General features: G+C 69.7%; 43 protein-coding genes, 1 tRNA gene and 2 pseudogenes (1 of these 46 running past the window's edge). 24 read left to right on the top strand and 22 right to left on the bottom strand.

Annotated elements, in window-relative coordinates; translation table 11 throughout:
• Positions 1-300, top strand: the end of a protein-coding gene (locus ACHBTE_RS27625) for an endonuclease/exonuclease/phosphatase family protein (protein ID WP_394726958.1). Its footprint begins 528 nt before the window's first position; 300 of the gene's 828 nt are visible here — the last part of the coding sequence; its start codon lies beyond the left edge, outside the window; it ends in the stop codon at positions 298-300.
• Positions 301-310: 10 nt separating this feature from the next.
• Here ACHBTE_RS27625 and ACHBTE_RS27630 read toward each other — a convergent pair whose 3' ends face one another.
• Entirely contained in the window at positions 311-1,828 is a 1,518-nt protein-coding gene (locus tag ACHBTE_RS27630; RefSeq protein WP_394726872.1) for a CehA/McbA family metallohydrolase, read from the bottom strand.
• Positions 1,829-2,145: 317 nt separating this feature from the next.
• Here ACHBTE_RS27630 and ACHBTE_RS27635 point away from each other — a divergent pair, with 317 nt between their 5' ends.
• The 4 genes from ACHBTE_RS27635 (at position 2,146) to ACHBTE_RS27650 (ending at position 7,702) form a co-directional block, all read left to right on the top strand.
• Entirely contained in the window at positions 2,146-2,994 is an 849-nt protein-coding gene (locus ACHBTE_RS27635) for an LLM class F420-dependent oxidoreductase (RefSeq protein WP_394726874.1), read from the top strand.
• Between the two features lie 156 nt (positions 2,995-3,150).
• On the top strand, positions 3,151-5,736 hold the full coding sequence (locus ACHBTE_RS27640; RefSeq protein ID WP_394726876.1) for a bifunctional FO biosynthesis protein CofGH: 2,586 nt from the start codon (positions 3,151-3,153) through the stop codon (positions 5,734-5,736).
• 146 nt (positions 5,737-5,882) lie between these two features.
• Positions 5,883-6,440 (top strand): hypothetical protein, encoded by a 558-nt coding sequence (locus ACHBTE_RS27645; RefSeq protein ID WP_394726878.1) that lies wholly within the window; start codon positions 5,883-5,885, stop codon positions 6,438-6,440.
• 98 nt (positions 6,441-6,538) lie between these two features.
• The gene (locus tag ACHBTE_RS27650) at positions 6,539-7,702 is read left to right on the top strand and encodes a DUF418 domain-containing protein (protein WP_394726880.1); all 1,164 of its coding nucleotides are present in this window, start codon (positions 6,539-6,541) and stop codon (positions 7,700-7,702) included.
• Between the two features lie 8 nt (positions 7,703-7,710).
• Here the strand turns inward: ACHBTE_RS27650 and ACHBTE_RS27655 are convergent, their stop codons facing one another.
• Together ACHBTE_RS27655 and ACHBTE_RS27660 are read right to left on the bottom strand one after the other, a co-directional pair.
• Positions 7,711-8,220 carry a DUF2165 domain-containing protein gene (locus ACHBTE_RS27655; RefSeq protein ID WP_394726882.1) on the bottom strand — a complete coding sequence of 170 codons (510 nt, stop codon included), beginning with the start codon at positions 8,218-8,220 and terminating at the stop codon, positions 7,711-7,713.
• Between the two features lie 125 nt (positions 8,221-8,345).
• Positions 8,346-9,017, bottom strand: coding sequence for a class I SAM-dependent methyltransferase (locus ACHBTE_RS27660; protein ID WP_394726884.1), 672 nt, complete (start codon positions 9,015-9,017; stop codon positions 8,346-8,348).
• 258 nt (positions 9,018-9,275) lie between these two features.
• Here ACHBTE_RS27660 and ACHBTE_RS27665 point away from each other — a divergent pair, with 258 nt between their 5' ends.
• Complete coding sequence (locus ACHBTE_RS27665; protein WP_394726886.1) at positions 9,276-10,391, top strand: ADP-ribosylglycohydrolase family protein; 1,116 nt, start codon at positions 9,276-9,278, stop codon at positions 10,389-10,391.
• 21 nt (positions 10,392-10,412) lie between these two features.
• On the opposite strand, the gene ACHBTE_RS27670 is transcribed toward ACHBTE_RS27665, so the two are convergent.
• Both ACHBTE_RS27670 and ACHBTE_RS27675 read right to left on the bottom strand, forming a co-directional pair.
• Complete coding sequence (locus ACHBTE_RS27670; protein ID WP_394726888.1) at positions 10,413-11,981, bottom strand: sodium:solute symporter family protein; 1,569 nt, start codon at positions 11,979-11,981, stop codon at positions 10,413-10,415.
• Between the two features lie 151 nt (positions 11,982-12,132).
• Positions 12,133-12,918, bottom strand: coding sequence for an SDR family oxidoreductase (locus tag ACHBTE_RS27675; RefSeq protein ID WP_394726890.1), 786 nt, complete (start codon positions 12,916-12,918; stop codon positions 12,133-12,135).
• Between the two features lie 103 nt (positions 12,919-13,021).
• On the opposite strand from ACHBTE_RS27675, the gene ACHBTE_RS27680 reads away from it, so the two are divergent.
• Positions 13,022-13,861 (top strand): hypothetical protein, encoded by an 840-nt coding sequence (locus ACHBTE_RS27680; protein ID WP_394726892.1) that lies wholly within the window; start codon positions 13,022-13,024, stop codon positions 13,859-13,861.
• A gap of 138 nt (positions 13,862-13,999) precedes the next feature.
• On the opposite strand, the gene ACHBTE_RS27685 is transcribed toward ACHBTE_RS27680, so the two are convergent.
• The 3 genes from ACHBTE_RS27685 to ACHBTE_RS27695 all read right to left on the bottom strand — a co-directional run bounded on the left by ACHBTE_RS27685 (position 14,000) and on the right by ACHBTE_RS27695 (position 16,496).
• Positions 14,000-14,191: a DUF397 domain-containing protein gene (locus ACHBTE_RS27685; RefSeq protein WP_394726894.1), complete on the bottom strand. Its 192-nt coding sequence runs from the start codon at positions 14,189-14,191 to the stop codon at positions 14,000-14,002.
• 243 nt (positions 14,192-14,434) lie between these two features.
• The gene (locus tag ACHBTE_RS27690) at positions 14,435-15,292 is read right to left on the bottom strand and encodes a helix-turn-helix transcriptional regulator (protein ID WP_356573580.1); all 858 of its coding nucleotides are present in this window, start codon (positions 15,290-15,292) and stop codon (positions 14,435-14,437) included.
• A gap of 448 nt (positions 15,293-15,740) precedes the next feature.
• Positions 15,741-16,496, bottom strand: coding sequence for a GPP34 family phosphoprotein (locus ACHBTE_RS27695; protein WP_394726896.1), 756 nt, complete (start codon positions 16,494-16,496; stop codon positions 15,741-15,743).
• Positions 16,497-16,747: 251 nt separating this feature from the next.
• On the opposite strand from ACHBTE_RS27695, the gene ACHBTE_RS27700 reads away from it, so the two are divergent.
• Complete coding sequence (locus tag ACHBTE_RS27700) at positions 16,748-19,813, top strand: D-alanyl-D-alanine carboxypeptidase (protein ID WP_394726898.1); 3,066 nt, start codon at positions 16,748-16,750, stop codon at positions 19,811-19,813.
• Positions 19,814-20,012: 199 nt separating this feature from the next.
• Positions 20,013-21,878 carry an MFS transporter gene (locus ACHBTE_RS27705; protein WP_394726900.1) on the top strand — a complete coding sequence of 622 codons (1,866 nt, stop codon included), beginning with the start codon at positions 20,013-20,015 and terminating at the stop codon, positions 21,876-21,878.
• 60 nt (positions 21,879-21,938) lie between these two features.
• On the opposite strand, the gene ACHBTE_RS27710 is transcribed toward ACHBTE_RS27705, so the two are convergent.
• The 3 genes from ACHBTE_RS27710 to ACHBTE_RS27720 form a co-directional block, all read right to left on the bottom strand.
• Complete coding sequence (locus ACHBTE_RS27710; protein ID WP_394726902.1) at positions 21,939-22,790, bottom strand: MerR family transcriptional regulator; 852 nt, start codon at positions 22,788-22,790, stop codon at positions 21,939-21,941.
• A gap of 82 nt (positions 22,791-22,872) precedes the next feature.
• Positions 22,873-23,376: a glutathione peroxidase gene (locus ACHBTE_RS27715; protein ID WP_394726904.1), complete on the bottom strand. Its 504-nt coding sequence runs from the start codon at positions 23,374-23,376 to the stop codon at positions 22,873-22,875.
• A 10-nt stretch (positions 23,377-23,386) separates the two neighbouring features.
• Complete coding sequence (locus ACHBTE_RS27720; RefSeq protein ID WP_394726906.1) at positions 23,387-24,424, bottom strand: winged helix-turn-helix domain-containing protein; 1,038 nt, start codon at positions 24,422-24,424, stop codon at positions 23,387-23,389.
• Positions 24,425-24,568: 144 nt separating this feature from the next.
• Here ACHBTE_RS27720 and ACHBTE_RS27725 point away from each other — a divergent pair, with 144 nt between their 5' ends.
• From ACHBTE_RS27725 to ACHBTE_RS27745, 5 genes are all read left to right on the top strand, one after another.
• Entirely contained in the window at positions 24,569-25,777 is a 1,209-nt protein-coding gene (locus ACHBTE_RS27725; protein ID WP_394726908.1) for an MFS transporter, read from the top strand.
• Between the two features lie 174 nt (positions 25,778-25,951).
• Complete coding sequence (locus ACHBTE_RS27730) at positions 25,952-26,779, top strand: SAM-dependent methyltransferase (RefSeq protein WP_394726910.1); 828 nt, start codon at positions 25,952-25,954, stop codon at positions 26,777-26,779.
• 292 nt (positions 26,780-27,071) lie between these two features.
• Entirely contained in the window at positions 27,072-27,443 is a 372-nt protein-coding gene (locus tag ACHBTE_RS27735; protein ID WP_394726912.1) for a hypothetical protein, read from the top strand.
• A gap of 3 nt (positions 27,444-27,446) precedes the next feature.
• On the top strand, positions 27,447-32,378 hold the full coding sequence (locus tag ACHBTE_RS27740; protein ID WP_394726914.1) for a caspase family protein: 4,932 nt from the start codon (positions 27,447-27,449) through the stop codon (positions 32,376-32,378).
• 183 nt (positions 32,379-32,561) lie between these two features.
• Positions 32,562-33,548 carry an SDR family oxidoreductase gene (locus tag ACHBTE_RS27745; RefSeq protein WP_394726916.1) on the top strand — a complete coding sequence of 329 codons (987 nt, stop codon included), beginning with the start codon at positions 32,562-32,564 and terminating at the stop codon, positions 33,546-33,548.
• Positions 33,549-33,719: 171 nt separating this feature from the next.
• On the opposite strand, the gene ACHBTE_RS27750 is transcribed toward ACHBTE_RS27745, so the two are convergent.
• Both ACHBTE_RS27750 and ACHBTE_RS27755 read right to left on the bottom strand, forming a co-directional pair.
• Positions 33,720-34,214: a DUF3237 domain-containing protein gene (locus ACHBTE_RS27750; RefSeq protein ID WP_394726918.1), complete on the bottom strand. Its 495-nt coding sequence runs from the start codon at positions 34,212-34,214 to the stop codon at positions 33,720-33,722.
• Entirely contained in the window at positions 34,211-34,675 is a 465-nt protein-coding gene (locus ACHBTE_RS27755) for an ester cyclase (RefSeq protein ID WP_394726920.1), read from the bottom strand. Before ACHBTE_RS27755 ends, ACHBTE_RS27750 begins: the two co-directional genes overlap by 4 nt.
• Before the next feature lie 151 nt (positions 34,676-34,826).
• Here ACHBTE_RS27755 and ACHBTE_RS27760 point away from each other — a divergent pair, with 151 nt between their 5' ends.
• The 5 genes from ACHBTE_RS27760 (at position 34,827) to ACHBTE_RS27780 (ending at position 38,732) form a co-directional block, all read left to right on the top strand.
• Positions 34,827-35,423 carry a TetR/AcrR family transcriptional regulator gene (locus tag ACHBTE_RS27760; RefSeq protein WP_394726922.1) on the top strand — a complete coding sequence of 199 codons (597 nt, stop codon included), beginning with the start codon at positions 34,827-34,829 and terminating at the stop codon, positions 35,421-35,423.
• Positions 35,424-35,589: 166 nt separating this feature from the next.
• Positions 35,590-36,381, top strand: a complete 792-nt coding sequence (locus ACHBTE_RS27765) for an Lrp/AsnC family transcriptional regulator (protein WP_394726924.1) — start codon at positions 35,590-35,592, stop codon at positions 36,379-36,381.
• A gap of 215 nt (positions 36,382-36,596) precedes the next feature.
• Positions 36,597-37,367, top strand: coding sequence for a hypothetical protein (locus ACHBTE_RS27770; RefSeq protein WP_394726926.1), 771 nt, complete (start codon positions 36,597-36,599; stop codon positions 37,365-37,367).
• A gap of 616 nt (positions 37,368-37,983) precedes the next feature.
• Positions 37,984-38,544 (top strand): hypothetical protein, encoded by a 561-nt coding sequence (locus ACHBTE_RS27775; protein WP_394726928.1) that lies wholly within the window; start codon positions 37,984-37,986, stop codon positions 38,542-38,544.
• An 8-nt stretch (positions 38,545-38,552) separates the two neighbouring features.
• A complete protein-coding gene (locus tag ACHBTE_RS27780; RefSeq protein WP_394726930.1) occupies positions 38,553-38,732 on the top strand; it encodes a hypothetical protein in 180 nt (59 codons plus the stop codon).
• 381 nt (positions 38,733-39,113) lie between these two features.
• Here ACHBTE_RS27780 and ACHBTE_RS27785 read toward each other — a convergent pair whose 3' ends face one another.
• The 3 genes from ACHBTE_RS27785 to ACHBTE_RS27795 form a co-directional block, all read right to left on the bottom strand.
• A complete protein-coding gene (locus ACHBTE_RS27785) occupies positions 39,114-39,560 on the bottom strand; it encodes a hypothetical protein (RefSeq protein WP_394726932.1) in 447 nt (148 codons plus the stop codon).
• Positions 39,561-40,276: 716 nt separating this feature from the next.
• On the bottom strand, positions 40,277-40,597 hold the full coding sequence (locus ACHBTE_RS27790) for a hypothetical protein (protein ID WP_394726934.1): 321 nt from the start codon (positions 40,595-40,597) through the stop codon (positions 40,277-40,279).
• A 126-nt stretch (positions 40,598-40,723) separates the two neighbouring features.
• A complete protein-coding gene (locus ACHBTE_RS27795) occupies positions 40,724-41,386 on the bottom strand; it encodes a hypothetical protein (protein ID WP_394726936.1) in 663 nt (220 codons plus the stop codon).
• 242 nt (positions 41,387-41,628) lie between these two features.
• On the opposite strand from ACHBTE_RS27795, the gene ACHBTE_RS27800 reads away from it, so the two are divergent.
• Together ACHBTE_RS27800 and ACHBTE_RS27805 are read left to right on the top strand one after the other, a co-directional pair.
• A complete protein-coding gene (locus ACHBTE_RS27800) occupies positions 41,629-43,245 on the top strand; it encodes a PH domain-containing protein (protein WP_394726938.1) in 1,617 nt (538 codons plus the stop codon).
• A gap of 326 nt (positions 43,246-43,571) precedes the next feature.
• Positions 43,572-43,724, top strand: a pseudogene (locus ACHBTE_RS27805) (ribonuclease inhibitor); the annotation flags it as partial.
• 292 nt (positions 43,725-44,016) lie between these two features.
• Here the strand turns inward: ACHBTE_RS27805 and ACHBTE_RS27810 are convergent.
• Positions 44,017-44,105: transfer RNA gene (locus tag ACHBTE_RS27810), tRNA-OTHER, on the bottom strand.
• Positions 44,106-44,218: 113 nt separating this feature from the next.
• Between ACHBTE_RS27810 and ACHBTE_RS27815 the strand changes: the two genes are divergently transcribed.
• Entirely contained in the window at positions 44,219-44,488 is a 270-nt protein-coding gene (locus ACHBTE_RS27815; protein ID WP_394726940.1) for a hypothetical protein, read from the top strand.
• 447 nt (positions 44,489-44,935) lie between these two features.
• Here the strand turns inward: ACHBTE_RS27815 and ACHBTE_RS27820 are convergent, their stop codons facing one another.
• From ACHBTE_RS27820 to ACHBTE_RS27840, 5 genes are all read right to left on the bottom strand, one after another.
• On the bottom strand, positions 44,936-45,979 hold the full coding sequence (locus ACHBTE_RS27820) for a helix-turn-helix domain-containing protein (protein WP_394726942.1): 1,044 nt from the start codon (positions 45,977-45,979) through the stop codon (positions 44,936-44,938).
• Positions 45,976-46,596, bottom strand: coding sequence for a hypothetical protein (locus ACHBTE_RS27825; RefSeq protein ID WP_394726944.1), 621 nt, complete (start codon positions 46,594-46,596; stop codon positions 45,976-45,978). The genes ACHBTE_RS27820 and ACHBTE_RS27825 overlap by 4 nt, the downstream gene beginning before the upstream one ends.
• Positions 46,597-46,884: 288 nt before the next feature.
• On the bottom strand, positions 46,885-47,778 hold the full coding sequence (locus tag ACHBTE_RS27830) for a YDG/SRA domain-containing protein (RefSeq protein WP_394726946.1): 894 nt from the start codon (positions 47,776-47,778) through the stop codon (positions 46,885-46,887).
• Between the two features lie 1,739 nt (positions 47,779-49,517).
• Positions 49,518-50,750, bottom strand: a complete 1,233-nt coding sequence (locus ACHBTE_RS27835) for a multiprotein-bridging factor 1 family protein (protein ID WP_394726948.1) — start codon at positions 50,748-50,750, stop codon at positions 49,518-49,520.
• 152 nt (positions 50,751-50,902) lie between these two features.
• The gene (locus tag ACHBTE_RS27840; RefSeq protein ID WP_394726950.1) at positions 50,903-51,265 is read right to left on the bottom strand and encodes a GntR family transcriptional regulator; all 363 of its coding nucleotides are present in this window, start codon (positions 51,263-51,265) and stop codon (positions 50,903-50,905) included.
• A gap of 168 nt (positions 51,266-51,433) precedes the next feature.
• Between ACHBTE_RS27840 and ACHBTE_RS27845 the strand changes: the two genes are divergently transcribed.
• Together ACHBTE_RS27845 and ACHBTE_RS27850 are read left to right on the top strand one after the other, a co-directional pair.
• A complete protein-coding gene (locus ACHBTE_RS27845) occupies positions 51,434-51,793 on the top strand; it encodes a hypothetical protein (RefSeq protein WP_394726952.1) in 360 nt (119 codons plus the stop codon).
• 2 nt (positions 51,794-51,795) lie between these two features.
• Positions 51,796-51,985, top strand: a pseudogene (locus ACHBTE_RS27850) (plasmid transfer protein); the annotation flags it as partial.

Raw genomic sequence — 51,985 nt, forward strand, 5'->3', positions numbered from 1 at the left:
ATCCGTCTCTTCGGTGGCTACCGCACCGCGCCGGTCGTGCCCGGGCAGGTCTTCTTCGACGCCTGGCAGTACGCCGACCCGGCCGCGCCCTCGGTCACCTGGGACCGCGAGAACCCGTACGTCGCCCCCGGGCGGGAGCCGAGCGCGCGGATCGACTACATCCACGTGGAGCCGCCCGGCCCCGCCGGTCTCGGCCATGTGCGCGACGTACGGCGGGTGTGCGCGGGCCCGGTCGACGGGGTCTGGCCCTCGGACCACGCGGCGGTGCTGGCCGACCTGGCGGACGAGCCGGCGCCCTGAAGGACCGGCCCTACGAACGCCCGAGGAAGATCGGGTTCGTGAAGGCCGCCAGCGCCCCCGGCAGTGGCCCCACCGCCGTCTCGTGCCGCAGCTCCGCCCGCACATAGGCCGCGTACGACGGCGTCGTACGCCACTCCACGACCCCCGCCCCCGACACCGGCAGCGGCGGGCTGGTGAAGAGCACACCCTGGTCGGTGACGAAGCGGACCGTGCAGCGGGGGGCGCCGGACGCCTCCAGACGGACCGTCACCGGGGTGTCCCGGCCCACCTCCAGCCGCTCGCCGATACCGGCGTGCCGGCCGCGTCCGCCCGCCACCGTGAACGCCAGCGAGACATTCTTCGACTCGGCCACGTACGAACGTCCCGCCCTGATGCCCTCCTGGATCGCCTCGCGGGTGAGATCGTCGGCGAGGACGACCGTCTGCGGGCCGCCGACCGGATCGGGGTCACGGTGGGCGTCGCTGTTGCCCATCGCCGGGATCCACGAGCGGGTGGCCGAGCGCACGGACGCGACCAGCATGCTGTCCCAGTCGGCCAGGGCCATCTCGTCGTCGGGGGTGTAGGGGCCGTTCCAGACCTCGATGGCGTCGGCCTCACCGAAGCCGAACTTCCAGTTGCAGCCCACGCAGGTGGCGTGCGGGTGGGCGGGGACGACAAGGCCGCCGGCCTCCCGGATCCGGCGGGCGAAACGGCCGAAGCGGTTGTCCCGGGCCCGGTAGCGCCAGTCGACGAAGGTGCCGGGATCGATGCCGAGCGCCACCACATGGCCGTTGCGTGTCGTGACCTCCTCACCCAGCATGATCAGCAGGTCGTCGCCCGCCTCGGCCGCCCAGTGCGGGTGCGCGGAGTGCGTGTTGTGCTCCGAGCTGTTGATGAAGTCCAGGCCCGCCGCCCGGGCCAGCGCCGCGATCTCGGCGGGCGTACGGCGGCCGTCGGAGTGCCAGGAGTGCAGATGGCAGTCGCCCCGGTACCAGGCCCGGCCCCGGCCCTTCGCCCGTTCCGGCGGATACACCGGCGCGGCGGCCTCACCGGGCTCGCCGTAGGTCAGCGTGATCGTGAGCTCGTACGACAGGCCCTGCGGCGCCACCGTGTAGGGGCCTAGCGCTACGGACCAGGTGCCCTCCCGGACCGGGCCCGGGAGATACCCCGGCGTCGCCTCGTCCGCCCGGATGAAGAACTCCGTGCGCGCCCCGCCCGACCAGCCCCGGAAACCACGCCCGCCGAGCTCTGTGCCGCGCTGGTCGAAGATGCCGATGTCCAGCGCGTTGCCCGGGGTGCCGGCCGGCACGGAGGGCTTGTCGTAGGTGTAGGAGACCTTGATCTCCCGTACCCCGGAGGGCACTTCGACCGGTACGTACACGAAGTCGGGGGACCCGGGCGGCAGGGTGCCCCGCACGGTGCGGGTCTGCGTGCCCCGGCTGCTGTCGGCGCCTGACGCGAAGGTCACGCTTCCCAACGTAAGCGCGGCGGCGGCGCCCGTCACGAACAGAGCGCGTCTTCCCAGGCCCGCGTGGTCGTTCTCGCACATGCTGCTGCTCCCCAGGTCGTCGTGGATGACATGGCGTGGGTGGTGCAGTGGTGGTGCGTGCAACCCTGGTATTCAGCCGTGAACTGCCGTGCAAGGGAAGGGAATCGGCAGACAATCGGCAGGCGAGGGGCCGCTGAGCGGCAGCCGAGCGGAGGGCAGCCGAGCGGAGGGCGACGGGCGGGGGCGGCTGGGCGAGGGCGACTGGGCGGCGGCTGGGCGGGGGCGGCTGGGCCGGGGTGCGACGGTCGCCGCAGTGGCTCAAATGTGCCGACCGGTCGGTATGGACATCGGGTCGTGAGCGCGGTACAGATGCAGTCATGCGCATCTCCGTCACGATCTTCCTCACCGACGAGACGATCACCCCGACCCGGCTCGCCCGTGAGCTGGAGCAGCGGGGATTCGCCGGGCTGTATCTGCCCGAGCACACCCACATCCCCGTCGAGCGGACCACCCCATACCCGGCCGGCGGCGACCTGCCGCCCGAGTACGGCCGCACCCTCGACCCCTTCGTCGCGCTCGGCCAGGCGGCCGCCGTCACCGAACGGCTCGGCCTCGGCACCGGCATCACGCTGGTCGCCCAGCACGACCCGATCGACCTGGCCAAGCAGATCGCCACCCTGGACCACCTGTCGGGCGGGCGCTTCACCCTCGGCCTCGGCTTCGGCTGGAACGTGGAGGAGGCCGCCGACCACGGCGTCCACTGGGCCTCGCGCCGCGAACTCGTCCGCGACCGGATGGCCCTGATGCGGGCGCTGTGGGCGGACGAACCGACCTCGTACGAAGGGGAGTTCGGTGCGGTCCGCGCCAGTTTCGCCTACCCCAAACCCGCACAGAAGCCTCGTGGGCCGAAGGTCGTCGGGCCGCGGACGCTCGTCGGCGGAGCCGCCGGGCCGAAGCTGTTCGCGCACATCAGCGAGTACGCCGACGGATGGCTGCCCATCGGAGGGCGCGGACTGTCCGAAAGTGTTCCCCGGCTACGGCAGGTCTGGGCGGACGCTGGGCGGGACCCCGGCGCGCTCCAGGTCGTGCCGTACGCCGTGTTTCCCAACGCCGGGAAGCTCGCGCACTACGCGGACCTGGGGATCGAGGAGGTGGTGGTGCAGTTGCCGCCGGACGGGGAGGCAGGGGTGCTGCGGGCGCTGGACGAGTATGCCGCGTACCTGTAGCCGGGCGGGCGGACAGCCGCCCCGGGGGCGCGGGGCCGTGTCGATGTGCGGCTCCGCCACGGGGCGCGACCAGCTGCGACGCGCCCGCGCCCGGCCATGCGCGGCACCTCCCGGGACCGTCCCCGACCCCACGAATCTCGAACGTATGCTCAAGGAATGACGACTCCCGCGTCCCCCGGAACCGGCCCGACCGAGAACTCCCTGCGCCGTGCCCTCAAACGCGCCCGGGACGGCGTAGCGCTCGACGTCTCCGAGGCGGCCGTACTGCTCCAGGCCCGCGGCGAGGCACTCGACGACCTCGCCGCGTCCGCCGCGCGGGTGCGGGACGCGGGCCTGGAGGCCGCCGGCCGCCCCGGCGTCATCACCTACTCCAAGAGCGTCTTCATCCCGCTGACCCGGCTGTGCCGCGACAAGTGCCACTACTGCACCTTCGTCACCGTCCCCGGCAAGCTGCGCCGCGCCGGGCACGGGATGTTCATGTCGCCGGACGAGGTCCTCGACATCGCCCGCAGGGGCGCCGCGCTCGGCTGCAAGGAAGCCCTCATCACCCTCGGCGACAAACCCGAGGACCGCTGGCCCGAGGCGCGCGAATGGCTGGACGCGCACGGCTACGACGACACCATCGCCTACGTCCGCGCCATCTCCATCCGCATCCTGGAGGAGACCGGCCTGCTGCCGCACCTCAACCCGGGCGTCATGACCTGGACCGACTTCCAGCGTCTGAAGCCGGTCGCCCCGTCCATGGGCATGATGCTGGAGACGACGGCGACCCGGCTGTGGTCCGAGCCCGGCGGCCCGCACCACGGCTCCCCGGACAAGGAACCGGCCGTGCGCCTGCGCGTCCTGGAGGACGCGGGCCGCTCCTCCGTGCCCTTCACCTCCGGGATCCTCATCGGGATCGGCGAGACGTACGAGGAGCGCGCCGAGTCGCTGTTCGCGCTGCGGAAGATCTCCCGGGCCTACCACGGCATCCAGGAACTGATCATCCAGAACTTCCGCGCCAAGCCGGACACCGCGATGCGCGGCATGCCGGACGCGGAACTCGACGAACTGGTCGCCACGGTCGCCGTCGCCCGGCACATCATGGGCCCGAGCGCCTGCCTCCAGGCCCCGCCGAACCTGGTCGACTCCGAGTACGAGCGGCTCATCCACGCCGGCATCGACGACTGGGGCGGCGTCTCCCCGCTGACCATCGACCACGTCAACCCCGAGCGCCCCTGGCCGCAGATCGAGGAGCTCGCCGAACGCTCGGCGACGGCCGGCTTCGAGCTGCGCGAACGCCTCTGCGTCTACCCGGAGTTCGTCCAGCGCGGCGAGCCCTGGCTGGACCCGCGACTGCGCCCGCACGTACGGGCACTCGCCGACCCGGAGACCGGCCTGGCGCGTCCGGACGCCGTGGTCGAGGGGCATCCGTGGCAGGAGCCGGAGGAGGCGTTCGTCGCCTCCGGACGGACGGATCTGCACTCCACGATCGACACCGAGGGCCGTACCTCCGACCGCCGGGACGACTTCGACGAGGTGTACGGCGACTGGGGCGCCCTGCGCGAGGCGGCGGCGCCCGGGATGGCGCCGGAGCGCATCGACACCGACGTACGCCAGGCACTGGCGACCGCGGCCGACGACCCGACCCGGCTGACCGACGCGGAGGCGCTGGCACTGCTGCACGCGGACGGCCCGGCGCTGGACGCGTTGTGCAAGATCGCCGACGACGTCCGGGCATCGGTGGTCGGCGACGACGTCACGTACATCGTCACCCGGAACATCAACTTCACCAACGTCTGCTACACCGGCTGCCGGTTCTGCGCCTTCGCCCAGCGCCGCACCGACGCCGACGCCTACACCCTGTCCCTGGACCAGGTCGCCGACCGCGCCCAGCAGGCATGGGACGTGGGCGCGGTGGAGGTCTGCATGCAGGGCGGCATCCACCCGGACCTGCCCGGCACGGCGTACTTCGACATCGCGAAGGCGGTGAAGGCGCGCGTCCCCGGCATGCATGTGCACGCCTTCTCACCGATGGAGGTCGTCAACGGCGCCACCAGGACGGGCCTTTCGATCCGCGAGTGGCTGACGGCGGCGAAGGAGGCGGGCCTGGACTCCCTCCCCGGCACCGCCGCCGAGATCCTCGACGACGAGGTCCGCTGGATCCTGACCAAGGGCAAGCTGCCGACGGCCACCTGGATCGAGGTGATCACGACGGCGCACGAACTCGGCATCCGTTCCTCCTCGACGATGATGTACGGCCATGTCGACCAGCCCCGCCACTGGCTCGGCCATCTGCGCACCCTGGCCGGCATCCAGCAACGCACGGGCGGCTTCACGGAGTTCGTGACGCTGCCGTTCATCCACACCAACGCACCGGTGTACCTGGCGGGCATCGCGCGCCCCGGCCCGACGATCCGCGACAACCGGGCGGTCACGGCGATGGCCCGGCTGCTGCTGCACCCGCACATCCCCAACATCCAGACCAGCTGGGTCAAACTGGGCACACAGGGCGCGGCCGAGATGCTCCGCTCCGGCGCCAACGACCTGGGCGGCACCCTGATGGAGGAGACGATCTCGCGGATGGCGGGGTCGTCGTACGGCTCGTACAAGTCGGTGCGGGACCTGGTGGCCGTCGCCGAGGCGGCCGGGCGCCCCGCCAAGCCCCGCACCACGCTGTACGGCGAGGTTCCCGAGGAGCGGCAGCGCGCGGCGGCGGCCTCGGACGGGCATCTGCCGGAGCTGCTGCCGGTACTGGACTGAGCGGTCCGGGCCGGCCCAGTCCGGCCCGGACCGGGTGCATCAGCAGCTGACCGGCTGAGGAAGTCCGCCGCGCAGGGGTCGGTACGATGATCCGACCCCTGCCGGAGGGGTTCCATAGCTTTCCGTAGCCGAGGAGATGCGTGCCCGTGCCTGCTCCCAAGGTCTGGGTGACCGGTCTGACGGTGGGAGCGATATCCGCCGTCGCCGTCCTGGCCGTGCAGGCCGACAAGGGCCCGCACCCGAAGGCCCCGGCGAGAGCAGCCCGGCCGAGCGCGTCGGCGCCGGCCGGCGCGACCCCGTCCCCGCCCAAGTCCGCCGCGCCCGCCGCGGTGCCCGACGACTCGGGCACCGGACGCCGGATCGTCTACTCCCTGCGCCACAAGCGGGTCTGGCTGGTCGACGCGAGCGACGCGACCCGCCGTTCCTTCGCCGTCTGGCCGGGCACGGTGAACCCGGACCCCGGCAGCTACGCGGTGTCCTCCCGCAACGAGGCGACCACCGGATCGGACGGCGTGGAGATCGAGAACATCCTCTACTTCACCGCGAAGTCCGGCATCTCCATAGCCTTCTCGAACGCCGTGGACGGCTCCTCGCCCCCGCCCGCCGACGGCAAGCAGACCGGCGGGGTGCGGATGCGCGCCGCCGACGGGGCGGCGCTGTGGACCTTCGGGGAGAAGGGCACCACGGTGGTCGTGGTCGAGTAGGGCGACGTCGCGCAGGGCGACCGCTACATCCTTCGATGTACGCCAGGATCGACTTCGCTCACGATGATTAGGCCCGACGCCGCCGTGACCATGGACGCATGACGCACACGGACGCGACGATCCCGCAGGAATCTCGGTCCACGCCGGCCGCCGCCCGGCGGCTCCCCCTCCTCGACGTACTGCGCGGCGTGGCCATTCTGGGCACCCTCATGACGAACGTGTGGATCTTCACCGGTCCCGGCGCGGAGTGGGGAGCCCTGCAATCGGAACCCTCCACCGGCGTCGTGGGCGGCGTGTTCAGCGTGCTGGCGAACGGCAAGTTCCTGTCGCTGCTGACGATCCTGTTCGGCGTCGGACTGGCCATCCAGTACCGCTCGGCCGAGCGGCGCGGACAGCCCTGGCCGGGGCGCTACCGATGGCGGGCGCTGTTTCTCTTCGCCGAGGGCACGGTGCATTTCGTGCTGGTCTTCGCCTGGGACGTACTGATGGGATACGCGGTCACCGCCCTCCTGGTGGCCTGGTTGCTGACCCGCTCCGAGCGGGCCCGGCGACGGGTCATGTGGTGGGCCGCCGGCATCCATCTGACGCTGATGGCCCTGCTGTCGGCGGTCCTGATCCTGAGCGGCGACAACGCGGACGACCCGGTGTCCGGTGAGGTCGTCGACCTCTACGCGCACGGCAGCTACCCGGAGCAGATCGCCTTCCGCCTGGAGAACGCGCTCGCGCTGCGCATGGAGCCCGTGCTCACCTTCTTCCTGCTGCTCTTCCTCTTCCTGCTGGGCGTACGGCTGTTCCGGGCGGGTGCGTTCGGCGCCGACGGGACGGGGCGCCGGCTGCGCTCCCGGCTGCTGGTGTGGGGGCTGGGCCTCGGGCTGCCCCTCAACGTGGCGGCGACCCTGGCCGGCCCGGACCTCTTCCTCCTGGCCAGGTACGGCACCGCCCCGCTGCTGGCCCTCGGGTACATCGGCCTGATCGGCGCGATCGTGGACCGGGTCCGCCGCCCGGGTCCGCTGATGACGGGCCTGACCTCCGTCGGCCGCACCGCCCTGTCCGGCTACGTCCTGCAGAACGTGCTGTGCGTGCTCGTCTCCTACGGCATCGGCCTGGGCCTTGCCGAGCGGCTCGGCGGCACCGGCCCGTGGTGGGTGGTGGGACTGTGGGCCGCGGTCTGCGCGGTGCTGATGGTGGGTGCCACGCTGTGGCTGCGGCGCTTTGCCGCAGGGCCCCTGGAGGCGCTCCAGAAGCGGGCCCTGCGCCACTGACACGCGTCTCAGGCGTCGCCCGCCCGAGCCTGCGGGAGGGGCAGATGGATGGCGATCAGCACGATGCCGCTGAACAGGAACACCCGGGTCGCCGCGTCCAGGCCGTTCCAGTCGCCCGACTGCCACATGGCGAACCACTCACCGCCGATGGCGATGAACCCGGCGCCGAACAGCAGCATCAGCATCAGCAGGCCGTAGGTGGAGACGCGACGGGCGCGCTGGTCGTCGCGCCGGAACCACAGCCACGTCCCGAATATCAGGACCAGGGCGGCGACGGTCTCCCAGACGATGATGGCGACGTAGGCGGCGTCCTGAAGTCCCTTGCTGGTGACGGCTCTCCACATCAGATCCTCGTCCTTGAAAGTCGTATCCATCGCCAGGACGTGCCGCACGAACTGCTGGTTCGTGCCGAAGTCGGTGATGTTCCCGAACGCCACGAGGGCGATGTAGAGGGCCACACTGCCGGTGAGGAGGGTGGCGGCGAGATGAAGTGCGCTGCGTGGGGGTGTCGTTGACATGGTGGTCATCTTCCCCGGGGCGCCGGTCCGGTCCATAGGCATTGAGCCACAATGCCGGTGCCGGATGCCGGTGCCGGGAACGCGACGGCCTGGACACGGCAGTTGATCGCCAGGCCGGGGACCGCCTACTCCCGCACACACCGCAGGAACAGCTGCGGTTCCGGCCCGGCACCCGGATGATCGGGAGTGAACAGCACGTTCTGCGCGGACAGCACCGTCAGCCCCGCCGCGCCGACGATGCCCGCGAAGCCCTCGGGCCCGAAGCTGGTGGCCCGCACCGGCTGCCCCATGAAGACCACCTCGACGTCCTCCACGTCCGCCGGCACGGTCGCGAGCACCATGCTGCCGCCCGGTCGCAGCGCCCGCACCAGCCGCCGCAGCAGCGCAGTCTGCGTGGCACGGGACATCTGAAGCAGCGAGAAGTACACGCAGACCGCGTCGTACTCGCCGTCCTCGAGCGGGACGTCGTGGATGTCGGCGTGCCGGAAGGTGGCGCCGGGCACCTGCCGGGCGGCGAGCTCCACCATGACGGGCGACGCGTCGATCCCCAGCACCTCGTGGCCCGCCGCCGCGAGCGTCTCGGCCGTCGGCCGCCCCGTCCCGCTCCCGACGTCCAGCACCCGGCTGCCCGGCCCGAGCCGCTCCACCAGCCACTCCAGCGACGCCCGGTGCGTCTCCGAGTGCGCGAACGCCTTCTCGTAGGCGGACCCCAGCACGTCGAACACGGCGGCGGCCCGCCGGGCCTGCCCGTCGTCGCTGTCGCTCTCGCTGCTACCGAACCCCTCGACGGCGGTCATGTCTCCCACTCCCGTACGTTCTCGACGAAGGCCGGTGGTGTCCTGCCGACGGCCCTACAGCAGGGCTTCCCTCTTTTCGGCCCTGCCACGACCGAGTGCGGCGACGTCCGCCATGTCACCCGGTACTGGTGGCAACTGACCACTCCCGTTCACTTCGGGCACACCTCGCATACCGTTCCGGGCCCTGAACCGATCGTCCACGGTCGATTACAGTGGCGAACTGTCGTGCGGACGGATGAGTGCCAGGGGGAGGTCTTGGTGGGTGTGACAGCCGGCGCCGTCTGGGGCCGTACCGAACAGCAGGACTTCCGCAGCCGGGTGCGTGGCACGCTGCTCGGCGTGGCCGTCGGGGACGCCCTCGGCGCCCCGGTCGACGGGCTCACGCTGGAGGAGATCAAGGAGCAGTACGGCGCCGAGGGCCTCGTCGACCTCGGGCTCGGCTACGGGCGGCGTGGCGCCGTCACCCATCTCACCCAGCTGACCCTGTTCTCCGTGGACGGGCTGATAAGAGCCCAGGTGCGACGGGACACCGGCGCCTGGCATCCGCCGACCGACCTGCACCGGGCGTATCTGCGCTGGGCGGCCACACAGCGGGACTGGGGGCCGGACGAGCGCCGCAAGGACGACGGCTGGCTGGCCCGCGAGGAGTGGCTGTACGCCCGCCGGGACCCGAGCCGCGCACTCCTGCTCGGCCTCGGCGACGGGGCCATGGGCACCCTGGAGGCGCCCAAGAACATCGCCGAGCTCGGGCCCGAGGCCACCGCCCGCTCCGCGCCCTTCGGCCTGCTCGTCGGCTGGGAGCCCCAGCTCGTCGTGCAGCTGGCCGTGGAGTGCGCGACACAGACCCACGGCCACCCCGTCGCCTATCTCTCGGCGGGCGCGTACGCGGTGATCGTGCACGGGCTCGCCTGCGGGGAGAGCCTCGACGGGGCCGTGCAGCGGGCGCTCGGGCTGCTCGCCGTGCGGCCCGGGCACGAGCCCGTGTCGGACGCGTTGCAGCATGCGCTGGGCGCCGTACGGCAGGGCATGCCCACCCCGGCGCGGGTGGAGGAGCTGGCGGCCGACGGCTCGGCGGACGGGCTGCTCGCCGCCGCCGTGTACTGCGCCCTGGTCGGCGAGGACGTACGGCACGGTCTGTGCCTGGCCGTGAACCACGACGGCCCCTCCGCCGCCGCGGCTGCCCTCACCGGTGGCCTGCTGGGCGCCCTGCACGGCGAGACGGCACTGCCCCCGGCCTGGCTGGCCGAACTGGAGGGCCGCCCCACGATGCTCGAACTCGCCGACGACTTCGCCATGGAGATGACCCAGGGCCCCGCACTGCACGGCCCCGCCGGCTCCTCGCCGGGCTGGCTGGCACGGTACCCGCGAGCCTGAGCCCTCTCCCCGGCACCCGCCTCAGTCCTTCGCGCGCACCACGTCCTCCACCGGTCCCGCCGGCGCCGGCACCGCGGCGGCCGTGCCGCCGTCGCCGTCCGTGTTGATCCGCTCGACGACGGCGAGCCGCTCCGGGGTGTCCTCCGGCTTGACGAAGCCGATGAGGACGTACAGGACCAGGGACACCGCCAGCGGGATGGAGACCTGGTACTGCAGCGGCACCCCGCCCTTGATCTGCCAGCTGATCGGATAGTTGACCAGCCAGAAGGCGAACAGGCCCAGCGCCCAGCTGGTGAGCGCGGCCGTGGGGCCGGAGCGGCGGAACGGCCGCAGCAGGCCCAGCATCATCGGGATCGCCATCGGGCCCATCAGACCGGCGACCCACTTGATCACGACCGTGATGATGTCCTTGAACGTGGGGGAGTTGACCTGTGTCGCCGCCGCCATGGACAGCCCGAGGAAGACGACCGTCGTGATCCGGGCGACCCGCAGCCCCTGCCCCTCGCTCCAGGCCCGCGCCCGGCGCCAGATCACCGGCGCGCAGTCCCGGGTGAACACCGCGGCGATGGCGTTGGCGTCGGAGGAGCACATGGCCATGGTGTGCGAGAAGAAACCGACGATGACCAGGCCCAACAGCCCGTGCGGCAGCAGCTGTTCGGTCATCAGGCCGTAGGAGTCCGAGCCGTCGGCCTTCTGGGACTCCACCAGCAGCGGCGACATCCACATCGGGAAGAACAGCACCACCGGCCAGACCAGCCACAGCAGCGCCGACAGCCGCGCGGAGCGCTCGGCCTCGTACGGGGTGGCCGTGGCCATGTAGCGCTGGGCCTGGTTGAGCATGCCGCCGTTGTACTCGAAGAGCTTGATGAAGAGGAACGCGAGCAGGAAGACCGTGCCGTACGGCCCGACCAGGGGCTCACCGTGGCCCTGGAGCTCGGGCCGGTCCCAGGCTTCGAGGAAGCCGATGCCCTTGTCGTTCAGTTCCATGACGACGGCCACGAACATCGCGACACCGGCCAGCAACTGGATGACGAACTGCCCGAGTTCGGTCAGCGCGTCCGCCCAGAGCCCGCCGATGGTGCAGTAGACGGCGGTGATGCCGCCGGTGATGAGGATGCCCTGGTTCAGCGACACACCCGTGAACACCGACAGCAGCGTCGCGATCGCGGCCCACTTCGCGCCCACGTCCACGATCTTCAGCAGCATGCCGGACCAGGCCAGCGCCTGCTGGGTCTTCAGGTCGTACCGGTTCTTCAGATACTCCAGCGGCGAGGCCACATGCAGGCGTGACCGCAGCCGGTTGATGCGCGGCGCGAACAGCTTCGACCCGATGGCGATGCCGAGTGCGATGGGGAAGGACCAGGTGACGAACGACGTGACGCCGTAGGTGTAGGCGATGCCCGCGTACCCCGTGAACATCACCGCGCTGTATCCGGACATGTGGTGCGAGATGCCGGAGAGCCACCACGGCATCTTGCCGCCCGCGGTGAAGAAGTCGCTGACGTTGTCCACCCGCTTGTGCGACCAGATGCCGATCGCCACCATCACGCCGAAGTAGCCGATGAGCACGGCCCAGTCGAGACTGTTCATGTGACCCCTTCCAGGGTTCCGCCCTGTGAACGGCTTGCCCATGGTGTGTGCGGTGGCGCGGGCACGACAAGCGCACGTAGGGTCAACAGAAGGTAAAAAGGTTCTGGGTGATGACTTGTGTTCACTTACCTGAACGACCCAAAGGGTGCGATCAGCGCATCAATTCCCCCGCGTTGACCAACAGGGACTGTCCGGTGATCGCCCGTGCCCGGTCGGATGCGAGGAACACGGCGGCGTCGGCGACATCCGCGTCCGTGGCCAGTTGGGGTAGGGCCATACGGTCGGTGAGCCGGGCCAGTACCTCCGGTTCGGGGACGCCTTCCGTCTCCGCCGTGAACCGGACGAACGCCTGCACCGGCGGCCCCCACATCCAGCCCGGCAGCACGGTGTTGACCCGGATGCGATGCGGGCCGAGCTCCCGGGCCAGGGAGTACATGGCACTGGTGAGCGCGCCCTTGGAAGCGGCGTACGCGGCCTGCTTCACCTGGGACGGGGCGGCCACGGCGGACTGGGTGCCGATGAACACCACCGAGCCGCCGCGCCTCTTCAGCGCCGGCAGACAGGCCCGGGCCATCCGCAGCGAGCCCAGCAGATTGACGTCCAGCACCGACTGCCAGGTGGTGAAGTCGGCGTCCTGGAGCCCCCCGAAGTAGGAGTCCCAGGCCGCCACCTGCACCAGCGCGTCGATCCCGCCGAACCGCTCCCGCGCCAGCGCGGCCAGGGCCCCGCACTGCCCCTCGTCGGCGATGTCGGTCGCGCGGTAGGCGGTGTGCGCCCCCTCGGGGTCGATCTCGGCGGCGCATTTGGCGAGGTTCGCCTCCGTGCGCGCCCCCAGCACGGCGTTCCCGCCGTCCCGTACGACCGCCGCCGCGACCTGGTGCCCGAGCCCGGCGCCCACTCCCGAGACGACGACGGTCTTGCCGTTGAGCAGTGACATCAGGGCCTCCCGGGCTCTGGCGGATTATCTGACGGCCCGTCAGAGTATGGGCGTCCGAGGGAGGACGGAAGCCACCGGGAGGAAGAGAGAGGAAGGGAACGCCATGAGCGAGGACACCCGCAGCGAGGTGTACGCCGAACTGGCCGCCGTGGGCCCGTACGGAGTCCGCCCCGGCCACGCCCTGATCACCATGGTCGAACCGCACCCGGGCCATGAGTACGCCTACAACCGCTGGTACGAGGACGACCACTACTACGCCGGCGCGATGGCGATGCCCTGGATGTACGCGGGCCGCCGCTGGGTCGCCACCCGGGACCTGCAACTCCTGCGCTACCCCGAGAAGTCGGCCGTCGCCCAGCCGGTCACCGCCGGCTGCTACATCTCCACGTACTGGATCACCGCCGGCCGCTACGACGACCACATGCGCTGGACCGTCGGCATCAACAAGCGCCTCAACCGGGACGCCCGCGTCTACCGGGACCGCACCCATGTCTTTACGTCGTTCCAGGACCACGAGGCGACGGTGTACCGCGACGGCGCGGCCGGCCCCCGCGACTTCCACGCCCTCGACCACCCCTACGCGGGCCTGGTGGTCGAGGTCCTCGACGCGGACTCACCCGGGCAGCGCGCCGAACTGCTGGAGTGGCTGCGCACCCGCCACCTCCCCGGCCGCCTGTCCGGCTCTCCGGCCGCGACGGTGACGGTCTTCCGGCCCACCCCCCTCCCGCTCGACCGCATGTCGTACGTCAAGCAGGTCGAGGGTGTCGACACCCGTCTGACGCTCCTGTGGTTCCTGGAGGCGGACCCGAGGGAGTGCTGGGAGGGCCGCTTCACCGACCTGGACACCGCGGTCGGTGAGACGGGCCTCGGACGGGTGGAACTGGTGGCGCCGTTCGTCCCGACGGTGCCGGGGACGGACCGGTATGTGACCGAGCTGCGCTGAGGCGGGGAGGCGTCCCGGGCACGGCCGAGCCCCCTCGGCAAGGACGGCGGGCTGGTCGAGAGGGCTCTGCCTGTACTGCTTGTGCGGTTGTTGATCGTGAGGTCGGTCGAGGGGTGAGGATCCGGACAGACCCGCCCCTTACGCCTTGACCGACGCCACGAAGGTGTTCCACGCACTCGCGGGGAACGCCAGGACCGGGCCCTCGGGAACCTTGGAGTCCCGCACCGCCATGGCCGCTGTGATCGGCGACTTGACCTCGACGCACGCGCCGTTTCCTGTGGAGTACGAGGACTTGGTCCACGTGTCCGTGGCACCCTGACGAATTGCCATGTTTGCTCCGAATTGCCAGATGTTGAGTTGCTGTCACCGCCCCACGCGGTCTCCGGACCGGGACCCGCGGGACGATTCACGCCAACGTTGTTGCTCGGTGGCGTGATCGACGCTACTCGCCAACATCGGCTGACGAAGCGACTATTCACTCGGCCGGGTGGCATATTCCATTGGAGTCTTCCACCCGACCTGGAGACGGTGTACGGTACGGCGCTTTTCCGCCCGGAAGGGCCCCTCCGGGTTCTAGCGCGCGTACTCCTTGGCGATGTCGGCGATGAACTGACGGGACTGGTCCACGTTCAGAGCCTGCGCGCGCAGGTGCTCGTACATCACGCTGTACTTCTGGACGTCGTTCGCCTTCTCCAGGTACAGGTCACTGGTGACACCCTCGATGTAGACGACGCTGGAGTCGGCCGCGTCCGGGAACTCCAGGATCGCGTACTGCCCGTTGAGGCCCGGATGCGCTCCCATGTCGAACGGGATGACCTGCACGGTGACATGCGGCAGCTGGGACTGCTCGACGAGCTGCTCCAGCTGGTCGCGCATCAGGGAGCGGTTGCCGACGACCCGGCGCAGGGCGGCCTCGTCCAGGACGGTCCACAGGCGCAGCGGGTTCTCCTCGGTGGAGATTCGTTCCTGTCGGCGCATCCGCACCTGGACCCGCTTCTCGATCTCGGCCGACGCCGTCTCCGGCAGCGCCCCGGCGATCAGGGCCTCCGCGTACTGCTTGGTCTGCAACAGCCCCGGGACGACCTGCGGGTCGTACACCCTGAGGCTCGCCGCATCCGTCTCCAGCCCGATGTAGACGCTGTACGGGATGTCGCCGAACGAATGCCACCACCCTTGCTGCCGCGAATCCTTGGCCATCTGCATCAGGGAGTCGACGATCCGGTGGTCCTCCACCTCATAGACTCCGCACAGGTCGCGGACGTCGCGCTGGCTGATACTGCGCCGTCCGTTCTCCAGCCGGCTGATCTTCGACTGCGACACCAGCAGCCGTTCGGCCACCTCTTCGGCCGTCATGCCCTTGAGCTCGCGGAGCCGGCGCAGCTCCTGGCCCAGCCGGCGTCGCCTGACGGTGGGATTGACATTGGACGCCACGGGACGTGCACCTCCGGCTGCCTGCCTTGTGATTGCCACTTTGCGTATCTGCTGTTGAGCAGACTGCCACCAAGGTGCTTACTACCGCTGGGAAACAGTGGATATGCGCTGGATACACGCCAGTTCGCCGGCTTTCCCGGCACCGGCTGCCCTTGCCGGGACATGCGGTCGCGCGGGGCGACGAGACCTCGGCGTACGTCCGCGGCTGCGGACGCAGGGTCCCGTCGCCCCGCGCGGACCAGCGGCTCCCGAACCGGGTCGTGGGGACTGCGGCGCGGCGCTGGGTGTGCGTATGGGGCATGTGGTGCGTGCTCGAACAGGCGGTGCGGCCCCGTGGTCCGGGCCCCGGTGCAGCGGCCCTTGTGCTGAGGGTCGTGGCACTGCTCTCCGGCCCGGTGGTGCGGGTCGTGGGACTGCGGCCCCGGTGGTGCGGTCGTGGGACCGGGGCTCAGTGGGCCACGACGCGCGCCATGGCTCCGCGGCGCGGCTGCACCGGAACACCACGGGCGGGTTCCGCTGCGGGCCTTGCTCCGGGGGCGGCCTGACGGCCGGCCGGGGCCGGGCTGCGACGCGGCTGGGCAGCCGCGCCGTTCTGGACGTCCATCACGGCGTGCGCGACGAGACCGCCCATGGGGTCGTGCCTGATCAGATCCCGCAGCCGAGAACGAGAGGACCGTCCCTCGTTCCCCGGATACAGGTGCTTGCCGAGGCCGACCGCGTGTGCCAGGGCGGCGAGCGCCGCTGTCCGTGGGTCCGGCGGCACGCCGGTACGGATCGCTGAATCCAGCCGGGCCCTGATCTCCCGGCTGATGGCGTTGTCCGTCGCCTGGTAACGGGTGGTCGGCAACACCCCGCACATCTGACCGGCGACGGCATGCACCATGCCGCACCGCTCGAGATGCGAGAGGTAGGTCTGGCGCAGCCCCAGCCGGGGCCCGCCGATCCAGTGGACGGCCCGTACGGGAGCGCCGCGCCTTCGCAGCAACTCCAACGCGCAGTCCAGTGTCGGATCTCCAGTCGGCCGTGGTACGACCACGGCGATACGATCCCCGTCTGGGGCTATCCGTCCGGCCAGCGCCAGCTCCACTAGCTGTGCTCCGGCCAGACCGAGGTCGAGCGACTGCGGCTGTGCGGTGGTTCCCGTGGCCGGGTCCAACGCCAGCAGCAGAAGCTCCTCCGGAATTGTTCTGCGGCTCCTGCCCATCCATGCCTCCCCGCGTGGATGAATGACAGGGTGACCCCTCTCACATTGGTCTGTCGAGAGTGCGTGACCGGTTCGTGAGGGAACCGGTAGGTATGTCGTTCTCGTCTACCGGGTGGACCGGGGGTCACGCACAGGACACTGGTACATGGTTCGGACAGTGGCACGGGGGTCGTACGGGCGCGGTGTCCGGGCGACGGTTCACGGTTCGATGGGCGCACGCGGGACGTGCGAGGCACACGGAGGAGGCATCGGTGGCGGGCGAGTCCCCCGACAGGTCGAAGAAGCGCGAGTCGTCGGCAGAACCGACGTCGGGGAGCGCGGGTCCGGTTCCAGACCCCACGGACGCCGCTGAACGCCGGGACCCCCGCCTGGCCATGACCCGCGACGGCACCCCCACACCCCGCGTCAAGCCGGACACGGCGACGAGGATCCTGACCCGACAGGACCTGGAGCCGGCCACGGAGCCGGCCACGGAGCCGGCCACGGAGCCGGCCACGGCGAAGCCCGGGACGGCGAGCGCGGGCGCGTCGGGGACGGGCGCGTCGGAGACGGACGTGGCGAAGACGGACGCGTCGGAGGCCGGGGGCGCGGGGGACCCGCATGGCGCCGGGGGCGCCGAGGGCTCGCGCGATGGCGGAGACATCAAGAGCTCTGGTGAGGGCGGGGCCGTCACGGGCTCGGGCGACGCCGACGACGTCACGGGCTCGGGTGACGCCGGGGGCGTCAAGGGCTCGCGTGATGCCGAGGACATCAAGGGCTCACGTATCGCCGGGGTGCCGGAGGCGAGGTCCGCCGGGGGCTCGGGGGGCGCGGAGGCTGAGGGTGCCGGGGTTCGGGATGCCGGGCGCTCGGGTGGCCCGGAGGCCGAGGGTGCCGGGGTTCGTGCCGCTGAGGTGGACGCGGAGGTTCGGGACGCCCAGGCCGAGGGCACTGATGCCGGTGACGCTGCCGTTGGGGCGGCGGCCGGGGGTGCGGACGGTGTGGTGGCGGATGCCGAAGCCGGTGACGTCGACTCCGGGAGCTCCGAGGACGCCCGAGGGACGGATGCCGGGAGTTCGCAGGGCTCCGAGGACGAGGGTGCCGATGCGGGTGACGACCGGCTGAGGGCGGCCGTGGCGGCTTGGGTCGCCTCGGCGGACGCCACCGACACCGAGGACGCCAAGGGCGAGGACACTCCCGACGCGGCCACGGGCTCTGGGAAGGCCGACGCGAGCAATCGGGCCGAGGGCACCGATTCCGACGATGCGGCACGGGTTGCGGAGACCGAGGGCGAGGAGTCCGCCACCGAGCCCGCTGAGCCCTCCACGGCTCCCGAGGATGCCGAGCCCGTAGCCGAAGCAGGCGAGGACCCCCGTCGAGGGGCACCTGCTCGCGACTCGGAGTCGGTGGACGGCGACGATGGCGCGCAGGGCGACCCCTCCGCGTCCGACGAGCCCGCTGACAGCGAGGACCAGCGACAAGATCGCCCCACCGACCCACGCGCAGCCGCCAGGGCCGACGGCGACGCCCCTCGGGGCCGGGGCGCAGCCGCCGCCACCGGCACCCCCGCGGCCGGCGATGGCGACAACTCCGCCGGGGTCGACGGTGACGCCCCACAGGGCCGGGGCGCAGCCGCCCCCACCGGCACCCCCGCACCCGCCGACGGCGAGAACCCCCCGCAGGGGCCACCCGCAGCCGGCGACGAGAGCCGCACGGGTGGTGCGGGTGGGAAGGACGGCGAGGACGAAGGCGAGGCCGAGGTCGAGGCCGTCGATCAGCCGACCGCCGTCTTCAAGGCGCCCCGGCCCGAGGACCGCAAGCCCCAGGTGGACCAGCCCACCACCATGCTGAAGGCCCCACGGCCCGAGTCCCCCGCCGAGCGCACCAGCAAGTTCGTCGCGCTCAAGCCGGACATCAAGCCTGAGCCCCCCAAGACACCGCCCGCCGCACAACCCCCCAAGACGCCAGCCGCCGCACAACCCCCCAAAGCGCCGCCGGCAGACGTCACCGCCGCCGTGCCCCAGGTCGGTCCCGAGCGGACCACTCAGCAGCCGCTGCCGCCCAAGCCGCCGCTCGATCTGCTGGCCGAGCTGACCAACACCCCGCCGCCTCCGGACACCCCGGTCCGTACGCTCGTCCGGCGTATCAAGATCTGGACCCCGCTGGTCCTGCTCCTCGTGATCATCTTTGCGATCGCGCAGGCCGTCCGCCCCCTGCCCGCCCCCACCCTCGCCCTCACCGCCAAGGAGTCGTACGCCTTCGAGGGCGGCAAGGTGTCCCTCCCGTGGCCCGGTGAGGGCCAGGGCTGGATGGACGTCAACGGCATCGGCACGATGGGGAACTTCGGCGAGCAGACCCCCGTCGCCATCGGCTCCGTCGCCAAGGCCATGACGGCGTACATCATCCTGAGGGACCATCCGATGAAGCCGGGTCAGGACGGCAAGAACATCAAGGTGGACGCCCTCGCCGAGAAGGAGGGCGGCTACGACAAGGACGGTGAGTCCACCCTCAACACCGTCAAGGAGGGCGACACCCTCACCCAGCGCGAGGCGATCGCGGCCATCATGATCCCGTCCGCGAACAACATCGCCCGTCTGCTGGCCCGTTGGGACGCCGGTTCCGAGAAGGCGTTCATCCAGAAGATGAACGACACCGCCAAGGAACTCGGCATGAAGAACACGACGTACACCGACGCCTCGGGGCTGAAGGAGACCACCGTCTCCACCGCCGAGGACCAGGTGAAGCTCGGCAACGAGATCGTCGAGATCCCGGCGCTCACGGAGATCACGGCCATGGGGCAGTGGATCGATCCGTCCGGGAAGAAGTGGTACAACTACAACTATCTCGTCCCCTACAACGGTGCCATCGGCATCAAGACGGGCACGACCACCGCGGCCGGCGGCAATCTCCTCTTCGCCGCCCGCAAGGAGGTCGACGGCGAGACCGTCACCCTCGTGGGCGCGGTCCTCGGCCAGCACAAGGCGCCGATCATCCAGACCGTCAACGACGTCAGCAAGACGGCGATGCTCGCCGCCCAGGACGAACTGACCTCGGCGAAGATCCTGAAGAAGGGCGACGTCGTCGGATACGTGGACGACGGTCTCGGCGGCCACACCCCCGTCGTCCTCACCCAGGACGTCGCGGCCGTCGGCTGGTCCGGCCATGAGGTGAAGCTCTCCTTCGACGCCGATGACGTACCTCACACCGCGAAGGCCGGTACGAAGGTGGGCACGCTCACCGTCGGCGACGGCACGAGCGGCGCCGTCAAGGCGCCGGTGGCCCTCCAGAGCGACCTGGCGGAACCCGGCTTCACCGACAAGCTGACCCGCCTGGGCTGACCCACGGGCAGCCCAACCACACCCGGCACGCACCCCGTCGAGGGAGCCGCCCCGGCGGGGTGCGTGCTAGCGTCACGAAACGGGCAGGTCGCCGCCGACGAGGCACGGCCGAAGAACCCTTCGCGACAGGGCCGGCAACACCGGGGGAACGGGACGCGGCCTAAACAGAAGACGGGACAGTACGGGGAGTGCCTCAAAGGTGGCCACTGCGGAGCCGACACGCGCCGACGACGCCGATCCGGGACGAGGAGCCGGTCCGCGAATACGCGTACCCGCGCCGCGCCAGGGCGACGATGAACCGCGCCCGGAGGAACGACCGCCGTCGCGGCTGACCGCCGCCGTCCTCGCCCTGCGTGAGCGCGCCCTGCGACATCCGGTGCTCTCCGTCACGGCCCTCGCCGGACTCCTGCACATCATCTGGTTCTTCACGTTCGCAAGCAGCGGCGGCGACCTCGCCGCCCAGGACGCCTGGGCCGAGTTCGTCGGCCGGCACCCGGACTCGGCGTACAACCTCGCCTGGTACGGCGGCATGCACCCGGTGTCGTACAGCGTCGTGTCGCCGTATCTGATGTCGGTCCTCGGCGTCCGTACGACGATGATGATCGCGGGAACCCTCTCCGCGGGCCTGCTGACGCTGATCCTGCTGCGCAGCCGCGTGGTGAGGAACCCGCTGTGGGCGGCGCTCGCCGGGGTCTTCGGGCTGATCTGCAACGCGATCTCCGGCCGGGTGACCTTCGGCCTGGGCACCATGTTCGCCCTGGGCGCGGTCGCCGTCACGTTCTGCTGGCCGCACCGCTGGCGCTACAAGCGGTGGGCCAAGGCGCTGTGCGCGGCCCCGCTCGCCGCGCTCGCCACCATGGCCTCGCCGGTCGCGGGACTGTTCGTCGGCTTCGTGGCCGTCGCGATGTTTCTGCAGAAGCGGCGCCCGGGTGCCTGGGCGCTGGGCATCGCGCCGACCGTCGTGGTGGCCCTGTCCGCCTGGCTGTTCCCGTTCTCCGGCACCCAGCCCATGGTCATCGGCTCGATGCTGCTGCCGCTGCTGATCGCCGTCGTCGTCTACGTGGTCGTCCCCGAGGAGTGGAAGACGGTCCGGCTGGTGTCCGCCGTCTACGCGCTCGCGGTCGTCCTGGTCTGGGTGTTCAGCTCGCAGATCGGCTCCAACATCACGCGTCTGGCGATGCTCTTCGGCGGGATGATCCTGGTCGCCGCGTTGCCCTTCACCGTGCCGCGCTCGCGCAAGTGGTACACGGGCGTGCTGGCCCTGCTCACGTTCACGGGCTGGATCGGCTACAAGACGGTCGACGACATCATCCACGCCGCCCCGGCCGCGTTCTGGGCGCGCGAGCTGGCGCCGCTGGTCAACGAGCTCCAGGAGGTCGGCGCCGAGAAGGGCCGCGTCGAGGTGGTCCCGGCCCGCTCCCACCGCGAGGCCTCCGCGCTCGCGCCGTACTTCAATCTGGCCCGCGGCTGGACGCGCCAGGCCGACATGGAGCGCAACCCGCTGTTCTACGACGACACGCTCAACTCCGCGAACTACCACCAGTGGCTCAAACGCTGGGCCGTGCACTACGTGGTCCTGCCCAAGGACGAGCCGGATCCCTCGGCGGCCCAGCGGGAGCGGGAGCTGATCCAGCGCGGCATGCCCTACCTCGAGCAGGTGTGGGGCGACGCCAACTGGCAGCTGTTCAAGGTGATCGACCCGGCGCCGCTCGCCGAGCCGAACGCCGTCGTGGAGCGGGCCGAGCAGGGCGAGATGACGATGCGGGTGAGCAAGCCGGGCCGCGTCCTCATCCGCATCCCGTACTCGCCCTGGCTGAGCGTCGTCGACGCCGAGGGCAAGAAACTCGACCCGCCCGCGGAGACGGAGGCGTCCCGCAGCCGCCCCGACGACGAGCCGAAGTCGTACGACAACGTCAACGGCTGTCTGATGGAGACGGCGCAGGACGCGCTCGGCGACCAGTGGACGATGCTGGTGGCCCCGAAGGCTGGGACGTACCGGCTGGCGGCGCCGTACGCCGTGCAGCGCGGCACGGCCTGCCCGGATGAGTGGTGGCCACAGCAGTGACGTGGTCGGCGCCGCGGCCGAGTTCCGCCGCGGCGCCCGGCGGACATCCGTCCGCTCAGCTCACCTGACCGGGAACGCCACGTCGCACACCGGGTCATCGGGCCCAGCGGCGTCCCAGTCCGCGAAGTACACCTCGCGGCACGGTCCCGCCTGCCACAGCCCCTGCTTCGGGATCCACTGCTCCACCGCCTCGAAGGCGGCCAGGATCTGCGGATGAGCCACCTGGGCCTTGCTGATGCGGGTGTAGGCGAGCCGGTGGGCCGGTTCCACCCGCACCTTCGTCTCCCAGGTCCGGCCGTGCTTCTCCACCCACGCCCGGGCCGCCGCCTCGTCGGCCACCGGCATGCAGGACTCGGCCGGCCCGTCGCTCTCCATCGACACCTCGGAGTGGTACACCACGAACGGTGCCGCCGTGCCGCCGCCGCACTCCCGTGCCGCCGCCTCCAGACGGCCCAGCGACGCACCGATCCACGCCGGCAGTTCGCCCGCCAGCACATGGCGGGTCTCGGTGATCAACACCTGTTCGGGCACGTCCACCGTCTCGACCGCGAACTTTCCGTACATCTCGGAGCTCCTCCCCGACAGTCGTCCACGGAGGTACTCGGCGAGCGTCCGCTGCCCCGCCACCCGCGTCTCCACGTCCGCCCAGTAGGCGTCGAGCCGGTCGGCGGCCGTGGCCCCGTCCGGTGCCTCGACGACCTCCGCGATCCGCGCGAGCGGCATGTCCAGCTGCCGCAGCAGCGCCACCGTACGGGCGCGTGCCACCTGGTCGGCGCGGTAGTAGCGGTAGCCGCTGGCGTCGTCGACATGCGCCGGGGCCAGCAGTCCGAGGCGGTCGTACAGCCGCAGGGCCTTGGCCGAGAGCCTGGCCCGTGCGGCGAACGCGCCGATGGTGAGCAGTTCGTCGTCCACGGCCTCATCCTCCGTCGCCGGGCGGCCTGTTCCGCCCGGCGAGGACGACGCTCGGCCCTGACCCAGGGGCAAGGTCAACCGGTCAGGCCAGCTGGCCCTCGATGGCCGCCACGAGCTCCGCGTCCTCCGGCTCGGTCTGCGGGGAGAACCGGGCGACGACATGGCCGTCCCGGCCGATCAGGAACTTCTCGAAGTTCCAGCGGATGTCGCCGCTGTGCCCCTCGGCGTCGGCGAAGCCGACCAGACGCTCGTACAGCGCGTGCCGGCCCGCCCCGTTCACCTCGACCTTCTCGGTCATCGGGAAGCTCACGCCGTACGTCGCCGAGCAGAACTCGGCGATCTCCTCGGCGCTGCCGGGCTCCTGCCCGAGGAACTGGTTGCAGGGCACGCCGAGCACGGTGAAGCCGCGCTGCGCGTACTGCTCCTGGAGCTTCTCCAGGCCGGTGTACTGCGGGGTCAGGCCGCACTTGGAGGCCACGTTCACGACGAGCACGGCCCGACCGGAGTACTGGGAGAGGTCTGCGGCGCCGCCGGTGAGGGCGCCGATCTCGACGTCGAGGGGGGACGCGTTGGTGTCAGCAGTCATGAAACGGATGCTAGCTCCGGTGGCGGCGGGGCCGGTGGTCCGGTCCCGCCACCCGGTGCTCCGGCCCCGCCGCCCACTGGTCCCCTCCCGCCGCTTTTACGAGGACCTCTCCGGCCGCCGTCCGCGAATACAGCACCGACCGCCCCGCCCGCCGTCGCTCCACCAGCCCCGCGTCCAGCAGCACCCGCAGATGCCGGCCGACCGAGCCCAGGGCCTGCCCGGTGACGGCGACCAGCTGGGTCGTGCTCATGGGCGAGCCCAGCAGGACCAGGACCCCGGCGCGCGCGCCGCCCAGCAGCACGCCGAGGCCGGCCGGGACGGGCCGCCGGTCGTGATCCTCGGCGAGCACTCCGGCACACGGATAGACGACGGCGTACCGCTGCCGCCCCTCCCACGACACCCACCCGGTCCTCGGCGTCACCGGCATGAACATCAGCTCGGCCCCGGAGGCGACCTCCCGGGGCGGATACGCGTTCAGGTTGACCTGGAACCGGCTCCGGCCGAGCCAGCGCGTCCCCGGCCGCAGCGAGTCCAGCACCGCCGCCCAGCCGCCCTGGCCGACCTGCGCGGTCCGCGCGACCACGTCCGCCTCCAGGACGCGCCGCCGACGCTCCCAGTACGGACGTACCGTCTCCTCCCAGACGTGCGTCAGGAGCGCCGCCGACCGCTCCGGCAGGTCGTCGCGCTCGAGGGCGGCGGGCAGCGGTCCGGCGAGGGAGACACGAAGGTCGGCGCGGGCCTGGGCGGGGTCGGTCGCCCGCACCCGGGCCACGACGTCCTCGAAGCGCTCGTCCTCGCCGGGCGTGGGGGTGAAGTAGTCGGCGAGCCACGACCTGCCGAGCCCCGCGCCGACGAGCAGGGCGGTGACCGGGTCGGCCGCGAGCAGCGCGCGGTAGCCGGGCATGTGGGCCCGCAGCCAGGCATCCTCGCCCGGATGCGCCCCGGCCCCGGTGTGCAGCAGCTTCAGGCTCGCGAAGGTCTCGACGAACGGCGAGACCACGAACCGGCTGCGGGCGAGGGTGTCGGTGCCGATCTGCCACAAGCCCATGCACATGCCCTTCCGCCCCGGCCCCCCCCCATGGGCCTCGCCCTGATGCCAAGCTGCCAAGCTGCCAGGAGCCGGTGCGCACGACGTTTCGCAGGCCCGCGAAACAATAACCACGGCGCCCGGCCCGCTCCGACACTCCGACGTATGCGCAGCTACCGCACCCTGTTCCGCACCCCGGAGTTCACCCCGTTCCTCCTCTCCTTCGCCGCCTCCTCCGCCGCCGAGACGATCGGCTGCCTGGCCCTGGGCACGCTGGTCTTCCGGGCCACCGGCTCCCCGCTGCTGTCGGCGTTGAGCATGTTCGGACCGCAGCTGGCGCAGCTGCTCGGGGCCGGCTTGCTGCTCTCGGGCGCCGACCGGCTGCCCCCGCGCGCGACCCTGACCTTCATGTCCCTCGCGTTCGCGGCGGGCACGGCGGTCCTCGCGCTGCCCGGCCTGCCGATCTGGGCGGTCTTCGTCGTGCTGCTGCTGAAGGGCCTGGTCGCGTCGCTGGGCGGCGGTGTGCGCGGGGGACTGCTGAACGAGATCCTCGCCAAGGACGGCTACGTCCTCGGCCGTTCCGTCTACAACATGCTCTGGGGTCTGATCCAGGTGACCGGGTTCGCGACGGGCGGCGCACTGCTGACGGTCCTGTCCCCGCGGGACTGCCTGCTCCTTGCGGCGGCGCTGTACGTGCCGGCGGCCCTCCTCACCCGCCTGGGCCTCACCCGCCGCCCGCCGCGCTCCGCGGGCCGCCCGTCCGTCGCCGCGACCTGGCGAACCAACGCCCTCCTGTGGTCCTCACGTCCCCGCCGCCTGACGTACCTCGGCCTGTGGCTGCCCAACGGCCTGGTGGTCGGCGGCGACTCCCTCTACGTCTCCTACGCCCCCGAAGCCGCCGGCACCCTGTACGCGTGCGGTGCGCTGGGCATGTTCGTGGGCGACCTGGCGGTGGGCCGCCTGGTGCCGCCCGCGCTGCGCCCCCGTCTCGGGACCCCGCTGCGCCTGCTGCTGGCGCTGCCCTATCTGTTCTTCGTCCTACGACCGGGAGTCGCGCTGTCGGCCGTCGCCGCCGCCGTGGCCTCCGTCGGCTTCGCCGCGAGCCTCGTCCTCCAGGAACGCCTGATGTCCCTGACCCCGGACGAACTCACCGGTCAGGCCCTGGGGTTGCACGGCACCGGCATGGTGGCCGCGCAGGGCGTGAGCGCGGTCCTGGCGGGCAGCCTGGCCCAACTGACCTCCCCGGCAAAGGCGATGACAGCGATGGCCACCGCTTCCCTCGCAGCGACCCTCGCCCTGGCGGCAGCCGGCCGACGGCACGCGGCGGAGGACGGCAGGGCGATGGCGGACGAGCGGTCTGCCGGGGCAGGGTGAGCAAGGGGCGGGCGAGCCGAGAAGGCGTCATAGCGCGGCCCGCCGCGAGCGAGATGGCCGAAACGTCGCCCCGAGCGAGCCGCATCTACGCCAACTCCTCGGCCCACGCACGTGGTTCACCTAGCTTGGTGGCTGTTTTGATCACCAGTGCCCACCACTCCAGGAGGCCCCACCGTGTCCGACTCCGAACACCCCATCAGCGCCGCGGCCCGGACACGGGACCGTATCGACACCACCAAGCCGCACTCGGCACGCTTCTGGAACTACTTCGTCGGCGGCAAGGACCACTACGAGGTCGACCGGCAGATCGGGGACGAGATCAAGGAGATCTTCCCCGGCCTCGTCGACGTGGCCGTCACCAGCCGCCAGTTCCTGGGACGTGCCGTGAGCCACCTGGCCGGCGAGGCGGGGGTACGGCAGTTCCTGGACATCGGCACCGGTCTGCCGACCGCCGACAACACCCACGAGGTGGCCCAGCGCGTCGCCCCGGACGCCCGGATCGTGTACGTCGACAACGACCCCATCGTCCTCGCCCACGCGAACGCGCTGCTCACCAGCACCCCGGAGGGCCGCACGACGTATCTGGACGCCGACATGTACGCCCCCGAGGCCGTCCTTCAGGCCGCCGCGGACACGCTCGATCTGTCCCGCCCGGTCGCCCTGATGATCCTCAACACCCTCGGCCACGTCGCCGACCACGACGAGGCCCGCGACCTGGTACGCCGTCTCATGGCCGGCCTCCCCTCCGGCAGCCACCTGGTCATCAGCGACAGCACGGCCACCAGCGAGGGCATGATCGCCGCGTCGGCGGCCTACAACGCCAGCGGCGCCGTGCCGTACTACGTGCGCAGCATCGGCGAGATCGCCGCCTTCTTCGACGGCCTCGACCTGCTGGACCCCGGCATCGTCCAGGTCCCGGAGTGGCGCCCGGACCCCCGCACCGCGACGGACCCGGCGACGGCGGCGGTGGACGCGTACTGCGGGGTGGGGCGCAAGCCCTGAGTCCGGGTGGGTCGCGGTCCTGAGTCCGGGGCGGTGTCATTCCCTCCGGCAGGACGGGTCTTTTTCGGTCGCCTATCGGTCCAAGGTCGCTCCAAGGTCGCTCCGATGTCGCTCCTACGTGGGCCTGATCCCGGGGGTTGGACTCACCGCCCCTGGGCGGTCCGCCCGGGCTGCGCAAAGCGCACGAATCGACCGGCCCCGGCAGGTCGGGTGAACCTCGAGAAGCAGCCCGCCCCGTGCCATCTGCCTGCTAATCTGCGGCAATTGACTGATTGTCGGCTCGGGGGGACACGTGCACATCACGCTTCGTCTGGTGGACGCCGGTGCGGACGAGTTGGGCGAGCTGGAGGACTGGCTCAGGTCCGAACGCGCTCTGCGGCGCGTACCGATCCGACGGGAGCACGCGCCCACCCGCCCGGGCGACATGGGCCTGCTGACGGACGGCCTGCAATTCGTGATCGAGGCGGGGCTGGTCGCCGTACTGGCGCAGTCCCTCATCGACTTCTGGAAGACGAAGGTCGGCTCCCGCCCGGCGGAGGACCGGCCCGCGCTCCGTATCGAGCGCGTCGACGCCCCCGACGGCACCCGGACGGTCACCGTCGAGGCGCGTGATGCCGAGACCGCCGAGGCGGTGCTTCGCGAACTCCCCAACTCCCTCGACTAGTCCATGAACGCGCAGACGCCGGACCCGTCGAGGTCACGAGCCCTCTTCATCACCTCCGGCGTGTTCAACGACAGCGCCTTCACCGACCTCGACGCGGTGGGGCGTACGGCCGAGGCGCTCAAGGACCAGCTGCGGGTTCCCGCGGTCTGGGGGATCAGCAACGCGGACTGCCGGGTGATCAAGGCGCACGAGTGGACCCGCGAGGAAATACTCAGAGCGGTCGCCAACGAATCCGAGGCGGCGGAGGACTGCTTCGTGCTGTACTTCGCGGGCCACGGCGTGGCCGACGGCGGCCAACTCCTGCTGCCCTTGCAGTACTCCACCGCCGGCATGCCGAGCACCATGCTCGAATTCGGCGACCTGATGAGAGAGGTCGGCAAGGGGCGCGCCCAGACCAAGATCGTTCTCATCGACTGCTGCCATGCCGGACTGGCCATGGGCGACCTGCCCCTGGAGCAGCATGTGGCCGGTGAGGACCCCGAGGGGTCCTATGTCATCGCCGCCTGCGAGGCGAACCGCACCGCCAAGTCGCCGGAGGACCATGAGTTCACGGCGTTCGGCGGGGCCCTGATCAGCTGCCTCGCGAAGGGCGGCCCACCGGAACAGCAGTACTGGACACCGGAACAGCTCCTGGAGCGGATCGACGCGGTCCTGACCGCCGACGGGCACCCGCTGCCGGTCAGCAACAGATCCCAGGTCGGCACGCGTCCGTGGGTCAAGAACCGCCACTGGCGGAAGCACTTCAAGGCCGCCGACCACGCGGGTCCCGGGGCGGACCAGGACACCCCGCTGCCGGCGCAGACCGGGGCGGTCCGGTACCTCGGCCCCGACCCGCTGCCGCTCCCGATCCCCTTCCTCGGCCGGGACACCCTGCTGGACAAGGCCCGTCGACGCGTCCACATGGGCAAGGTCCTGCCCGTGACCGGAGGCGAGCAGGTGGGCAAGTCCGCGCTGCTCACCGCCCTCGTGGCCGACGCCGACTCGTTCGACCAGCTCCCTCTGCCCCCCGTGGTGCTGGAGATCGAACCCAGCTCGGCGGCCGAGAGCCCGCTGCTGGAGGCGGTCGCCAGAGCCCTGCACCAGACCCTCGACGACAGTGAGCTGTCGGCGACGGTCGCCCCCAGGACGGACAGCCTGCTCGGACTCGTACTGCCCCGCCAGGTCAAGGGCAGAAGCCTGATCCTCGTCGTCAAGGCGTCCCACATCGACCTCACGCGTCCCGAACTCCGGGCTGAGCTCGCGGAGTTGCGCGAGTGGGACGTTTTCAAACGCGCCGCCGTCATCGTGGAGACCACCGACTCCGATCAGATCGACGGGGGACTCTGGCGGCCGTTCGACGTACCGGCGCTGACGACCCCCGACGCCCACGTGCTCATCCGTGACTGGCTCACCGGCGAGAACCTCGTCACGGACGTCGAGTCGCTGCAACTGGTCGACTACGACGACATAGTGCGCCGCCCGGGAATCATCGAGCGGGCCGTCCGGCTGGTCTCCCGACAGCACCGAACCGGCAGCTTCGACAACTTCCTCGCCGGACTCGACACCGGCTCCGGAGCGGCGCAGGAGATCGCGGCCGAGGAGTTCGACCAGGCTCTGATGGAGGCCGCGGAGCCGACCATCGCGGGTGCGCTGGAGAGGGCCTTGTCCATCGTGGGGAGCGACGAGCGGATCAAGGGGCAGGCACTTCTGACCGTATGGGGAGTGATGGACGAGCTCCCCGTCCCCGTGGACGTCCTGCAGCGGCTGGGGCTGCCGAAGGACGTGCTGGGGGTGCTCTTCCAGGAGGGCGTACTCGTCCCCGCCCGCCGACCCGCGGCCACGACGTCCGCGGCCACGACAACCCCGGCCGCACGCACGCCCTGTCTGGAGATCAGCCCGGTCAGCAGGGCTGCGCTCAGGGCCGATCTGCAGCGGCGGGTGCGTGCGGCGGCGGGTACAGCCGCCCCTGGCACTCCGGGCACCGGCGGCGACCCCGGCGACCCCATCGATCTCGACGGGCTCGACCAGCGGCTCACCGCCGCGGCCCGGCTGCTGGGGTCCGCCGTGCTCCCGGACGGGCAGACGGAAGGAGCCTCGGAGGACGCCGTCCAGGTCATCGAGACGCTGCGCCGGGCGACGGGGTGGCTCGACCGCCATGTCCCCGAGGGGCTGACGGGCCTGCGCTACCTGCTCGGCCTGTACGTCAACAGCCAGTACACGGACGCCTTCCTGCTCCCCGTGGCCCAGTCGATCGACGCCGCCGCGCCCGGCGGTCGGGCCGGTGCGGGCGATGGCGGTGCTCAGGCCGGTGCGGACGCCGGCAGCGAGTCGGGTACGGCACCCGGCGGGCCCGCCGATGCGGTCGGGGCAGTCGATGCGGCTGATGCGGCCGACGTGACGGACGCGGCCGACGGCGATGAGGCCGCGGGCGATGAGGCCGGGGGCGGCGCCGGGCCCGCACAGCCGCCGGCGCGGATCGACGAGCTGTATGCGGCAGCCGGCCGGCTCAACCTGGCGTCCCGTGGATCGGCACAGGACGCCGACGCGGGGGCGGTGTTCGTCGAGGCGTTCGAGTACGCCGTATCCCTGCTGCAAGCATGCGGTGATGCCCCGCCCTGGCACATGCTGCGCGCGGTCGACCAGTGCGGCTTCCACGGGGGCCGTCGGCTTCGCGTGGTCTCCGGGATCGTGCCGGCGCGCGTCAGGCTGACGCGGCACCTGGCGGCCGTGCTGCTGGAGAACCGGAGGTCGGAGAACCGGGGGCCGGAGAACCGGGGGCCGGAGAACCGGACCGTCCCGCGGGTGGACCGCCTGCTCTGGTCGGTCTCCTGGTGCCTCAACACGGCCGCCGCCCAGATCGCCGCCGCGACGACCCCCGACGACAGAGCCGACGCCGAGGCCACACTCCAGCTGAGCGAGCGGTTCCTCGAAGCGCTGCCCCCGGCCCCGGACTCCCGGGCCCGCCAGGCCCGCAACTGGCTCAGCTACCGCCTGGCGGGGCTGCGCCGGGCGACCGCGGTGGCGCCTGAGGAACGGCTCGACGCGGCCCGTACGGCGTATGAACTCGCCCGCGAGAACGCCCTCTTGACCGCCGACCTGCCCGAGCGCGTGCAGCAGTGGACACAGAACCTGCTGGCGAGCGGGTTCGCGTATGTGCAGGAGACCCGGGAGGACCAGGCGCGGCTGAACCTTGCCGAGGAGACCCTGTCCACGCTCGAGGAGATCTGGGGGCCCAGGGAGGAGTGGGCGATGCCCCTGCTCGCCGAGGCGGCCGGATTCCTGCGCAGAGTGCACGCACGGCACGCGGACTCGGAGTTGCAGTACGCGGGTGCCCGGGAGGTCCTGGCGCTCCTGCGGGACCGGGACCTGGAGTCGGGGCCGGGCGGCGGGCCCGCCACCGCCATGGCCGCGGACCACATGACGGAACTCGCGCAGGCCCACGCGTTCCTGGCCTATGTACTGCGCGAGCGCAACGAGCAGTCGGGGGCACGGCAGAGCCTGCGCAACGGCATCCAGCTCGCCCGGAAGGCGGCGAAGAAGTTCCCCTCCGCGCACACGTACAAGGCATGGCTCCGACTGCTGCGCACCATGGAGGACTGGTTCGGGGGCGGCCGTGGCCGGACCCTGCTTCCGGAGCACGCCAAGGCCGTCGAGGAGATCCGCGGCTGGCTGGCCGACGCCCGAGAGGCACGACACGGCAACCAGACGATGGCCCTGCTGCACCTGTGGTGCCTGGACAGCGACTGGCGACGGGAGGGCAGCCTGCCGATCGCGGCGAAGGGGCTGGCCGCGAGGGGCAGCTGGAACATCGGCCGCTCCCCGGAGCAAGTGCGGGCGGACCAGGTCCACCGAGCGCGCTGGGCCGCGCTGCACGCACACGAGCGGGGCTTCGGCCCGACATGGGCGCTGTACGAAGCCCGCTTCCGGATCCTGCGTGAGTACCAGCGCTGGAGCGCGATCTACGGCAGACGCCCGCAGGACGTCGACCACAAGCCGGTATGGGCCCTGCTGGACACGGCGGAGCGGCTGTTCCAGCAGGACCTGGACGTCAAGCGGGCTCGCGCGTTCTACCACCGCTACATCTGGGAGTACGGCGAAGCGGCCCGGCTGCACTTCGAGACGGCCCGGCGGGAGAGGGACGGCGACCGCTCCCGCCGCGGCCTCGTCGACGCCGCCGAGTGCCTGCTGAGCCTCGCGCTCCACCAGGAAGGGACGACGGCCCAGGAACGCGAGTCCGCGCTGCGGACGGCCGCGGAGTACTTGCAAGAGGTGGCCGGACTCCACTCACAGACCCATCGCGCCGCCCTGCTGTCCGCGCGTATCGCCCTGGAACTGGACCTGCCGGTGGACTGGGATCTGGCCGACGCCAAGTTCAACGAGCTGATCGGCGACAACTACGTCGGCAACGTGGGCCGCTACCTCAATGAACGCCGACTGCGAGCGGATACGGAGCCACGCGGAAACGCGGACACCCAGGGCGGGGACGAAGCGGATACGGATGCCGAGGATGCGAAGGCCGCCCGGCCCCAGGAGCCGTTCGCGGTGGACGACCTCCTGGAGGAACACTTCACGGACGTCGACGTCCTGCGATCCCTGGGAAGCCTCTACCTGCGGCGTTCCATCCTCAGCGCCGACCACGATCCGGAAGCGGCCCGGGCCGCCGCCTGGCGCGCCTACAACTGCTTCGACGGGCGCAGGGTGATGGAAATAGCCCTCAACAATCAGGAGAAGGTCGATACGGCCTTCCTGCGGGGGCAGACCATCACCTGGGCCGCCGAGCTCACCTCCTCCGCGTCCCCGTTCCCGGGGGAGAGCGGCCGGAAGCGCGGATGGCTGCACCTCGCGGAGTCCCTGTTGCAGTCGGCGCGCAGCCGAAGCGCGGGCAGCTTCCACAGACTGATCTGCACCTGGGACGAACGCTTGCGCGCACTGAGGAGCACCCTGAACGACCAGTGAGGCACTGGCCTCGAACACGCTCGTCACCCGTACGGGCGCCCGTACGGCCCGCCCGCCACGCCTCTGTGCTGGTAAAATGATCGACTCTGATCCGCAGCCTGTTCCACGGCGATCGGTACGGCAGCAGCCGTCCGGTGCTTGGGCTGGTGCAAGATCTCCGCGTACGCGTTGAAAGGTCTTGCCATGAATTGCTCCGACGTGCGTTGCTCCGAGCAGAGCGAGATGGAACCGGAACTGGAACCGGGTGTAGCGGGCGTGCACCTGCTGACCGTCGTCAGCCCCCGCAGGGGCGAAGGCACCAGCCCCACCGGAATCGTCGGCCGGCACCTGGCCCGGCAGCTCCTCGCCAAGGGGCAAGAGGTACGGGTGATCGCCGAGCCGGGCCAGTGCGACGGCTGGCCGGACAGCGTGAAGGTCGTCGAAGGCTCCATCACCCGCCCCTCGGACTGCGCCCACGCTTTCGAAGGCGTCGATGCCATCTTCCTCGCCGGCGCCCACCCCTCGACGGTCCAGCAGGCGTTGACCGAAGCACGACGCGCAGCCGTAGAGAAGATCGTCCTCCTCTCCTCCCACGGCCCGGAGTACGAGGAGGCATATCCCCCCGAGACCTGGTACTGGCTGGCGATCGAGAAGGCGGTGGAACACTCGGGCATCCCGTGGACCCACATCCGGCCCTCGGCTGTCATGGGTGCCGTACTCGAGGGCACCTACCCTGCGACGGGCTCGGACTGGCCCGACACGGTTCGCACCGACGGGGTCGTCCGAGAGGCCCTCCTGGACCAGGGGCACTACCCCTTCATCCATGAGGAGGACCTAGCCGCCGTAGCAATGGCAGCCCTGACCAGCGACGACTTCACCGGCATGGTTCTGGAGGCGGTGGCCCCGCCCCTGAGCACCCGGTCCCGGGTACGCAGCATCGCCGCCGCACTGAAGCGCGACATCGACACGGTCGAGCTCACGGCCGACGAAAGCCGGGCGGTCTGGCAGGCCCGAGGCTGGCCCGACGGCACGATCGACGTGACGCTGTACGCCTTGGAGGAGTACGGCACCCACTTCACCGAACTCCTCCAGTGGACCCGAGACCAGAAGCCATCCGTACAGGACATCATCGGCAGACCGCTGCGCACGTACGACGACTGGATCCGTGAGCACATCGGCCTGTTCCGCTGATGTGGACGCGGGATGCCCGAGGTTCGGCCTCGCCCGTGTGCTCGCGGCGCCACTAATGCGTGACGGGGACGACGGCGGTCCAGTTCTTCGAGAGTCCTCCGCCGGTGGTAAGGCCGTTGAAGTTGCCGAGTCGGGAAGTCGCCCCTGACTCAAGACGTGCCATGACCTTCGTCACAGGATCTGCGAGACCTTGTAGGCGATGCCTCCTTCGACGAGGTATCCCGACCCGACGCAGACTGTGCCGTTGAGCCATGCGTAAGGCTCGGCCCCCGTCTCGAAAAGCGGGTTGGTCCGGAAGTAGTAGTGGGCCGGGTCGATGCGGCACCGCTCGTCGGGGTCGGCCAGGACGTCGCGTACCTCTGGTGGGGTGACCCAACGGCCGCCGTAGGTCATGTGCAGAAGGGCGCCGTCGTGGGTGCGCAGCGTCAGGCGTACGTCCAGGGACATCGTCCCGTCGGGGCCGAACAGCGCCCAGTCTCCCCCGCCGGGGAGCACGTCGCCGTGCAGCCCGGGGCCGTGAAACGTGCCGCCTGCGGCGCCGAAGAGGACGCGCCGGCCGAACGGGCCGCTGCCGATGGGCAGGCGGGGGTTCAAGTCGACGACCATGTCGAAGAGGTGCGCTGTCCGGATCGCGCCGACGTCCTTCACACGCGGGTCCGCCGTCATACCGCGTCGCCTCCTGCGAGCGCGGGGAACAGCATCTCTCGGACCACGTCCGTCGAGACTCCCGACCGGGCGCACAGCGTCGCCAGGTCGAAGAAGAAGCGTTCGCCTGCGATCAGGTTGTCTTTGAAAGTGAATTGGATGAACACCGGTATCTCGGCGGGTTCGCCGTTGGGGACGACGCCGAACCGGTTGCCGGTCATGGTCAGCCGTGCCGTACCCCAGCACACGAGCGTGTCGCCATTGCTCGCGTGGCCGCGCAGAGCGACGCCGTAGTCAGGGAACGAGGCGAAGAACCGCTGTAACGCCTTCTCGTTCTCGGCCAAGCCCCGAGCCCTCGTACCGAAGGCCGGGGTCTCGAGAACCATGTCCGGGTGGAAGAGCCGCAGGGCGGCGGGAATGTCCTGTCGACTCTTGGCGACGGCGAGCGCGTACGCCAGTTCGAGCATGCGTTGTTGATGCATGGATGCCTCCTTCAGTGCTCCGAGCAAACAAAACATACGATCGGTCGTATGCTTGAGGCTAGCGCATGACAGGGTGGAGTCGATGAACGAGTACTCACGGAGCCGGAGCCGACAAGCGGTCGTGTCCCCAGCGGAGCCGGCGGGCGCGACCGTGGCGGACCAACGCCTCGTCCGCGGTGCCCGAACCCGCCGCAAGATCGCACGCCACGGCGTCGACATCGCCTCGCTGGAAGGGCTCAACGGGCTCAGCATCGGTCGCCTGGCCGCCGACCTCGGACTGAGCAAGAGCGGCATCCAGACGCTTTTCAAGACCAAGGAGAACCTCCAGCTCGCGGTCGCGGAGTCGGCGCGCGAGGAGTTCGCCGAAACGGTCATCCGCCCGGCTCAGACCGCCCAGTCGGGCATCGCCCGGCTCCGCGAACTGACGGAACGCTGGATTTACTACATCGAAGCTCCGCTGTTCGCCGGAGGCTGTTTCTGGGCGGCCAGCCTCCCCGACTTCGACAGTCGGCCCGGAAGTGTCCGTGACACCCTGCTGCTTCACCGCCGCACCTGGCTCGACCTTCTCGCCGGCGAACTGGATCGCGCCATGGACACCGGCGAGATCGCCCAACTGGACGTGGACCTCACGGTCTTTCAGATCGACGCAGTGTTCAACGCCGCAAACACCTCACTGCGTCTGGGGGATGGTGACGCGGTTTCCAAGGTCCGCCGCGTGGTCAACGGGTTCCTTGCACCAGCACACTGACAGGCAACCTCCGCCCGAGAGGGCCCGTCTTCGACCGACGATCAGGGCGTCCTGACGATGCCTCCATTTCAGCCGTATCGCGAGCGACCTCGACGTCTCCGAACGCATCATCACCCGCCGCTACCAGCGCCTGCGCACCCTGGGCCTGCGCATCGTCGGTCAACCCGTGGCCTCGCGCCTCGGACTGACCCGCTGGCTGCTGCGACTGCACTGCACACCGGACGCCGCCGGCAGCATCGCCGAGGCGCTCGCCCGCCGTTCCGACACCTACTGGGTCACGCTCGCCTCAGGCGGCACCGAGGTGTACTGCGCCTTCAACGTGCGTACGTCCGACCAGCGCGATGCCCTGCTGCTGCAGAAGCTCCCCCGCACCCCGCAGGTGCTGTCCGTGAGCGCCCACTGCATGCTGCGCATCTTCGTCGGAGCCACCAGCACATGGCACGCCACCCGCTTCCGGCCCGAGGGCGCCGCCCCCGTCGCGGTGGATTCCGGCGCCCCCACAGCCGAACCCCTGTCCCTGGACCCCACCGACCGCACCCTGTTCACCGAACTGGCCCGCGACGGCCGCGCGAGCCTGCCCGAACTCGCCGCAGCGGCCGGCCGCTCTCCCTCCACCATCCAGCGCCACCTTGACCGCCTCCGAGGCGAAGGCGCCCTCAGCTTCGCCGTCGACTTCGACCCCCAGCTGCTCGGCCACCACATGACCACCCGGCTCTGGCTGAACGTCACCCCCGCACACCTGCGCATCGTCGGAGAGGCACTGGGCACCCACCCGCAGATCGCATTCGCCGCGGCCGTCACCGGCGACTCGAACCTCGTAGCCAGCGGCATCTTCCGCGACCCGGCCGACCTGTACGACTACATCGATCAGCGGATCAGCCGGCTCCCCGGAATCCAGAACATCCAGACCGCGCCCACCCTGCGCGAGGTCAAACGCGTCGCTCCAGCCGTACGGTGAGGAGCACCGGCTCCGGCCGTGCCCGGGGCGGTCGAGATCCACCTGCCGCCTGCCCAGGCGCGAAGCCCAGGCTGACATCCACGAGTGACATCAACAGTGCCGGACGGCAGCATGCCTGCACGGGGGGGGGCCGTCCACAGGCCCGCGTTCACCCGGTAAGGTGGCGATCTTCGGGCGGCGGAAGCCGTACGGAGTCCTCGAAGGCCGGGCACATCATGCACCTCGCCGACCATCCGGCACGCCGACGCCTCAGCGCCGCCCTGGGCGATCTCGCCGTCACTTTCCGCGGCATGACCGCCCATCCGGACGAGCACAACTGCGAATGCCACTGGGGCAGTCCGGAGGAGCTCGCCCTTCTGAAGACGCCGGACGTGGAGCTGGAGCCCGACCTCCTGCGCCGCACTTGGCATGCCACCGACTGGACCGATCACGCGGCCGTGCTGCGCCGCATCCTGCCGCAGTTCGCCCAGGTCCTGGTCGCCGGTCGCGCGGAGCCCCTGTTCGGCGGCCTGGAAGAGGCCGGCTGTTCCTTCGCCCGCGGCCGTTGGCAGCAGTGGCCCGACCATTACGCCGGTTCGGTACGCGAGTTTCTGCATGCCTGGTGGGAGGTCAGCCTCACCGATCCGGATGCGGTCGTCCCGGCGCATCAGGTCTTCGTGATGTGTGCCGAGGCATCCGGATCGGTCGGCCCCTGGCTTGCCGAATGGGAGAAGCAGGCCGGGCACCTCAGCGACCGGCGTCTCGCCGAGGCGGCGGCGGAGTGGGAGTACGAGCTCCTGGGAGACAGCCTGCCGTGGAGCGTCGGCTGGTACGAGCACGACGAGGAGGAGATGCACGCCGAACTGGTCGCCTGGCTCCTCGGCCACGCCGCGGTGCGGCTCCGCGAGTCGGGCGCATCGGCGGAGCTGCAGCACCGGATACGGCTGCTCGGACTCACCGACGAAGACCGCTGGACGGATCCGCACTGGCCCGGCCACCGCTACTGACGACGAGCGGGCGGGACAGCTCCCGTGGTTGCATGCCCCGTTCAGACGCGACCTCGGGGCCGGTCCGCGCCATTACCGCTCGCGGCGGCCCGGTCGCCAGTGACCGACCCCGTTGATGTCAGAAGTAGATGTCAAAGGCTGGTGCTGCGCGAAGCGGCTGCCCGCGCAGCGGGGTGGCGTCTCTGACGCTGCCTCTGCACGGGAGTTCGCAGCGGACCTCCGCCCCGGCGAGGCGCCGTGGTCGACGGTGAGCGGCGGCGCCTCGGGCAGAGGTGCGAGTCCGATCCCGGTGCGCTGTTCCGCAAGCGAAAGTGGTGGCCAGAGTAAGGGTGTAGACACCTTAGGCCCAACCGAACTCCAGGCCGCGGAAGATGCCGTGTGGCCCGGAACGCCTTGGCGGTGCAGGTCTTTTGAGTCGTTCGGCGGTGTCCGGTGCAGGTGAGCATGATGCGTTCTCGCCATGTCGGCGCGAGCGCAACATCTGCCCAGTAGTGCCGAACTAGTGTTCCCTTACTGCCTGGCGTGACCGGCCTGGCAGGCAACGGAAGGGAACACACCTATGGGTGCGACAAAGACCCTGTCCAAGGCGGCTGTTGGGTTAACCGCTGCCACTGTCGTGGCTCTCAGTACGTCCGCGGCCGTAGCGGCACGGCCCGCCACCGGCACGTCGGACCCCTCGCCCGGCTACGTGATGGTCGAGGGTCATCGCGTCGTGGAGGGAACCACGATCGGTGAGTGGGGGAAGACGAAAGACGGCGAACTGTTCTCGTACACCTACAAGGCCGGGGAGGCGAAGCCCACCACGGCCCCGGCCGCACTGGCCGCCGCCCGGTGCTCCGTCTACATCTCCGACGTCAAGTTCCTCGGCGGCGGCGCGAACGCGTGGTTCCAGTGGGAGACGTCGCAGGCATGCAGCGGCTCCTTCGGCTCCCAGAAGCTCCAGACCCAGATGTGGCGCAGCTCCTGGAGTGGGCCGCGCGGCTATCACGACTGGCGCGGCACACGTTCGACCACGAATCAGTTCATCGACTACGGATGGTCCTCGGACTGTAACGACGGTGGGGGGACCTACACCTATTACCCTGTGATGAAGGGCTACGCCAGCGGTATCGGCTGGGGCCCGACGACCCGCTCCGACAATGAGCTGCGCAAGGGATGCGGGACCAGGGAGCCGTAGGAGGCCGTATGGTCGACAACCCTCCAGAGCGGTATCCGCGCGAGGGGATCCCGCTCGGCCGAAGCGCCGAAAGCATCTGGTTCGGCCACAGCTACTCCACCGAGACACCACGCGCCCGGAAGCTGTGGTGGCGGATCAGGGACGTCCTGCGCCGGCCCGTGAGGAACAGCGAGAGCAGGTACCGGTGACGCCCCCGTCCCCGTGATGATGGGGGCCCTTCCCCGTGCGGAGCTTTCGGGAGGGCCCACATCCCCTGTGCGAACCCAGCAGGAACCGCTCGGTCAGGAGCAGCCGGGCTGATGGGGTTCACCGGCGGCGAGCCCACCGTGCGATACCTGACTGAGCGACAGGAAAAGCGCCCGTCCACTCACGCAAACGGCCCCGGACCAGGAGTCCGAGGCAGGGTATTAGTCCTCTCTGGGGGAGAAACCCCAGGTCAGCGCCGGTAACGCGTGGTGCCCCCAGCAGGATTCGAACCTGTGACACCCGCTTCAGAAGTTTTCGGACCGCAGGGTCGGTGGCGGGGACGTGCTCGTGGGCGAGTCCGGCACGCGCCTGGGGCCTTGAGGTCAGGGCTGGGTGGTGTCCACGATGAAGCGGCGATCGAGAGTGATCTCGCGCGAGAGCAGGCCCGGGTCGGTGGTCACCGTCAGTTCGTACTCCCCGTCCCGCAACGCCCCCACATCGAGCACCCGGTGGCTTCCGACCCACAGGGTGGGGACGATCTCGCCGTTCAGTCTGACCTCGATATTGCGCAGCGCCTCATTGCGCAGCGCCTCGTCGTCGTTGTGATCGACCACGTCCAGTGTGAGCGTGGCCTCGGAGAGCGCGGAGGCGTTCAGTACGCCGCTGCTGGGGATGCCGCGTATCCGGAGCTCCGGCTGGTTCACCGCGTTGGCTACCGCAATGGCGCCGATCGCCAGGGCGGCGGCGACAGCGGCAGCCAGAAGGGTGATGAGCACCCTGCGCAGGGACCGGGTTCGCACAGGGTCCGACGCCTTCAGGACCAGCCGCATGGACACACCCTTCGAGGAGTTGCTGCTGTGGGCCGTCGGCCACGGACTCGAACGCGCGGGTTTCGGCGCCCCTGATGGTGCCACCTCAACCGTCACGGAATCCAGTTCGCCCTCACCCTCGATGAAGGGGCTCACCCACCATCGCCAGGCTGTCCCAGGACGACTCCGAGGGCGCGCGGTCTGCGGCCCATCGGGCCCAAGTGGTCATTGGAACCACCTATGACTTCGGTTCAGACCTCGGGTGTGAGGCGGTAGGAGTCGGTGCCGGTCTCGAACGGCTCCTCCGGCAGCGGTTGAACAGCGTCTGTTCGGTGGTGAAGTACTCGCCCACCGTCCGGGGCCTCGCCCCGATCCGGCGCCGCAGTGGCCATCGCCGCGATCGCCGACGGGGGCTTCGTCGTCGTACGCGCACGGCGGGGTTCGGTCGGCCGAAGGGGGGAGGGCCGGCCGCGGAGGGGGAGGGCCGGCTGATGAGAGGGCACGGGGCGCGCGTGCGGCACGTTCGCCCGGCACCGCCTGACAACAGACCTTCTGTTCGGGGCTCAGGTGGCGAGTTCGAGCACGGCGCACAGGTAACCGCAGAGTCCGAGCACGGTGGCGAGCCAGACGGTGACGGTGTGCAGGGCGAGCCGGCCGGGGGCGGGGAGTATGCCGAGATGGACCAGTCGCTTTCACCCGGCTCTTGAGCACTGTGGCTCCCTTGCGTCCCGTGGGTCCTACACCGTGGGTCCTCGCCTTGTGAACCAGTCGGAGAGGGCCGCGCCGCCCTGCAGTCCCAGGCTCAGAATCACCAGCTGGGGCGTGATCGCGGACAGCAGGATTCCGGCGGCCTCACGGGGCAGGCCGGCCAGCTCGGCGACCGGGGGCACCAGGCCACCCACGCACAGCACGAGCGCAGCGACCCCGTTCACCCGGATCCGGGCCGGGGAGTATCGCGCGCGCACCCTCTTCGGTGCCCAGCCGCGGAGCATGGCGATGCCGAAAGGCAGCAGTACCGCCGTGAACAGGCCGATCCAGCACCACAGGAAAACCGCCACGTCCCGCCCCCTTTCCTCGCTTCCCTGACGCGAATTCTGTCCCCGCGCACGGTCCGCCGTCACTGCCGGACTGCGGAAGTCTCCGGCCGGCCCGACTGCCTGGCGAACGTCGCGGGCGTTCGACGCTCACCGCCCGACCGAGCAGTTCCCCCAGAGTGCGGAGAGGGCTTCGGGAATCTGCGCGACATCGCCGCAGCCCTGTGGCCCACGGGGAAAGCCGTCGCTGGTGAGGTAGGTCCAGCCGCCTGCGGAAGTGCTGCGGAAGTATTTGGTGACGCTGCCCTCGTCCTGCATGTTCACCAGTTCGTCGTGCGTGGCACTGGGGGTGGCCTGGAAACGGGTGGCGGCGTAGCGGACGCCGCCGCACTGGCCGTAGAAGAACTGCCCCGACTCCGGCTGAATATGGACGAACCGGGGAAAGCTGCGCCGGTACGCCTCCGTCACGGCGGCCTTCACCTGGCTGCCGGCGGTCAGGTTGCGGCAGTCGGCATGGTTCGCGGACGGGGGGAGGGGCGCCGCGGGAGTGGGCGTTGTGGACTTGGCCGGGGTGGCAGCGGTGGCCGACGGCGTGGGCGTGGTGGTGGCCGGGCCGGCCGTCGGGGGGCTGGTCGTAGGGGGGCCGGTCGGCGGCGGGGCCAGTGCGGAAGGCGAGGACGAGGGCGCGGAGGAGGCCGAGGCGGATACGGGTGTGCCCGAGCCGGTGGGGGAGTTCGGCGCCTCCTGGCACCCTGCCAACGCCAGGATCCCGCCCACCACCGCTACCACCGACGTACCTCTGAGACCAGGCATGGGAGTCCTCTCTTCGACCGTTCTCGACTGTTCGTTCTCGACCGTTGAAGCTACGGCTAGACACACGGGGCAGCGCCGCGGTTGCGGGGCGAGGGGGCTACGGGATGGTCTCGATTCCTTGTACGCGTGCGCTCCGCTCCTCCGCGCTCCTCGCGACGGGCCGACCCGGCAGCGTCGCGGGCCGGGAAACTGCCGTACACCGCACAAGCAGGCGCAACCCTGCCGATGGCACGATCCCGAGCATGAGCGGTGTCCGGGAAGTGACCTGTCGTCCCCATCTGAAGCGCCCCGTGTGGCGGCTCGTCGCCCTCGCGGCGGCCGGGGCGAGCCTGGCCGGGACGGGTCTGGCCGTGGTGCGCGTGGCGTACGGGGACGGGCCGGCGGACGTGTGGGCCTATGTGGGCCTGTTCGCCGCGCTGCTGGGCGTCGCGTGCCTGCACGGGGCCGTCGTCCAGGTGAGCGCCGACGCGTACGGAGTGCACTCCCGCACGCTGCTGCGCCGCCGAAGCGTGCCGTGGCACGACATCGCCGACCTGCGCGTGTACGTGCAGTACGGGCGCCACGGCGAGGAGATCCACCGTGTCGAGGTGGTGCTGCGCGGCGGACCCACGCGCCGCCTGCCCCTGCCGGCCAGCGTGTCCTCGGACGACCGGCCGGACTTCGACGCCAAGCTGGACGCTCTCCGCGCGCTGCACCGCTTGTACGGCACCCCGGAGTCGAGCCACGTCGCCGTCATCTCGAAGCGCACCGCCGGTCGGGGCACGGCCGTGCCGCTGACCCTGTGCGTGCTGCTGCTGGCGGGCGCCGGCCTGGCCGCCTGGTTCGTGCCGGCCACGGAGTCGGTGAAACAGGCGTGGACGTCGGCTGTCCCGTGCACCGTCGAGGCGCCCGCCGCGGAAGGCCCGGGGTCCCCCGTGCCCGAGCGAAGCCGAGAGCCTGACGGAGAGTGCCTGACCACACTGTCGGCCGTGATCACGCGGGCCGAGGTCGGCACGGGGAAGCAGCGCAGCTGGCTGTACTTCGCCGAGAGCCGGCCGCTGGAGCGGCTCTCGGTCTCGCAGGAGGGGGCCCGGGGATTCCGGCCCGGAGACCGCGTCGAACTCACCGTCTGGCGCGGCGAGGTGAGGCAGGTCACCGGCGAGCACCACGTCTGGCGCGAACACTTCCCCAGTGGCGGAGAGGTCGCCGTCATCGCGGCCGGCTGCGCCCTGGTCGCGGGCTACCCCGCCTCCTTGGTGCTGCTGCGCCGACGCGGTCGTCGGCTGCCCGCCGACGAGGTCCTGCCGTCGGTGCTCCCGTTCGCGGGCGCGCTCGCCGGTACGGCACTGTGGCTGCTGCCGCTCTGCTACCTCCACCCCGCGACCCCGCCGACCTCTACCGGGGCCTTCACCTGGGCGGTCGCGGGCTCCCTGGCCTCGCTGATCCTGTTCACCTGGGCCTGGCGCGCGACTCGCATCCGTACGCCCCATAAGGCCGCGGCGCCCCGAACTCCCCCGGAGCCCTCCGACGAGGACGAGGAGGTCTTCCTGACCGCCCGCTTCCTGGAGTCCACCGACTACAACCCGAACAACTTCGGCACCCACATCGTCCTCGGCGGCGGCCCGCCCGCCGTCACACCCCACCCCGGCCCGGGCCGGTTCGCGGCGAAGCGGATCCCGGTGGAGCGGCTCACCGTCAAGGACATACGGCGCCCCCGCGGCGGCGACGGTGACGGCGTGCCCAGAAGCTGGCAGATCGCCGAACTCGACGACGCGGGCCGACCGGTCCGCCTTACGGCCGCCCCGGCCGACCTGGCCCGCATCATCCAGGCGCTGAGCCCAGCGGGAATGCCCGCGAACGTCACGCACCCCGGCCTGTGACCACTGATTCCCAGGGGGCGGCCCACTCCGAAACTCAAGCAGCCGGGCCCGCGGCTGCTCTACTTCGACGACGGCCTGTTGTACGTGACCACCGACCACTACAAGACCGTCGATTTCGTCGGTACCTACTGAAAGACCCTGGCCGTGATGGCGGACGAGACAGACGGAACGAACGAAGCGGAACCCACGGTCCCCGACTCACTGGTCATTGACCTGGCCGGGGGACGGGACGCCGAGGAACTCCAACGGCTCCTCCAACGGGAGCTGATTTCCCCGACTTCTACGGCCGGAACTGGAACGCCTTCGGGGACGCAGTCACCGGCCTCGTCGACCTGCCGCACGAACTGACCTTCACCGGATGGGCCGCCTTCTCGGCGGAACTCCCGGCGGAGGCCTGCAAACTGCGTGAACTCCTCGACGACTACCTCAGCGAATGCGGTCAGTACCTCGCTGTCCCGCGCCGCATCCGCTACCAGTAGCACTGCCCCACCGTCATCGGCGGCCCCTTTCAGGCGCCGGTCTTGCGCTCCAGTCGGCGCGCCCGGCGCCGATGCGTCGAGGAACAGGTCTGTGAGAGCCCATAGCCAGGCCCGCTTGCCGCGACTGGCGTGGACGACGGCCCGTCCGCGCCGGATGATGCTGATCCGGGGGGGCGGAATTTCGGAGATCAACTCTCCGTTCGCTCACGCAATCGGCCCCGGAGGCGACGTCCGAGGCCGAGCAGGAGCCCTCGCCGGGGGAGAAACCCCAGGTCAGAGCGGTAATGCGTTGTGCCCCCGGCAGGATTCGAACCTGCGACACCCGCTTTAGGAGCGAGGTGAGGCGAGTGCCGCTCTGACCTGCGGACTGTCCACATGGGCGGACCGAGGGTCAGTCACCCGCCAGCCACCGCCGTTCCCCGTGGCTCCCCGCTGGATCTGGCACGGGTGTGGCACGGGGAACTTCTGATCCGTAGCTCTAGACAGATCGGTCAGTGACGGTCATACAGGCCGCACTTCGGGTCTACAGGGACGCCTCGGGACGAGACCGGTTGCTGTGGTTGCTGCACTTCGCTGCTGTACCAAGCATGCTGATGTCAGTTGCTGACCTAGGGACGGATGGGTTCCGTGTGCTTGTGCCACATCTGCACAAGGCTGTCGGCCTGATGGTCAGTGATGATGCCATCCTGAGCGGCAAGTTTGACAGCTTCACTCACGATGCCACGCTTCATGTTCAGCATGGCTTCTACCATCTGGTCATCTGACCGCGGGGTCCCGTGATGGCCATATTCGAGGGCTTCGGGCAAGACCCTCGCTTCAGTGCCATCGATATGCTCGAAGCTCCCGCGAGTGATCCGTATGAGGACCCGCTTCGTCCCGAAGCTGACTACCGTTCCGTGTGCCCTGGTGAAGCGGCTTGATACCTGATCAAACGACGCCATAACGGTGACAGGGTCACCCGGGGCGAGGATCCTGCCGGTTCGATCACGCATGCTGTTACGTCCTTCCTGGCCAATCTGAGGCCCCAGTATCGGCCACGCATGCAGCCTGGGGCCGGCAGAACCTCGATGGTCCAGTCAAATCGACGGTGCGCCAACCCGTACTTGGGCTCTACCGATCGTCTACGGCCATTCGGCGCTGACCGCTGATGTTCGCGCCCGTTGGTGTCAGCCGTTGGTGCCAGACACAGTGGAGCGACTTGACGGCCGGCCTCAGACTGCGCGCAAGCGACGCGTAGATGCGACGAAGAGCGTGTTCCGATCTGCATCCGAGAAGCCAGCCATCTCGGCAATCTCCTCCCGGCTAAGCCCCTTGTCGGCCATGGCTTCGCTAATGGATTGAGCCAGTGCAGGGGCTTCGGGAGGAAGCTCGTCGCTCAGTGGCTCCCGTGTCCGCCAACCCCGGTTGCTTAGAGACTTATATAGGTTTGTTCGTTTCGCTGACGTAATGACCTGTAGGTCGTATGCACGCTCAATGATGGCTTGCATCGATGTGCTCCACTCCCGCTTAAGGTCATGCAACCGACCCAGCGTGAGGTTTCTAAGCTGGGGGCGGATGACCTCTTCAGGCATCAGAAACTCCGCCGCGAAGCGAGTGGCTTCCTCCTCCATAGCCAAAGTGGGTTCGAAGGAGTGAAGACTCAGATGCCCCAGTTCGTGAGCAACGGTGAGGCGGATGCGATCGACAGGTGCCGCTACGTTGATCATCATCACTGGGTAGTCATCCACCCATTGTGAGAGCCCATCAACGCGACTGGTCCCGAAATCCTCGGCGAGGACGATGCAGCCGGCCGCTTCGACCCAACGAACCAACGACCTTACGGGGCCAATGGGCATGCGCCACTGCATCCGAACCATGCGCGCAGCATCAGCAGCATCTGTATCGATGGGATCGAAGGTTGGGATCCGCTGCTCCGCTCGCAGCGATACTTCCTCCATCAAGTGGCGGACGTGCATCCGGGACATGTTCAAGCGAGCTTCCAACTGACGCCACGTAGTGGCCTTCGCGGTCGCCCGCTTCCGCATGTGGGCGTCTACAGCCATCGCTCCGCGAACGGAGCTTGCGCCCCTGAGGAACGCAACAGTTACGCCCAAAGCCTCGGCAAGCCGAACAAGTGCGTCACCCTCAGGCTCGCGTAGGTCGTTCTCATAGCGGGACAGGGCCGCTTGGGTCACCCCAGCGGCCTCTGCCAACTCTTCCTGGGTGAAACCAAGGGCCCGGCGAGCTGTGGTGACCGCTTCGCCGAGACTGCTCATTTCGACCCATCCTCCGTTGCTTCGTGCTTCTCAGGCGTAGGCACGTTGATCGACGGGAGCGAGGGCTCGGGTGCCGTAGGACGAACCGGCTGAACCGTGCCTCCAGCTTGACCGACATCAGGCAGAGGCACCAGCCAGACCACATTGTCCTGGCCGTCGCGCAGCGACAGCACGGCCTCACCGATCTCGCGTGAGTCAGCCTCCCACTCGTACCCGGCGACGAGGCGGACTTCTTCCATTCCCGGGAACGTGTCCTGCACGCCCTGAGCAAAGAACTCCAGGGCTGTCTGAGTTGCGTAGCTGCTGACCTGGCCATCTTCACGATGCCGCTTGACACGCAGACGATAGCTGACCCCCACGACAACTTCGCGGGTGGGTTCCCCGTCACTGAGAGTGACTCCAGGATGCCCATCGAGCAGAACCGTGAGGCGAGCCCACAGGCGGTCGTGAATCCAGTTGGCCAGACCGCGCTCGCTCGCCTCGCTCACCCACGTTGGGTTCCAACTGCGGTAGGTGCGCAAGTCGTCGGCTGCAAGCTTCACCGATCGAGCCAAGCCGTGAGTGACCTTGTCACCTAAGCCTGACAGCACCTCTTGGGACGACGGGTAGGAATTCATGCCGGAAAATATACCGGCAGCAGAGATCGGCTTGTCTAGTGGATCGCCAGAGGTTCCAGCCTGTCTTGGTCCCCGTAGGTCCCGAGACTGCTCAGCCACAGCTCCCATGGCACGCCACCACGAACGCTCGATCGGGAAGGGTATCCGCTCCGTCGAGTGCCGGCCGATCCCCGTCGAAGGCTTCGTTCTGACCTCAGCAGGTCTGTGGGGTTTGACGCCTGCGTAGGAACTCAGCGCGTCCCCTCTGAGCAGGTACTTAGCAGGGGTGAGGCCCGCACGAGCCAGCGACTAGCGGCGCCATCGCTCGCGGTGGCTGCGAATGCATTCCAGACTGAGGGTGTGCTGCGGATGGGTCCTCAGAGAACCCGCAGGAAAGCCGTTCTCTATGACAGTCAGGTTGTCCTCAATGACGATGGCGCCGACGTCCAACTTGACGTGACAGTTAGGGCAAAGGCAGAGCACGTTGTCTGTTCGGTCAGGGCCGTTGTGGGGGCGCCCGAGAGCCTGGACGTGGGCACCCTCGCTGTACCTACCACCGGGCGTCTCGATGGTGATTCCGCAGACCTGACACTGATCTCTGTGCCAGCGCTTGACAGCGTTCTTCACCCGGCTGCTGCGGACGATGCGTTGAACGTTCGAGCTGACACGTTCAGGTACGTCTTTGCCGGCGGGTGCCTCGACGTCGTCTTGAGGCGGCTCGACAGGAAGCTGTGCGTCTGTGATGGCCGGGATAGGGGTGTCAAGGGCAGCTTCCATGCGGAACTGCCAAATCAGGTGACCGTCGATGCCCAGCTTGCTTCCGTAGCTCGCGACTCGGTACAGACCGTCATAGCGGTAGCCTGACTGCGGCGCGTAGATCGACTCACTCTTGCTTCCGCGGATGACTCGGACGGGAAGTCCCTGGAGGTGGCTGGTGACCAGAGCAGCGTTCCCTGAGTCGTCCAGAGACTGGTCGCTGATTTGGTTGCCGGCCCCGTCTTGCCCTCCGTGGCCGGTGTAAATGATCAGGTCGCCAAGGTCTTCATCGTCCTTGTACCCGCCTGACAGAACGATGGACTCGGCGCCGGTGGCCTTCGTGCCGCAGATGCCCGCGATGCGGGGACGATGAACCTTCGCCTCACTGGCAAGAACTCGACTCGCGTACGTCTGGCCTACTGGCACGCCCGGGATTTCACCAATCATGCACGCAGCTTGGCAGGCCCCACTGACAGCCGGCATCCCCTTTGCCTACCGACCTCATCACTACCAGGTCGATCACGGGGCGTGCCGACGTCGGGGAACCCGCTCCGTACTTCGCCTGACTGTCCGTGGAAGTTCGGCGTCGGCTGCTGCTGTTCGCGTCTGTTGGTGTCAGCCGCTGGTGTCAGTCGTTACTGTGCGGGCTTGACAAATGATCACTACTCGGTGCCGGGTAATGCCTTGGCTCGCTGCCGTCTGCCCGAACAGCCTCCATGGCAGCCATGCGAAAACTCCGTCGGCATTGCTTGGCGGTGTCGGTGGCTCGACTCAGCTCGGCACCAAAGTCACGCCGAATGGGTTCCGCGCCTGCTTCAAGATCCATGATCCAGGTAAGGGCGATGTGCGTCGCGTCTTCGATCGCCGCTGCTAGATCTGCTGCGGTGACTGCGACTTCTTCGGGGCCCTCAAGTAGTACTCGCTCGTACGCCGTGCTGCTGGACGGCGAAAAGCTGGCCCTGAGTCGCTCTTCGGCTGCCTCGCGAAGTGGCGGGCTTTGAGACAGGGCATCGCCTACCCACCACAGCGCGTCCAACCTCGCTGTGGCCTCTGCTGCGTAGTTCGCGTACGCCTGTCGCCGAGGCTCTCGCAACTGTGTTGCCAGGTCAGCACGTATTTGGCGCTCAGTCTGCTGTTGCTGAGCTACTAGTTGCAGCATGGTCTGTGTTCGCGAGAAGAATCCGCTGACCCCCGCTGCGACGGCTGAGCCGCATGCGCCGACTGCTGCACCTAGAACCGCTGCGAGACCTGCATCCATAGACACATTCTGAGGCACCCGTGGCTTGGTGACTGTGAGGTGACGATCGGTCAGTAAAACACCCCCTTGCCCACCACCCTCCCCAGCTCCCATCCCGTCCGCCGTCGACCCACACACCGTGGAGCGGGCGTGGTCCATGGCGTCCAGGTGGAGCGCGCCACTGTACGAACGACCTGGACGCCATGGGCCGCGTCTGCTCGGCTCTGCCTGGGTCGGCGGTGGTCGGGATGGGAGCTCCCCACGCGCGCCCCCTACGGACCCGCGGTCGGCAACGGCGCCCCCTCCCCATCCCGGTGCCGGCCGATCCCCCGCCGGAGGCTCGTTCTGGCGGCAGCCTCGTTCAGGGAAGAGCAAAGCTAAATCCATGGCAGCGTCCGCCGTCCGGCCGGTGGCCCGGTGCGGGATTAGCGGGCCGTACGAACGCCCGCGCATCTGGCAGCGTCGGTCCGCGTGCCGCCGTCACCACGATCCGGCCTCTTTCGGTAACACAAAGCGTCTTTGACCTGCACCGTTGGGGATCAGCGTTCGTTCCCCGTGCCCGTGTTGGAATGTGGCCGCTGCGTGTGGCGACGGGCGGGCGGCGACGTGCGCCGGTGGCGAAGACATGGAGGCGGCGCGGCGGCGACCGACCGGCGCCGCCGCGCTTGGCGCGGCCCTCGGTTGATCCGACCTACTGTTGTAGGCAACCGGGTGGAAAGGGGTGCGGCGTGGCCCCGTAAGCGGGGCGTTGAGGTCCGACCGCAGTTGGGTCTTTCCCCTCCCGAGGCCGGATCGTGGTGGCGGTGGCGTGCGGGTCGTAAGCGGGCGTTGATGCGCTTGGGGCGGAGTGTGCGGCGGTCGGGTTGGCGATGATCGATGAGCGCCGGTGACCGCCGGCCGAGCGAGCGCAGCGAGCCTTGATGAAGTAGGGAAAGTCTGTCCGAGCGACTCAGCTGGTGTGGCTGAGCGCGGTCAGGTGGCTCAAGTACTCGCGGCCGGCTGCTTCGTTGGCGTAGTCGCGATTGACGATGGCGGCCAGTTCGCGGCTGACCATGAGGAGTGATGGCAGCGATTGCCGATCACCCTTGAGCGCCCACTCGCCATAGTTCACGGCCCCGTCGAGGTCACCCTGTCGGGCTGCGACTACCCCGAGCGTGATCCTGGCCTCGGCCATACGCATGGGCGACCGCTCGGTTCCGTCGAAGTCTGTTCCCGCACGGATGACCTCGTGGGCAAGGTTCTCCGCCAAGCGGTCCTCACCGAGCAGTCGGTAACAATCCATGGCGTAGAAGTCGTACTTCGCCGGGTCCACCACGAAGTGGTTGTCAAGATTCTCGGGGTACGGCATCCCTTCGAGCAGCTTCCGGCCGCGATCAAGCGCAACCTCGGTCTGCCGACGATCGCCGAGCCGTGCCCACCCCTTCGCTTCCTGCGCGGCGAGTTGGACGGCGACACCTTTACTGGGTGCAGCGTCTGTGCCGGCCTGTGAAGCAGCGAGGATGCCGCGGTAGTCGCCAGTCGTGAGGGCGAACCATGCGCGCATCTCATGCGCCCATCCGGCGATCTCCGAATTGCCTGCCTCATTGGCAAGAGATAGCGCTGCGCGGCGCGTGCTCTCGGCAGCGGACCGCTCCCCCATGTCGTACTCAACACAGCCGATCAACAGGGCCAGCCAGCCCGAAAGGGTAAGTACCTCGCGGTGCTGAGCAAGGGTGAGCCTCTGCGCTTGCAGGCTGGCTACTCGCTTGAGCCACTGCCGGCCTTCCATAGCAAGCTGATCGCTCGGGAGGTAGGGGTATTCGGAGCACAGCCGATCGGTGGTGATCCTCAGGGCATCCAGAGTGGCGGTGTCGACATCAGAAGCTTGCAAGCGGCTGATGATGTCCAGTGTCTCCATGCCGCTGGCTGCGATGATCTCTGCGTTCCCGTCTCGCCTGTTGGCAACAGGGAAGATCGCGTGCGTCACTGTTCCGAAGGTTGCGGCAATGATCGGTTGGTAGAACTCGCTCGGCGTGACTTCGCCGGACTCCCATCGCTTCCACTGCCGGATCATGCTCGCGCCTTCGGGCAACCGCTTCGGGGCATGCGCCCGCAAGGCCGCAACGGCTTCGGCCTGTGACCACTGCCGCGCCTCTCGCTCTGCCGCAATGCGTCGCGCCCATGCCGGACGGTCGTCGCTCATGTGCCCTCCCATCGGGGTGCCTGCTTCGAGTCTGGCATCCCATAGGCCGGTGACACGGGGGGTGACAGGGGGTTGGCACCAGGGCTGTCCCCCAGTGACACCACGCCTGTCACTAGTTGCACGATCACGGAGCGCTCATGGTGGATCACCAGTCAGGCGCCGCCCTTGTGATCGGCTCGCATCTCCAACTCGGCCACTCGGGCGGCAAGCTTTCGGATCTCGGAGTGGATTGCGTTGATCTCTTCCCGCTTAACGGGCTCGGCCTCCGCCACTGCTTCGGTCGAGGGTGCCAGTACGAAGTACCCCCTCGTGGGCACGGACGTGATCAGCCCTTCGTCAATGAGGATCTGGAGCGCGTTCTTGATGGTGACCTGCGTGACCGTGAACCGGTCCGCCAGCTCACGAAGCGATGCGAGGCGATGGCCTGAGGGAAGCGGAGCGGTCGTGATTTCCGAGCGCAAGGCGTCGGCGATCTGCACCTTCTTGGGCCTCGGATCGTGGGCAGCGATGGTCATGCGTCGAGCGTATCGACTGACCCGTAGTAGTGCACCGTACTGCGCACTACCCCTTGTGCCCTAGTCTGCAATAGTGCACAGTAGAGCAAGGCGCTCAACCGCCAGAGGGCGGCGCCCCACCGCCAAGTAGTTCGCCGCCCTCCCAAGCCCCTGAAAGGGAGTTCCATCATGCAGCAGATCCCCGTGGACACCGCCGGTGCGACGTTGATGGTGGCTCAGCCGCCGCAGCCGAAGTACGCGAACCAGAAGACCCAGGAGCGGGCTGCGGACCGGCAGACCGGTGAGCTTCTGGTGACGCTGGACGTGCTGTTCGTGATGAACGGCAACGCCGAGGTTGTCAAGGTCACGGTGGGGGAGTCGGCCATCTCCGGTGAGCTGGCGATGGGTACCCAGGTGGCGTTGACCGGTCTGGTGGCGCGGCCGTGGGAGAACGAGTTCAACGGTCAGAAGCGGCACGGCATCAGCTTCCGTGCGGTCGCGGTCACCGCCGTGGACGCCGGCGGCTCGAAGAACCTGACGGCAGCCTGATCATGCGCTGGTTAGCGATCGCCATCGTGCTGGACCTTGCCGGGTTGGCGCTGCTGCTTCGGTGGCGCTACCCCGCATGGTTCTGGATGACCTTCGGTGTCGTCTACGCCACGGTCAAGGTCCGCATCCGCTACGCGTCGGTCATGGATGCCTGTGACCTGACGGTTCCGGCCTCCCGGTTCCGGCTGTGGC

Origin of the sequence: Streptomyces sp. M41 (assembly GCF_043673425.1) — a bacterium.
Lineage (GTDB): Bacteria > Actinomycetota > Actinomycetes > Streptomycetales > Streptomycetaceae > Streptomyces.

What these genes read in the sequence shown, in the direction of transcription:
- ACHBTE_RS27725 (WP_394726908.1), top strand. Translation starts at nt 24,569, where the DNA reads ATGCGCAGCTACCGCACCCTGTTCCGCACCCCGGAGTTCACCCCGTTC.
- ACHBTE_RS27840 (WP_394726950.1), bottom strand. Translation starts at nt 51,265, where the DNA reads ATGACCATCGCTGCCCACGATCCGAGGCCCAAGAAGGTGCAGATCGCC.
- ACHBTE_RS27750 (WP_394726918.1), bottom strand. Translation starts at nt 34,214, where the DNA reads ATGACGGCGGACCCGCGTGTGAAGGACGTCGGCGCGATCCGGACAGCG.
- ACHBTE_RS27745 (WP_394726916.1), top strand. Translation starts at nt 32,562, where the DNA reads ATGAATTGCTCCGACGTGCGTTGCTCCGAGCAGAGCGAGATGGAACCG.
- ACHBTE_RS27845 (WP_394726952.1), top strand. Translation starts at nt 51,434, where the DNA reads ATGCAGCAGATCCCCGTGGACACCGCCGGTGCGACGTTGATGGTGGCT.
- ACHBTE_RS27640 (WP_394726876.1), top strand. Translation starts at nt 3,151, where the DNA reads ATGACGACTCCCGCGTCCCCCGGAACCGGCCCGACCGAGAACTCCCTG.
- ACHBTE_RS27670 (WP_394726888.1), bottom strand. Translation starts at nt 11,981, where the DNA reads ATGAACAGTCTCGACTGGGCCGTGCTCATCGGCTACTTCGGCGTGATG.
- ACHBTE_RS27780 (WP_394726930.1), top strand. Translation starts at nt 38,553, where the DNA reads ATGGTCGACAACCCTCCAGAGCGGTATCCGCGCGAGGGGATCCCGCTC.
- ACHBTE_RS27770 (WP_394726926.1), top strand. Translation starts at nt 36,597, where the DNA reads ATGCACCTCGCCGACCATCCGGCACGCCGACGCCTCAGCGCCGCCCTG.
- ACHBTE_RS27695 (WP_394726896.1), bottom strand. Translation starts at nt 16,496, where the DNA reads ATGGGCAGGAGCCGCAGAACAATTCCGGAGGAGCTTCTGCTGCTGGCG.
- ACHBTE_RS27825 (WP_394726944.1), bottom strand. Translation starts at nt 46,596, where the DNA reads ATGAATTCCTACCCGTCGTCCCAAGAGGTGCTGTCAGGCTTAGGTGAC.
- ACHBTE_RS27795 (WP_394726936.1), bottom strand. Translation starts at nt 41,386, where the DNA reads ATGCCTGGTCTCAGAGGTACGTCGGTGGTAGCGGTGGTGGGCGGGATC.
- ACHBTE_RS27830 (WP_394726946.1), bottom strand. Translation starts at nt 47,778, where the DNA reads ATGATTGGTGAAATCCCGGGCGTGCCAGTAGGCCAGACGTACGCGAGT.
- ACHBTE_RS27835 (WP_394726948.1), bottom strand. Translation starts at nt 50,750, where the DNA reads ATGAGCGACGACCGTCCGGCATGGGCGCGACGCATTGCGGCAGAGCGA.
- ACHBTE_RS27660 (WP_394726884.1), bottom strand. Translation starts at nt 9,017, where the DNA reads ATGACCGCCGTCGAGGGGTTCGGTAGCAGCGAGAGCGACAGCGACGAC.
- ACHBTE_RS27720 (WP_394726906.1), bottom strand. Translation starts at nt 24,424, where the DNA reads ATGGGCTTGTGGCAGATCGGCACCGACACCCTCGCCCGCAGCCGGTTC.
- ACHBTE_RS27675 (WP_394726890.1), bottom strand. Translation starts at nt 12,918, where the DNA reads ATGTCACTGCTCAACGGCAAGACCGTCGTCGTCTCGGGAGTGGGCGCC.
- ACHBTE_RS27635 (WP_394726874.1), top strand. Translation starts at nt 2,146, where the DNA reads ATGCGCATCTCCGTCACGATCTTCCTCACCGACGAGACGATCACCCCG.
- ACHBTE_RS27655 (WP_394726882.1), bottom strand. Translation starts at nt 8,220, where the DNA reads ATGTCAACGACACCCCCACGCAGCGCACTTCATCTCGCCGCCACCCTC.
- ACHBTE_RS27800 (WP_394726938.1), top strand. Translation starts at nt 41,629, where the DNA reads ATGAGCGGTGTCCGGGAAGTGACCTGTCGTCCCCATCTGAAGCGCCCC.
- ACHBTE_RS27740 (WP_394726914.1), top strand. Translation starts at nt 27,447, where the DNA reads ATGAACGCGCAGACGCCGGACCCGTCGAGGTCACGAGCCCTCTTCATC.
- ACHBTE_RS27685 (WP_394726894.1), bottom strand. Translation starts at nt 14,191, where the DNA reads ATGGCAATTCGTCAGGGTGCCACGGACACGTGGACCAAGTCCTCGTAC.
- ACHBTE_RS27755 (WP_394726920.1), bottom strand. Translation starts at nt 34,675, where the DNA reads ATGCATCAACAACGCATGCTCGAACTGGCGTACGCGCTCGCCGTCGCC.
- ACHBTE_RS27820 (WP_394726942.1), bottom strand. Translation starts at nt 45,979, where the DNA reads ATGAGCAGTCTCGGCGAAGCGGTCACCACAGCTCGCCGGGCCCTTGGT.
- ACHBTE_RS27650 (WP_394726880.1), top strand. Translation starts at nt 6,539, where the DNA reads ATGACGCACACGGACGCGACGATCCCGCAGGAATCTCGGTCCACGCCG.
- ACHBTE_RS27715 (WP_394726904.1), bottom strand. Translation starts at nt 23,376, where the DNA reads ATGACTGCTGACACCAACGCGTCCCCCCTCGACGTCGAGATCGGCGCC.
- ACHBTE_RS27630 (WP_394726872.1), bottom strand. Translation starts at nt 1,828, where the DNA reads ATGTGCGAGAACGACCACGCGGGCCTGGGAAGACGCGCTCTGTTCGTG.
- ACHBTE_RS27680 (WP_394726892.1), top strand. Translation starts at nt 13,022, where the DNA reads ATGAGCGAGGACACCCGCAGCGAGGTGTACGCCGAACTGGCCGCCGTG.
- ACHBTE_RS27785 (WP_394726932.1), bottom strand. Translation starts at nt 39,560, where the DNA reads ATGCGGCTGGTCCTGAAGGCGTCGGACCCTGTGCGAACCCGGTCCCTG.